Origin of the sequence: Trichocoleus sp. FACHB-90 (assembly GCF_014695505.1) — a bacterium.
Classification (GTDB): domain Bacteria; phylum Cyanobacteriota; class Cyanobacteriia; order Cyanobacteriales; family FACHB-T130; genus Funiculus; species Funiculus sociatus.
Genome location: NZ_JACJOK010000009.1, coordinates 1 through 57,671, shown reverse-complemented (window position 1 = coordinate 57,671; position 57,671 = coordinate 1). Strand labels below are relative to the sequence as shown.

Sequence of the window (57,671 nt, the reverse complement as noted above, 5' to 3'; positions counted from 1 at the left end):
TCACAAGAAAAATTGCGGGTACTGGTATTATTCAATTTACCTATAAAAGTAGGCTTGAATAATGCCAGTGCATTTTCTTAAAAAGCCAGGTCTTTATTAACAGTGAGGCTAATTTAAAGTGAGAATTGGCGCTTGTTACTTGGGCAACGGAAATTGTGAATTTACCGTTTGGTCTCCCACTCTCAAAGAAGTAGCCGTACAAATTGTTGCTCCGGAACAACGTCTCATTCCCATGCAACAAGATGAGGAAGGCTATTGGAAAGTAAAAGCATCAGGCATTGAACCAGGAACGCTTTACTTCTATAAACTTGAAGGAAACAAAGATAGACCAGACCCTGCCTCAAAATTTCAACCACAGGGAGTACATGGCCCTTCTCAAGTAATTGATACCAACACGTTCGCCTGGGATGATACTAATTGGTCTGGCATACCCCTAGATGAAACGATAATCTATGAATTGCACGTTGGCACCTTCACCCCAGAAGGCACCTTTGAGGCAATGATTCCCCGACTTAGTACCTTGCGAGATTTAGGAATTAATGCCATTGAAATTATGCCAATTGCCCAATTTCCAGGTGAAAGAAACTGGGGATACGATGGCGTTTATCTCTTTGCTGCACAGGATTCTTATGGTGGCCCGGAAGGATTCAAAAAACTCGTCAATGCCTGTCACCAACATGGTATATCAGTAATTCTTGATGTCGTCTATAACCACCTTGGCCCCGAAGGAAATTACCTATCTGAATTTGGCCCCTACTTCACATCCAAATATCATGGTCATTGGGGAGACGCTTTGAATTTGGATGATAAATATAGCGACGGGGTGAGGAATTTTTGTCTAGAAAACGCCCTTTTCTGGCTTAGAGAATATCACGTAGATGCCTTGAGATTAGATGCAATCCAAGGCATCTACGATTTGGGTGCTAAACACTTTTTACAGGAACTAGCAGAATTAGTTGATGAATTTTCTCAATCTAATGGCCGTAAATGTTATATAACAGCCGAAAGCGATTTAAATGATGTTCGAGTAATTCGACCCAAAGAAGTAGGTGGATGTGGAATAGATGCCCAGTGGAATGACGATTTCCATCACGCACTACACACCTTACTAACAGGAGAAAATGACAGGTATTATCAAGATTTTGGCAAGATTGAACAACTAGAAAAATCCTTCCGCGAAGGCTTTGTTTATTCCGGACAGTACGCCCCTCATAGAAAACGCCGTTATGGTAGTAATTCTAAAGAGGAACCCGGATATCGATTCATTGTCTTTTCCCAGACTCACGACCAGATAGGAAATCGCGTTCTGGCGGAAAGATTATCTAAGCTTGTTTCTCTTGAAGGGCTAAAGCTTGCTGCTGGTGCTGTCTTTTTTTCTCCCTTTATTCCCTTTCTTTTCATGGGGGAAGAATACGGTGAAGAAGCACCTTTTTTCTACTTTGTTAGTCACTCAGACCAAGACTTAATTGAAGCCATCCGCAAGAGTAAAGAAGAAGAATTTAAAGTATTTGCCGGACGAGGCGAGATGCAAGACCCCCAGAGTCCTGACACCTTCCATAAGTGCCAGCTTAACTGGGAACAAGGAAAAGAAGGAAAACACAAAATTTTGTGGGAATTTTATCAACAACTACTTCAGCTACGTCGGAAAATTCCAGCATTAAGAAAGCTGGATAAGAAAAGTCTAGAAGTATCCAGCGTAGAATCGGATAAAATCCTGTTCCTGCGGCGATGGAATGATGATAGTCAGATATTTTGCATTATGAATTTTAACGATCAAGATGTCGCTTTTACGCCTCCTGCGCCGAGTGGCAACTGGCAAAAGATTTTAGATTCTGCTGATACAAAGTGGATGGGTTCTGGTTCCACATTACCTGATAAACTCACACTAGATAAAGAATTGACAATCAAACCCCAAAGTCTCGCCCTCTACGAAATAGCAGGATAACGCAATTCTTCGAGGCAGTCGCCTGGGAATGCAGTTGGGAGGCAGAGTCTCTACCGTTCTCGTTACTAGGCTGAGCCTGGTAACGAGGATTAATCGAACAGGTTATTTAGGAGTAAAAACTAAATCATGCGGATTCCAACAGCAACATATAGACTTCAATTCAATTCTGGTTTCAAATTTGAAGAAGCAAAAAAAATTATTGCTTATCTGGCTGAATTAGGAATTTCTGATCTTTATGCTTCGCCTATTTTTAAAGCCAGACAAGGCAGCACTCACGGCTATGATGTCGTTGATCCTAACCAAATAAATCCTGAACTAGGAACACAAGAAAACTTTGAAGCGCTGGTGAATGAAGTACAGCATTACGATATGGGATGGGTGCAAGATATTGTGCCTAATCATATGGCTTATGATAGCCAAAACCAGTTGTTAATGGACGTGATGGAAAATGGTTCTAATTCCGAATCTTTCGACTACTTCGACATTGAATGGAATCACCCTTATGAAGCTATCAGAGGAAGAGTGCTTACGCCTCTACTAGGAAATTATTATGGAGATTGCTTGGAAAATGGCGAAATTCAACTAAAGTATGATCACTCTGGACTAAGCGTTAATTACTATAGCCTGAGACTACCCGTAAAAATAGAATCTTATGCTAAGTTTGTCACTCTTAATTTGGGTAAATTAACTAAAGCGTTGGGAAGGTATCATCCAGATTTCGTAAAGCTACTTGGTATTCTTTATCTGCTTAAAAATCCTTCTGAGGAACCAAGAGGGAAAGAAAGATACGACCAGATAGCTTTTGTTAAAGGACTGCTTTGGGAACTTTATACGCAAAATCCGGAAGTCAAAGAATTTATTGACAGCAACATAGAGTTTTTTAATGGAGAAAAGGGTAAGCCTGAAAGTTTTAATCCTTTAGATAGTTTACTTTCAGAACAGTTTTATCGTCTTTCTTTCTGGAAAGTAGGAGCGGAAGAACTTAACTACAGAAGATTTTTTACTGTTAATGAGTTGATTTCTGTCAAGGTTGAAGAACTAAAAGTTTTCCATAAAACTCATACTTTAATCGGTCAATTAATTGAATCAGGAAAGATAACCGGACTCAGAATTGACCACATAGACGGACTCTACGATCCAACCGAGTATCTGCAAAGACTCAGAGACAAAACCGGAGATGTTTACATCACCGTGGAAAAAATTCTGGAACATAAAGAAGATTTGCCTAATTACTGGCCGATTGAGGGAACCAGTGGCTATGATTTCTTAAACTACGTTAACGGTATTTTCTGTAAAACTGAAAGCGAACAGCAGCTAAAAGAAATTTATTCCAGATTGACGGGTTTTGAAGCTCCCTATGAGCAGCTTTTTCGGGATAAAAAGAAGCTGATTGTAGAGAGAAATATGGCGGGAGATGTAGATAATTTAGCCTACCTCTTGAAAAGAGTATCGGGTCATTCCAGAGTAGGGAGTGATTTTACCCAGCACGGTCTACAAAGAGCTTTGACGGAGGTGCTAACACTCTTCCCAGTGTATCGAACTTATATCAATCAAGAGGGTTTGAGAGAAAGCGATCGCTTCTACGTCAAGGAAGTTATCGCCAAAGCAAAAGAGCAAGTCCCGTTGCTTTTGAAGGAACTGAACTACATCGAAAAGTTACTTCTTCTGGAAGATGAAGAGTTTGTAACCCCAGAACAAAAAGAGTTACAGCGTCACTTTGTAATGCGGCTTCAGCAGTTGACTGGGCCGCTGATGGCGAAAGGAATTGAGGATACACTTTTATATGTGTATAACCGCTTGATATCGCTTAATGAAGTAGGCGGCGATCCTAGCCAATTTGGGATTACAGTTGCAGACTTTCACGAGTTTAATAAAAGGCAGCAAGAACGCTGGCCTTATAAAATGAATGCTACCGCAACTCACGACACAAAACGCGGTGAAGATGTCAGAACGCGAATTAATGTGATTTCAGAAATTCCCGAAGTGTGGGAAAAACAGGTAAAAACTTGGAGCGAGATTAACGCCTCTAAAAAGCGTAAATTGGATAGTCGGACTGTTCCTGAGAAGAATGATGAATACTTGTTTTACCAGACGCTTGTTGGAGCTTTCCCATTTGAGGAGAGCGAACTGCCAGAATTTGTGGATCGAGTGAAAGAGTATGCGATTAAGGCTGTCAGAGAAGCTAAGGTGCATACAGCTTGGCTTAGACCAGACACCGATTATGAAAATGGTTTTGTTGCTTTTATTGAAGAGGTGATGAAGCCGTCGGAAGATAACCAATTTTTGCAGGAATTTCTGCCTTTTCAAAAGTTGATATCTTATTATGGAATATTCAATTCACTGTCACAAACACTCCTAAAAGTAACGGCTTCTGGCGTACCTGATTTTTACCAGGGGACGGAATTATGGGAGCTGAGTTTGGTAGACCCTGATAACCGTCGTCCGGTTGATTTTGAGCGACGGTTAGGGTTTTTGAAAGACATCAAAGAAAAAGCGCAGACAGATATCTTGAAGTTGATTGAGGATTTGTTGGCAAATAAGGAAGATGGCAGGGTTAAGCTTTTCTTGACCGCTAGAATCCTAGAGGCGAGAAAAGAAAATTTTGAACTCTTCAAAGAAGGGGATTATTTGCCTCTAGAGGTATTTGGAAAGTTTAAAGATTGTATTGTTGCTTTTGCGAGAAAGTATGAAAATAGTGTGGCAATTACTATTGCGCCACGATTCCTGACAAGCGTTATCAAGCAAGGAGAATATCCGCTTGGCAAACAATGGGATGATACTCGGATTGAGTTGGCGCAAGGAATGCCGTCTGAATGGAAAGATGCGATCGCATCGCAATCAATCAAAGCTAATAATACGTTGTTAATTAGTGAAGCCTTGAAATACTTCCCTGTGGCTTTACTTTTTAGCTAAAGCAATCGTAAAACAACAAAAAGGAAAAATATTGTGGATCTGAAGTGGCTTGAATGGGCAAAGAAACTACAAGCGATCGCTCAAACGGGTCTGAAATACACTACAAACCCTTTTGACATTGAGCGGTACAAGTTAACCCGCGAGATTGCTGCTGAGATAGTTGCTACTTATTCAGAGGGAAATCCACAATATGTCCTCAATCTTTTTGCAGGTGAAGTAGGATATGCCACTCCTAAAGTTGATGTACGAGGAGCCGTATTTCGCGATAATACTCTCTTGTTGGTTAAAGAACGCTCGGATGGTGGTTGGACGCTACCTGGTGGATGGGCTGATGTGGGCGAAAGTCCCAGTGAGTGTATTGAAAAAGAAGTGTATGAAGAATCTGGATTTCATACTCGTGCTGTCAAATTATTGGCTGTCTATGACAGAAACAGACACCCACATCCACCCATTCCAGAGTATGTTTACAAACTCTTTTTTCAGTGCGAGCTATTGAGCGGCTCTCCATCATCGAGTATAGAGACAAGTGAAGTGGCATTCTTTGCTGAAAACGAAATTCCAGAGTTATCTCTCAGTCGCGTTACACCTACTCAGATAGCCAAAGTCTTCGAGTATTCTCGACATCCAGATTTGCCTACAGCCTTTGATTAGGAGCATTTAACCACCCTTTAGATGATGCGAGCATCCAAATCACTCAGAGCTAATGCTACGTTGTTAATTGGGGAAACCTAGAAATATTTTCCTGTGGCTTTACTTATTAGCCACACAACAACTGAGTAGGAAAGAAAACAGTTTCTCAACCAAATTGAGGAGAATATATTAAATGCTCAATCAGGCGGGAAAAGGCAATTTCAAACAGCAATTGGCTGCTTTCTTCAATGGGAGAACAAACTACGATAAAGAAAGTGATTTTCACCCTCGTCTTGCTAATCGACTGCTTGAAATTTCCCAGCTACACAGGGGGCAAAACATACTGGATGTGGCAACTGGTACTGGTTTAGTTGCCATCCCTGCTGCAAAAATCGTTGCTTCTGAAGGCAAAGTAATTGGGGTGGATATTTCCACAGGAATGCTCAGTCAAGCGCAACAAAAAATTGATGCCGAAGGTTTGCAGAATATAGAACTTATTGAAGCAGATGCCGACAAGTTAGACTTCAGTAATAATAGCTTTGATGCGATATTATGTTCTTCAGCGATAGTATGGTTTACTGACATACCTGGTGTTTTGCGCTTGTGGCATCGTTTTCTAAAAGAAGGTGGGGTAGTAGTATTTTCAACTTTTTCTGACACATCCTTTACTACATATGCACTGATTAAAAAAATAGCTCAAAAATATGGCATTTTTATTTCAGATGTGAAAGAACCGCTTGGTAGCCCTGGTAAGTGTCATAAAATGTTACAAGAGGCAGGATTTGTAGATATTGAAGTCAAAATTGAGCAGTTTGGTGGCTATCTTAATCGCAGTCATGTGGAAAACGCATGGAAAGAAAACTGGAAGACTCCTGGCGGTAATCCGGTATTGCAGCTGGAACCTGAAAAATTAAAACAATTTGAGGCGGAATACATGGCAGAAGTTGAGGTGTTAGTAACAGACCAAGGAATATGGAATGATATTAAAACTTTCTTTGTACTAGCTCGGAAGTGAGTAGATTTGCGCCGAAAGGCGGACAGAATACCCACGCTACAAGAAAATATTAAAAGCTAAGGATAAACCGTGAATAGTCAAGATTTAACTCAAAAAGAAGCCTTTCTATCTCCAGAAAAAATCAAGGCAGTGAGAGCCTATATCAAGGAAACTTGGAAGACACTATCTCGTTCTCACGAGCATATTTTAGATGCTGCCCGCGATCCGAAAATTGACCATTTTCCAGGGAAAAAGTGGCCTATATATATATCGCCAAAAGAAGAGCGATCGCAAATAGAAGAATCTCTACGAAAAGTCCTCAGTCAGGAAGAATTTAATCAAATCGAAATTAGAACTTTACCAGCCGAAGTTGAGCAAATTGAAGAACATGGGCTGCTCTATTTACCTCATGAATATGTAGTTCCTGGCGGTCGTTTTAATGAAATGTACGGCTGGGATAGCTATTTCATCCAATTAGGATTGCTACGGGATGGAGAACTAAAATTAGCTAAAAGTTTGGTGGAACAGTTGATATATGAAATTGTGCATTACGGGACGATTTTAAATGCAAATCGGACGTATATGCTGACGCGATCGCAACCACCTGTATTAACACCAATGATTCTGGCACTCTATCAGCACACTCAGGATAAGGAGTGGCTGCAATCTGTATTGTCAGCAACAGAAAGTTTTTATTACTACTGGACTTTGCCACCACACTTGAATCAGGCGACAGGACTTTCTCGCTATTTTGCTTTAGGTGAAGGGCCAGCCCCAGAAGTGCTTATTTCCGAACGGGATGAGGAGGGAAGAACTCATTACGACCGGGTACGAGAATATTATCGTAAATTTGAAGTCGAAGCTTATGATGTTAGTTGGTATTACGACCGAGAGAGCGATCGCTTAACTGATTTATTCTACAAAGGCGACAGGACAATGAGAGAATCTGGCTTCGATCCATCTTATCGTTTTGGCCCTTTCAATGTAGATATTATTCATTATGCTCCCGTTTGCCTGAACGTTTTGATTTACAAAATGGAGGAAGATACAGCAGAAATTAACGATATTTTAGGACACAAAGAAGTTGCCCATCAATGGCGCGATCGCGCTGCATCCCGCCGCCAATTAATTGACAAATTTCTCTGGGATGAAGAAGCCGGACTTTACTTTGATTACAACTTTCACACTGGCAAACGTCGCAACTATGAATTTGCCACAACATTTTATCCTTTGTGGGCAGGTATCGCATCCGAAGAACAAGCAAAAAGAGTTGTAGAAAATTTGCCCGACTTTGAGGCCCCCGGAGGATTACTCACCAGCACCCGCGTTACCGGAAGTCAATGGGATGCTCCTTTTGGTTGGGCACCATTACAATTAATTGCAGTTCAAGGATTGCTAAGATATGGTTACGAAGAAGATGCTAAACGTTTAGCACGAAACTTTATATCTTTGTTAGTTCAAGAGTTTGAAAGAACTGGAACACTCCTAGAGAAATATGACGTTTATAACTGTTCAGCCGATGTTTCTGATGAAATCCACTTCGGCTACAGTTCCAATGAAATTGGTTTTGGTTGGACAAATGCAGTTTTTCTGGAACTATTAGCCATTTTGGATTAAAACGCTCTCGGTACGCAAAGGGACGCAGAGTTAAATATTTCTCTGCGTTGTTTTTTGTTTGCCTTTTTAAGAAAGGTGCCTGAAGGGAGTTTCCGAAGATAAAGAAAAGCTTCTGCCTGTTAGGTAAAGAAGCTAAAAAATTTTATAAAGGGTAGTTATTACTAAGAAAAAATACTTATTCTGCATTAGCCAACCCTGCCTTCACTGGCTATGTCTTTATCTTTACAAACCAAATACCAGCAGCGTGTATAACTTGTAACCGACTGATTTAACAATAAATCAACTCTTCAGGTACAAGCAAGCCACCAACATTAGTAGCTAACTTGAAATTATATAAACAAAGTGTTTGTTAGGGCAGTGCTGGAAACGCAACGCTTTGCGATCGCGTTTTCATCAGCATAACAATTAACAATCTACAGCTAACCGTGGTTAGAGCTGTACATTGAGAAATTGAGTTTGAACAGGGGATAGACCATGATAAAAAATGATTTGGAATACTATAACTTGAATGCTGATAAATGGTGGAAGGAAGATGAGGTATTATATCTGCCTGACCATTTAAACAAATCTAGGTTTGAATTTTTTAATAGCTATGTCCCTAATTGGAAAGGGCTCAAAGTTTTAGATGTGGGTTGCGGAGGTGGATTAGCCTGCGAATTTCTAGCCAAGCGAGGAGCTAATGTATCTGGTATAGATTTATCTTTCACTTCAATTAAAGCAGCACAAGAACACGCCCAGAAGAGCGACCTACTAATTGACTATAAATGGGGAACTGCTGAAGACCTCCCTTATGAGGAAAATACATTTGATGCCGTTGTGTGTTTTGATGTTTTAGAGCATATCGCCGATTTGGAAAAAGTTATCTCAGAAGCTTACAGAGTATTAAAGAAAAACGGAATGTTTTTATTTGATACAATTAATAGAACTTTTAAGTCAAAAGTGATAATGATTTGGCTTTTGGAGGATATTTTAAAGCAGATACCGCGAGGGCTTCACGACTGGAATAAATTTATTAAACCCGATGAATTGATTGATTTAATGGAAACAACTGGTTTCAAAAATCTTGAAATTAAAGGATTTGATCTGACTGATGGCACTAATTTTAAAACGCTTAGAGATATGGTACTTAAAGGTTTAAATAATCGCAAAAATGGCGACACGACAGAGTTATTTAACATCCAGATTAACGATGACACTTCTGTATGCTATATCGGCAAAGCTGTTAAGCGTTGATGCTAAGGCTGAGGGAATCGGGTTTTATTCTACTTTCTCTTTCATTCCCAGTGCTGGGAATGGAAGAGGAGGCTCCAGCCTCCTCTTGAGCTGAAATCTGTTTGGATTGGAAACGAGAGACAGAGCTTTATTCATGCGTTCCCAAACCACAGCCTGAAAACCAGAAAAGGGATGGTAAGGTAATCGTTCTAGGTAGCAAATGTACCTTTGTCTGTTTTTTTACCCTTTTACCTCTTACTCTTTGCCTTTTTAAGACTCGCGTCCTGTCGCCCATTTATCGCGCCATTTTACCGTCCCTTCATTGGCAATAACCCAACGACGACCGACGTTATTTTCGCGTAATGGTGACTGACCTTCACGCCACAGCGCGTATTTATAAGTAATCAATTTTCCAGCACTTTCGTTAAAGGGAATTTCCCCAAACCAAGTGTTAGTGTTGATATATTCCAGGGGGTAAGCTTTGGATATATCCCAATTACCTAACTCCGGACAATCTCCCATGACCACAACAGTTTCTCCAGGCTGTGTTTCTACAGCATTGAGTTGTACGCGCACAATGGTTTGCCCTTTGATGCGTTCCCCAACGTGACTGATGACAATTACATCCTGTGCTTCTAGTTCTAAGTTTTGTAACTCTCCGTCTTTAACTTCAAATTTGCGCCGCGACAAAATATCGGTATGTTCTCCTTCTGGTAACTCTGTATCAACTGATTCCAGCTTAACAGCCTCACCACGATTCATCGCCACAAAAAGTATAGAATCTCGGTAACGACGAACGTAACAATAAACATCAGGTGTCAGATATTTTTGCCACTGACTTCCCATAGATACCGCCGGATTCAGTCGTCGCAAACCTGATAGTAACCGGATATCTCGATAAAGGGGTGAATTGGTATCCCACTGAGTCATCATGGGGCGATTGTAGGGGTCATTACCGCCGTTTGTATCGTCGTGGAGATACTGTTCTGTGCCGTAGTAGATGCAGGGAATGCCGCGAGAGGTCATAATGAAAGCGATCGCTACCCTGAGCATCTCTGGATTGGGATTCAAAGACTGGAACCGGGGCATATCGTGATTATCAATAAATGTAATCAACTCAGTCGCCCCGTAATAGCGATGATCCAAATCTAGAACATCCTGCATCAGGTGAAATCCACCTTCAGCGCCTTGCGCCAAAGCTGCTCGAATTGCTAAACAAAGACCAAAGTCTAGAATTGTCATCCCAGACTCATTGGCAAATTCCACCGAAAGCTCACTTCGAGGGTCGCTAAAAATCCACTCGCCAAAAATGAAAACATCCGGCTTGTGGGTTACAATATCAGCGTTAAATTCTTGCCAAAACCAGATAGGCATATGCTTAACGGTATCCACCCGCAAAGCATCAACTCCCCGGTCTAGCCATTGTTTAATTGCTGATTTAATGTAGTTTCGGTACTCGACATTATTTTCGTTGAAGGTGGCTAAACCAGATAGTTCGCAGTTTTGAACTTGCCACTCATCTTCCCAGTTTTTTACTTCACCATAGTGATGATACCACCCATTTTTATCATCATTAAAATCAGCAATTTTCACTCCATCGTCGTAGAGTTCACCCTTCTTACCGCTGAAATCTGGGTTGCTGTGGTTACAGACAATATCCAGCACCAGTTTCATTTTTCGGACGTGTAATTCAGTAACTAATTTATCAAAAGTTGTATTTCTGGTTTCTTGGGTTTTGTTGAGTGAAGGTTCTTCATCTTTGCCAATAAAGCGAGGGTTGATGCGTTTAAAATCTTTTGTCCAGTAGCCATGAATTGCGGCTTGTTCAACAAATAATGCTTCAACTTGCTCGAATAAGGGAGTCAGCCAAAGTGCTGTAACTCCCATATCTTTTAAATAATCGAGTTTATCAATAATTCCCTGTAAATCTCCACCCCAATATTTTCCCCAATCCTTTGCTTCTGGGTCGAAAAGTTCAGGGTTTGGGCCTTCGCTGTTGTCAGGATCGCCGTCATAAAAGCGGTCTACAACGATGAAATAAATGGTTTCTTGGCGAAATTCAATATCTCTGGTATAAAGAAATTCTAAATCTATTTCGCTGTCTGGTTTAGTTTCGGAGACTATAACTTCAACTTCTGCTGTTGGATCGGTAACTTCATATTGACTTGATGAAGCTTGAGATGGAGGAGTTGATACCATAAATTTTAGTGGTACTGTAAGAGTAAGAGTCTAGCCTTTCGATAGACGTTTTTTAAATTTAACGAGTTGTGTCCTTTTTTGTATATCTGCCTTAAGGCAGTGTTTAGAAATGGTAAAGCTATGGTAATAGGATTTAGTTTTGGAAATAATTGTGTATTTGGGTGAACTAACATCAATTGCCCAAAATATTGCAGCTTTTAAATAAAATTTTTTTGAAAAAAGTTAGCTTGGCGGTTGAAACCGCAGCTACACAAACAAAACCCGCCTGCGCGGGTTAAAAGAACCTTGATATTTCGTCAGTCCGCGATCGCTTTAGCGTTCCCGAAGGGTAGGCGGATCTTCGTTTGTTTAGCCGAGACTTCCAGTCGCCAGGGTTTAAGTTGACGCTGTAGGGGCAATGCCATGCCCCTACAACAGAATCAGGGATTCACTAATTAACTGCGTAAATCCTGTATTTAAAAAGCTTGAATCCATTCGCGGACATCGTATTCTGTCCAAATGCCGTTTTGCCAGTAAGGATCGGCTTCGATTAACTGGCGGACGGTGGCTTCGTCTTCGGCTTCGTAGATACCAAAGACTTTGGTGAGATCCTTAGTAGGGCCAATGGTAATTAAAACACCGGATTCTTTTTGGACTGCAAGACCGTCTAGATGTGCTTGGCGATAAGGCGATCGCTTCTCTAAAACATCCTCGCAATAACTTCCCCACATCACATATTTAGTCATGGCTAATTGCTAATAGCTAATTGCTAATTGTTAATTGCTAATGGCTAATATAAAGAATTAGCCATTAGCAAAACTTAACTTCTCAGACTGACACTAAATTTATCGACGAGTGCTTCTCGGATTTTTTGATGTACTGGTTCGACATCTTCATCGGTGAGAGTGCGATCGCTGGCGCGGTAAACTAACCGAAACGCCAAACTTCGCTGTCCCTCTGGGACATTTTGACCGCGATATTCATCAAACAATTCCACCGATTCGAGTAAAGCACCGCCAGCAGACGCGATCGCTCGTTTAATTTCCGCTACAGAAATTTTAGTCGCGGCGAACAAAGCCAAATCCCGGTTAGCACCAGGGAAAGTCGAGAAAGGTTTGAACACAGGTATCAGGTTTTCATCCCGATCCAAGTAGTCTAAGACCACATCCAAATCCATCTCAAAAACGTAGACAGCATCTGGCAAACCCCGCTGTTGCCTCATCTGGGGATGCAGTTGCCCAAACGTACCCAAGCGATCGCCCTGCAACCATAAAGAAGCTGTGCGTCCCGGATGCAGGCGCGGATCGCGTCGGTCTGGTTGATATTCTACAGGCATTCCCAGTCGTGCAAACAAACTTTCCAGCACTCCCTTGGCTTCAAACCAAGTCATCGGTTGTAATGCGCCTCCCCGCGTCCAAGTACCTTGAGTGGGGTCGCCGCCAATAATTCCCGCCACCGAGTCAGCTTCTATTAGTCCGTCCTCTTCCCGCCAGAATACCCGACCGATCTCAAAGGCATTCAATGAACCGTTGCCTTGCTCCAAATTGTACTGGAAAGCATTAATCAAGGCAGATACCAACTCAGTTCGCAGCGATGAGTATTCTGCAAACATAGGATTAGCGATCGCTACGTCTCGATCGTCCTCTGTCTTGGCCACAGAGTAAGAGTAGTGCATTACTTCTGTCAATCCTGCTCCCCGCAAAGCTTCCCTCAGCTTGCGTGTCAGCATTTGGTCGGAGGAAAGATACCCAGGTTCAGTTTTATCTGGCAGAGTGTCGCAGAAATTATCGTAGCCGTAAAGACGGGCGATTTCTTCAATCAGGTCAATTTCCCGCTCTAAATCTCGGTAACGATAGGGTGGTACTTTTACCATCCAGACTGGGGATTGGGGATTGGGAATTGGGGATTGGGAATTAGGGATTGGGGATTGGGAATTGGGAATTGGGGATTGGGGATTGGGACTCCCGTGTCTCCCTTCCCCAGTCCCTTGTCCCCAGTCCCCAGTCCCCAGTCCCTTGTCCCCAGTCCCCAACGTTAGTTCACATCCCAGCGCAGTCAAGATCCGCTGCACATCTTCCGGTTGAATTTCACCAGTAGCATCTCCCAACTCTACAGGCCCTAGAACCTGGTTTATCCGGTCAAGACGCAGCTCAATCGAACGCATCCAAGCGGAAGGGTCAGGACGAGTATCGGCAACTTCCTGAGCCACAGGAGTGCCACTAGCGAACTGGGTCAAAAGCGCGATCGCCCTCTGACAAGCCACCCCCAATTCTGCCTGATTCACCCCCCGTTCGTAGCGTCCAGAGGCTTCCGTCCTTAAATTCTGGTTGCGAGCAGATCGTCGAATTGCTACCGGGTCAAACAAAGCCGCTTCTAAAACTAAATTCTCAGTACCCTGATAAACTTCTGTTTCCTCACCGCCCATCACCCCCGCCAAAGCCACAGGCTTGTCATTGGCAGTAATCAGCAGATTTTGGGGTTGCAAGGTACGAGTTTGTCCATCCAGCGTTTTCAGGGATTCCCCGCCATTGGCAAAGCGCACGCCAATAGTCAGGGTGTCGCCCCCTGCAATCTGTTGTAAGCGATCGCGATCAAATGCGTGTAGCGGCTGACCCCATTCCAGCAAAATGTAGTTAGTAACATCCACCACATTGTTAATCGGGCGCACCCCAGCCGCTTGTAATCGCTGCTGCAACCACGCCGGAGAAGGCGCAATTTTTACCTTTTCAATTACCGTCCCAATATAGGCGGGGCAAGCTTGTCGCTCTGAAATTCGCACACTTAGACCTGCACTTCCCTCTGGGATAGATACAGAGCCAACGTCTGGTAGTCGGAGAGTCGCACCAGTCAGCGCCGCCACCTCCCGCGCCACGCCCACCATACTCAGAGCATCAGCACGATTTGCCGTAGAAGTCAAGTCTAAAATTACATCATCTAAACCGAGAAGCGATCGCGCATCGCTACCCAACTGCGGATTCTCCAGCTCAAAAATATGAATCCCACCCGATTCCTTCGCCAAACCCAACTCCGCCAAAGAGCAGATCATCCCAGCAGAAGGCACACCGCGGAGTTTTGCCGGTTTAATCTTCAACTCAACAGCAGGCAGATAAGTCCCCACAGTTGCCACAGGCACATAAATATCAGCCCGCGCATTCGATGCCCCGCAGACGATATTCAAAGGAGACGCTGCCCCCACATCTACAGTACAGACCCGGAGCTTATCCGCATTCGGGTGGGGTTGAATCTCCACAATTTTCCCCACCACCACTCCATCCGCCCAAGTCCGGCGGTCTTCAATGTCTTCCACCTCGAACCCAGCCATAGTCAGCGTGTCCGCCAACTGGGTTGGGGTCATCGTCAAATCAACTAATTCTCGCAGCCAGTTGAGAGAGATACGCATTTACTCTATGTTTTTACCTAGTTCACCCCGATCATTTTACCGCTCAACCCTATAACTACCCTCATTCCCTTATCTTGATTAAGTTTGAAGGGTAAAACCATTCACCTAAGAGTGCTTCCGGATGTGCTATCAAAGAAATGGAAACAGTTCTTGTTGCCATGCACCCTAACCTTTATTAGCCCGTTAGTTTGATTACATTTTTATACCTCCTCTTCTGCAATGATGGAAAAACATCCTGAAATTTGCAGCTACCCCCGCTTAGCAAATTCTTTATAGGAAGATAAACCATCTTCAGGCACTCTTTAAAGAATTGTCCGTATAATCAACATTCTTATTGTCCTTTAATGCCTGGATAATTTAAGTTAGGGTAGCAATATCCGGTTGCAGCATCCCGGTGAGTCTGAATGAGCTACTGCCTTAATCCCGCTTGTCCTAGTCCTCAAAACATCAAACACGCCGAAATCTGTCGGGCGTGTGGTTCCAAGCTCCTGCTGAGAAAGCGCTATCGAGTGCTGGACGCCTTAGGGCAAGGAGGTTTTGGAGCTACCTTCTTAGCTCATGATGAGTCTCTGCCTGGTGAGCCAAGTTGCGTCATCAAGCAACTGAGACCAGCAACTACCGTAGCCCAAGTCTTACAAATGGCACGCGAGCTATTTGAAAGAGAGGCACGAACCCTGGGAAAGATTGGCAATCATCCCCAGGTACCTCGCCTATTGGACTACTTTGAAGACAATCAGCAGTTTTATCTGGTACAGGAGTATATTAGCGGCTTAACTCTACAGCAGGAAGTGAAAGGATCTGGCCCCTTGAGCGAAGCTGGGGTCAAGCAATTCTTGAGCGAAATCCTGCCTGTGATGCAATATATCCATAGCCAGCAGGTAATTCACCGAGACATCAAACCAGCTAACTTGATTCGCCGCGAACAAGACCGCAAACTGGTTCTGATTGACTTTGGAGCGGTGAAAAACCAAGTCAACCAGGCAGCAAGCAGTTCTGAGCAAACAGCTTTAACAGCTTACGCAATTGGCACACCTGGATTTGCGCCACCAGAACAGATGGCGATGCGCCCAGTTTATGCCAGCGATTTGTATGCTTTGGGTGTCACCTGCATTTATCTGCTGACCGGAAAATCGCCAAAAGACTTAGACTACAATCCGACAACGGGCGAAATGCTCTGGCAAAAGCACGTTCATATCAGCCCTCATTTCACCGACGTCCTCAAGAAAATGCTGGAGGTTTCAGTTCGTCATCGCTATCAGTCTTCCGAAGAAGTCTTGAGAGCGCTTGACCTTGAACCTTATCTTGACACTTTGGCTCAAGGCTTGACAACAGGTAAAGCTACCCCGCAGCGACAACCAGGCGGCCGCTTCAACACCGGAGATTTAAGCTCTCCGACTTACTCCTCATCCCCTTCGGCTGGTACGTCAACCTCAGAACGTCTGGCTATGGCAATTAAAGCGCGTCGAGCCAGGTTAGAAGCGAATGACCAGCAAACGGGGGGCGGTATTCATAGTCGGGCTTTGCCTGGTAATGGTTATACGACTACGCTGAAAAACAGCGATGCTACTGGTGGTTCTAAGGCGAAACTTCCGGCGAAGTTGGATGCAGTTAGCGTACTAAATTACTACACAAAAGGTAGAAGAGACTTTGCTTCGCAAGATTTGAGCTTGCTTAATCTTCAGCGGGTCAATCTATCGGGAGCGATTTTTCATCAGGCAAAGTTGAATAAAACCAACCTTCAGGGAGCTGACCTGTCTAATGCTGATTTTGGTAGGGCAAGTTTAACTGGGGCAATTCTGAAGGAGGCAAATTTAGGCAGGGCTTACTTTAGCACTGCTAATTTGGAAGGAGCTGACCTGCGCGGCGCAGATTTGAGCTTTGCTTATCTGAACCATGCTAATCTCCGAGGGGCGAATCTGTGCGGTGCTAATCTCACCGGGGCAAAAATTACCGAGGAGCAGCTGGCGCAGGCGAAGACGAATTGGGCAACAGTGCTACCGAGTGGGAAACGAGGGTTTTGGTAAACTGATATCTTGCACTATTCGCAATAAGCTGGAGGCGACCGCCTCCTGACTGCTCAAATAAGGTTACAAAATGTTCAGTTTAGTTAATTTGTAAAACTTGCACTGGTTCTCCAGCTTTGATGGAAGCTTGACCTACTCTTAGAACTGCAAGACCGTTGGTTTGAGCTAGGTTAATTAAATTACCGGAACTGTGGCTACCACCTGCTTTCTGGAATTCGTAGACACCGTTTACTAAATATAGTTTGCCCCAAAGGTAGGTTTCTCGCTTGCCGTCTGAATGCAAATCGTGACGCGATCGCGCTTCCATAAATACAGGTTCCCATCCTGCGGCTAAACCTGCAAGTTTCTTGATGGCAGGTTGCACAAATCGCCAAAAACTCACCAAAGATGACACGGGATTTCCCGGTAAACCAAAGTACAAAACCGGATGTTGGTTATTAGAAAACGTCGCGACAGTTAGCGGTTTACCAGGTTTAACTGCAACTGCACGAAGATGAATCTCTGCACCCAGTTGAGCGAGAATTTCATCCACATAATCATAATCGCCCACCGAGACACCGCCGGAAGATAGTACCATGTCAGCACTAGCGATAGCTTGCGCGATCGCATCCTTGAGAACTTCTGGCTCATCCGGTACAATTCCCAGCATCACCGCTTCTCCGCCACTCTGCGCTACCAAAGCAGCCAAGGCATACTGATTTGAGTCTACAATTTGACCGGGTTTTAAGGGTTGGTCGGGTGTCACCAACTCGTCACCAGTAGACAGAATTGCCACGCGGGGGCGGCGGTAAACTGGCAACTCAGAACATTGAGCAGCTGCTAAAATGGCGATTTCTGGAGCGTTGAGAATTATTCCCGCTGTTAAAAGGGGCGTTCCCGCCTGGTAAAAAGATGCGCGGCGACGAACAAAAGCTTGCGGTTCTGGGGAAGCCAAAATAAAGACTCGGTTTTCCTCTCGCCGCGTCACTTCCTGCATTACCACTGTATCAGCACCGTCAGGCATAATCGCCCCGGTCAAAATTCGGGAAGTTTGTCCAGGTTCGAGCGATCGCTGTGGTTGATATCCAGCCGGAATTTCCTCTACAATTTCCAGTAAAGCTGGCTGTTCGGCGCTACAACCAGCGACATCAGCATATCGCACCGCATACCCATCCATCGCCGAATTGTCCCAGTGGGGAAAATCCAACTTGCTCGTTACCGCCGCCGCTAAAATTCGACCATTAGCAGCTAATAAATCTACAACCTCAGTATCCATCTCTCTATCCAGAGGTTGCACTAAATCGAAAATTATTGTCTCTGCTTGTTTAACCGACAGCATTGCCATAATGGATTTAGTTGTCTAGGAAGCACAACGGACAAAAGCTTAATATAGAAATAGCCAGCATGAACTGCTTGCTTTGTCCCCTCTCAGCAGTCAGCACTTCTTTTCATGCCAAACGAACTAGCCACCAGCCGATTACCCAAAGTTCCGATTGAGCGACGGTGTGCTGCCTACGCGATTGATTTTGTGGCTATTTGGCTGATTAGTTTGCCCTTCGGCGGAAAAACTCCCGGCCTAGTCCCGATCGCACAGATAGTAGTTTTTATTGTGGCATGGTTGGGTCTGCGGGTGCTTCTGCCAGCCAAAAATAAAGGGCAGAGTTTGGGACGTTGGGCAATGGATATGAAAGTTCTCGACCCCAAATTCCGCAAGACACCCGGACTTTTTGAGCTAAGCAAGCGGGAAGGCATTCTGGGACTTGCTAGTCTTTTGGCTATGATTGGACTGAGCATTGGCGTAACTAACGGATTATCTTTGCTGCTGTTGGTTACTCCCCTAGCAGTCGATTTTGGGGTGGCTGTTGCTGATGCCGAGTGGCAACAAGCATTCCATGACCGGGTAGCGCGAACCTGCATAGTGCAGACACGTCGAGGTTTCTCACTAGATATCCGACTAAAAAAAATAGTTGCTAAAGTGACGAATCGTATGAAATAATAGTAATTTGTGGTTAAATTTGTTCAAACTCTGGATCTTGTAGAAATAGCATTATGGCAAGTAAGAAGGGGGTTCGACTGATTGTGACGTTGGAATGCACCGAGTGTCGCACAAACCAAGCGAAGCGATCGCCAGGTGTTTCCCGCTACACAACCACGAAGAACCGCCGTAACACCACGGCAAGACTGGAACTGAAGAAGTTCTGCACCCACTGCAACACACACACGATTCACAAGGAAATCAAGTAATCCTTGGCTAATCGGAAGAAAACAATCCTTGATTTCAACTGACCACTAACAAATAAAAATTACCGATGACTTACTTCCGTCGCCGCCTTTCCCCGATTAAACCTGACGATCCAATTGACTACAAAGATGTCGAACTGTTGCGGAAATTTATCACCGAACGGGGTAAAATTCTGCCGCGTCGCATTACAGGTCTAACGTCAAAGCAACAAAGAGACCTGACTGTGGCTATCAAACGCGCTCGCATTCTAGCTTTGTTACCTTTTATCAACGCCGAAGGGTAAATAAATTTAGGATGGAAGGATTTTGGATTTTGGATTGAATGAATCTAAAATCATCGGAGGCGGAGAAACTGCTTCGCCCCCACAAAATCTAGAATCGCTACGCCGCTAAAATCGAAGATAGGCTGTCCGATGAACGTTACAGGGTAAGCCAAAAAACTTGTGGAGAAGGGAACGTTAATAGAGTTTAGGCTGCATGGAGAGCGGCGTCTTGCTGTCACAGAACGTCCAGAGGGGAAAACGCACTGGATTGTGGTAGACGACAAAAATCAATCCCACACCATCCATCCCCGACAAATTACCTATGAGGTGGCAGGTCAAAGCTATAAGCCTGCACAGATTTCCAGTTTCCTGCAAGAGGTGCAGCGCTATCTAGACCCAACAAGTATAGAAGTAGCGTGGGAACTGTTGGTAGAGGATGGGACGACCGTTACTCCAATGGAAATGGCATCAGTGCTGTTTTCCGACCAAAGTCCGCCACTGGTGTACGCGGCTCACTGTTTGCTGTCTGAAGATAAACTGTATTTCAAGCAAAAGGGCGATCGCTATGAGCCTCGGAGCGCAACTCAAGTAGCCGACCTAAAGCATCAAGTAGAAGTCGAGAAAGAGCGGCGCAACTCCCGGCAAGAATTTATGGCACGCTTAACGAAAGCGATCGCAGGCGAACAGGTGGAGTGGGAGCGGCGCGATCGCCAACGCCTGGAAGCAATAGAAAAGTATGCCGCAGTGCTAGCAGATATGCTTCGTGCTGGCTTAAATCAAGAATCTCTGAACCGCGCCTATCCCCCCCCAGCCCCCGTCCTAGAAACCATGAACGATCTAGGACGACCCGGAACTCCCCAAGCTGCTTTTCAACTGCTGGTAGATTTGGGATTGTGGAGTCCGCACGAAAACCTGTATGTGCGGCGCAGTCAGATCCCAGTTCACTTTTCCGATAAGGTGTTAGACGTGGCGAAGCAATATGCTAAAGAAACGCCGAGCGATCTGGAAGACAACCGACTGGATCTGACTCATTTGAAGGTTTACACGATTGATGATGAAAGTACCAAAGAAATAGACGACGGTTTGAGTGTTGAATACCTCGAAGATGGTCGTCAAAAGCTTTGGATACACATCGCTGACCCCTCGCGTTTGGTTTCTCCAGGCGACGAATTAGATTTGGAAGCCAGACGGCGCACCACTACGGTGTATTTACCGACGGGGATGATTCCGATGTTCCCGCCGGAACTGGCAACTGGGCCAATGAGTTTGGTTCAGGGAAAAATTTGTAGTGCGCTTTCGTTTGGGGTGATTTTGGATGAAGTCGGTGCAGTACAAGAATATGGCATCCAAGCGAGTATAATCAAGCCGACTTATCGCCTGACTTATGAAGATGTGGATGAGATGCTGCAACTGGGTATCCAGGGAGAACCGGAGATAGCAGCGATCGCTAAGTGGGCTAAAGTGCGCCAGTTATGGCGACAGTCTCAAGGGGCGATTAACATCCATATGCCAGAGGCGATGATTAAAGTAAATGGTGACGAAATCACCATTGACATTCTGGAAGACTCCCCAGCACGGCAACTCGTGGCAGAGATGATGATTCTCACCGGGGAAGTTGCAGCTAAGTACGCCAAGGCTCACGATATTCCCCTGCCTTTCCGGAGTCAACCCCGACCGGAACTTCCCTCAGAAGAGGAACTGTTGCAACTGCCAGCAGGCCCAGTCCGGTATTGTGCCATGCGCGGGTGTATGCCTCGCAGTGAAATGAGTACCACGCCAGGACGACACGCAGGTTTGGGATTGGAAACCTACACTCAGGTGACATCGCCAATTCGCCGCTACAGCGATTTGCTGGCTCACTTCCAGCTTAAGGCACACCTGCGCGGCGAACCAACGCCATTTTCAGCCCAAGAGTTGCAAGAAGTCATGGTGGGTATCGGCACTGCTGCCCAAGAAGCAAGATTAGTGGAACGCCAGACAAATCGTTATTGGGGTCTGGAGTATCTGCGCCGTCACGCTGATCAGGTTTGGCAGGCGTTGATGTTGCGCTGGCTGCGAGAAGACGACAGGTTAGGATTAATTTTGTTAGAGGATTTGGGTTTAGAGTTGGCAATGCGTTTCACCAAGTCGGTGAAATTGGGCGATCGCTTGTCCGTTAGTGTCAGCCACTCCGATCCTCGGCAAGATGTGATCCAGTTTCGGCAGTTGGTAGATCAAGAAGTTCAGCCAGCTGCAACTTAAAATAGTTCTGAATGTTGATTCAGGAGTAACGAGGAACTAATTAATGACTCAAAACTTCTATTCAACACTCAGTTCTTTTCAGTTGGGCGAGAAAATCAAGCTATGTCCATTTGCAGAAATATCGCCATTCTCTTAATCTCTACGGTAATCGGTGGGCTTCCCTCTGCTGTCCGTGCTAATCCTCCCAGCCAATTGCTGAATGTCAATGAGATCGCCCAGACTCAAATGAGTGCTGTCGATTTCTATAATCGGGGCGTTGACAAGCTAGATGCAGGTGACTTCAAAGGCGCGATCGCAGATTTTGACGAATCTATCCGTCTTGCTCCCAACGATGTAGAGTCATACTACAACCGGGGTTATGCTCGTCATATCCTGGGAGCTTATCAAGATGCAATAAAAGATTACACTGAAGCCTTGCGAATAAATCCGGATTATGCTAACGCCTACGGCAACCGGGCTTATTCCCACTATCTTCTAAAGAACTATCAAGAAGCGATCGCAGATTCTACAGAAGCGATTCGGCTCAATCCCAAAGATGCAAATGTTTATATTAACCGGGGCAATGCCCGCGACGACCTAGGCGATACTAAAGCGGCAATTGAGGATTATAACGAAGCCTTACGCATTGACCCCAAGAGTGCTAGAGCTTACTACAACAGAGGGTTAGCTTATAACCGTCTATCTGAAAATCAGAAAGCACTTGAAGATTACACTCAAACTCTTGCTTTAGATGGGAAATTTGCTGATGCTTACTATAACCGGGCAATTACTCACTCACGATTAGGAAACAGCAAAGCAGCAGTTGCAGATTTTCAGAAAGCCGCAGATATGTTCCGCGCCCAAGGAAGGACAGAGAATTACCAGAATGCACTAGACGCTATGAAGAATATTCAGCTTTAAACACGCGCCCAATCTAAGGTAAAAGGCAAAACAAAGAAACTTATTTTCTCTGTTTGGAGTTACTTTCTACTTTTGCCTTTCCTGCCCGTTCCTTGAAGGTGTCTGGGCGTGGGATCAGCCTAAGTTGGATGCTGAAATAGCAACGAACATTAAGCCGCCAAGCAGAGCGATCGCGCCGATGCTCAGGAAGAGGTAGTTGCGCTTTTGGGCTTCTGTTGGTGGTTCTGCTTTGTAAACCTTTGGCTCAACTGCAAAATTGTTCAAACGTCCGCCATCTTCAGTTGTGTATTTCATAGATGATATCCTTGGCTTTTTAAGTTTTAACAATTGTAACAATAAAAGTTGAATAAACTTTCTAACTTTCGTAATATTTTTTAACAAAGTCAGATTTGAGAGGTTAGGGGCAGAGCAGAAGAGAATAATCCCCAATCCCCAGCCCCCAATCCCCAATCCCCAATCCCTAGTCACTAATCGTGCCACTTAGGGGAGAACTGGCACTGGCGTAGACTTTCACAGGTATACGTCCAGCGAGATTAGCCAGACGACCTGCTTGGACACCTAAACTCATGGCGCGAGCCATTGCCTCCGGGTTTTTAGCCCCCGCGATCGCACTATTGATCAAAACCGCATCCGCCCCCATTTCCATAGCCTGAGAAGCCTCGCTGGGCGTTGCCAGCCCCGCATCCACCACCACCGGAATTCCAGCATTCTCAATGATAATTTGAATATTCGCCCCATTCTTAATCCCTTGTCCGGAACCAATCGGCGAACCCAAAGGCATTACTGTTGCACAGCCAACCTCTTCCAAACGCTTTGCCAGCAACGGATCAGCATTGATGTAAGGCAGCACAGCAAAGCCTTCCTTAACCAGTTGTTCCGCCGCTTCCAAAGTGCCAATCGGGTCAGGTAGCAGATACTTTAAGTCAGGAATCACCTCTAACTTGACAAAATTATTGTCTTCCTGTCCCAACAACTTTGCCATCTCCCGCCCCAGACGCGCCACCCGAATCGCCTCTTCAGCAGTTTTACAGCCAGCAGTATTAGGTAGCATCCAGATTTTCGTCCAATCCAGCGCCTCCGCCAGTCCTTCGTGTCCCGGTGCCTTTGTTTGCACCCGACGCACCGCCACAGTCACAATCTCGCAGCCGCTAGCAATAACACTTTGCTGCATTTCTTCTATGCTGCGATACTTGCCCGTTCCCGTCATCAGGCGAGATTTGAACGTGCGACCAGCGATGATTAAAGGGTCGGCTGGGAGATCCGAGGACTGATCCAGCTCAGAAGAAGTAGGACGGCTTAATTGAAGCATTTTTGGAGTTGCATTAACAAGTCTAGATCCAGCGTAGAACCTGGAGTAGTGAAAATGCTCTAGCAAGGGGTCAGACTTTTGCTGCCAAATTAGGTCTGCTAGAAGGGAAGCAGTCACAGGAGCCAACAAAATACCATTGCGGTAGTGACCAGTCGCGAGGGTTAAATTCTCGCAAGAGCTAGCGCCGAGAATTGGTAACTCGTCGGGTGTCGCTGGTCGAAAACCCCACCAAAATTCTTGAATAGGAAAGTCTTTTAAGGCAGGATAAAGCCGAATAGCCCTTTCCAGCAAAGTTTTTATACCTGTCGGGGTGTTGTGAGGTGTGAATCCTACATCCTCGCTGGTGGCTCCAATTACAATTCTTCCATCCCGACGCGGCACGATGTAGATTTCCTCACCATACAGTACCCGATGTAATTCCCCAGCAACCAGAGGGGATGAAAGGGATAGCATTTGCCCTTTTTTCGGATGTACTGGTAGGGGTAACAATTCGTTAGACCACGCGCCAGTCGCTAAAACATAGTGTTGGGCGCGAAAATCACCCGCAGATGTTCTGACACCAGTTACTCGCCGATTTTGTTGCTGTATCGCCTCAGCTGCAACGCCTTCTTTGAGGGTTACGCCCAATTCCTGTGCGGCTATCCACAATGCTTGAGCTAATGCGCGATTGTCTACTTGACCATCTTCGGGATACCACCACCCACCGACAACTTCGGCACCTAATCCTGGTTGAATTTGATGAATTGCTTCTTTGTCTAGCCAAGTGCTGACGACTGAGGACTGTGTGGACGGGTGAAGCGTTGTGGCATCATCGCTTTTAGCAAAGGATTCTAGCGGCAATGCTTTGCTTCCCACTGCATCGCTTACGCCCCTAGTAACATAAACTGGTGCCAAGATGCCGTTAGGCCAGTAGCCGATGGATGTGCCTGAGAGTTGTTCTAGTTTGCTGGCCCAGTCTGGATACATAGAGCGCGATCGCATACACAAATCTAGCATCCCACCAGGCGCGATACCTTCTGCCTGTGGTGCCAGCATCCCAGCAGCAGCATGAGCAGCTGCTGATTTAAAGTCGCGACTCAGCACGGTGACGGTTGCACCCCGCACGCGAAGTTCAACGGCGATGCTCAAAGCGATCGCGCCGCCGCCGATGATGAGAATGTCACTTTCTGTGTTCATTTTTAGTCGATTTACCTAGAATGCGATCGCAGGGCTACTAAATATAAATGCGTCTCCCGCATCCAAGAGTCCTATATATATAAGGCTAGTTTCTTATCGTTAGGTTCAGCCTCTCCCTGACGATGAACCCAAACCCGATCTATTTAAAACTACTGCTGAAAACTTAACAAGTATTCACGCTTATTCCGAATTCACTTACATCAGACTCTCCGCTCCTCTTAAAAAGCCATATTCTTCAGCCAGTTTAGCCGATTAGTCGAAGTCTATCCGACTTAGCACCGCTATTTAAGACTTTATCGCCCCTGCTGTTTGCCGACCGACTCCTCAATTGCCTGGTTTCTTTAGTTTCCGCCTTTGCTATAAACCTTTTAGATCATCTAATTTTTTTGTTTATTGTACCGATTTACAAATATAAAGTGCATAAAATGCTTAAAAAGCTCTAATATAACTCTCATGAGCCTTTATAAATCTCATAAAGCTTCATAGATTCCCATGCGCCTGAATAATCCTTATAGTTATGTAAACTATTCCAAGCAGCCCTTTCTTTTCTTGGGCAATTGAACAATAATTCACTTCATAACCTTCAAACAAAATTAATCTACAGTTGACTTTCAAGAGGGCAGCCCCAAAATTTATGTACTGCCTTTCAGGGAAGACAACCATCCTGGTTTGAAATGAAACTATAGGAGACTAAGCGCGTGAAACTGTCAGTATACGGAAAAGGCGGAATCGGCAAATCCACAACCAGCTGTAATATTTCCGTGGCGCTAGCCAAGCGCGGCAAGAAAGTCCTGCAAATTGGCTGCGATCCGAAGCACGACAGCACCTTTACCCTCACAGGCTTCCTGATTCCCACAATTATCGACACGCTTCAGGAAAAGGACTACCACTATGAAGACGTGTGGGCGGAAGATGTCATCTACAAAGGCTATGGCGGCGTAGACTGCGTTGAAGCTGGCGGCCCCCCAGCTGGTGCGGGTTGCGGCGGTTACGTCGTCGGCGAGACAGTAAAGCTACTCAAGGAATTGAACGCCTTTGATGAGTACGATGTGATTTTGTTTGACGTGTTGGGTGACGTTGTGTGTGGCGGCTTTGCGGCTCCCCTCAACTATTCCGACTACTGCATGATTGTTACCGACAACGGTTTTGATGCTTTATTTGCCGCCAACCGTATCGCCGCCTCAGTACGGGAAAAAGCTCGGACGCACCCCCTGCGTCTGGCCGGGTTGATTGGCAACCGCACATCCAAGCGCGACTTGATCGACAAATACATTTCAGCAGTTCCGATGCCAGTGCTGGAAGTATTGCCCCTAATTGAAGACATCAGGGTTTCCCGCGTCAAGGGCAAAACTCTGTTTGAAATGGCAGAAACTGACCCCTCGCTTAACTACGTCTGCGAATATTACCTAAATATTGCTGACCAAATTCTGGCGCTTCCAGAGGGCGTTGTACCTAATGATGCTCCAGATCGGGAGTTGTTCTCCTTGCTGTCTGACTTCTACCTCAATCCCACAAAACCCAATGTGAAGACTGAGGACGAAGAACTTGATCTAATGATGGTTTGAAGGTTGTAGGTTAAATGTTGCAGGTTTGTTGTCATTGGTTATCAAACATTGGTCAAAAAGTCTCCAATTTAGTTATTGGCAAAGGACAAATGACGAATGAGGAAGAAATAGAGACTGACGAGCAAGCTTGCAACTTGTCAACCTTCCAACTGTCCAATTATTCAATGAATATCGAGCTGCTGCGTAAATCTATAAAAGTCAAGTGGCTGGACTATTACCAAGAAAATCGACCGTGGCTGGTGCAACTGGGAGTTTGGGTTAACAGTGAAGGGCAACGTCGTCCTTCTTCCAGTTTCATCTTGGCAACGCTGTCAATTTTGGAGCCACGGTTGACCGAGATGCTGCCCTTAATTGTCGATCTGAACAACGATCCGGATCGAATTGTGGAAGCTTTAGGGCTTAACTTCAACCCTGATGTTGAGCTAAATAATACTCTTGTGCAAAGCGAAAAAGCGATCGCGCCGCAGGATGGAAATAATGAGGAAGCTGTCAAAATGCTTCCCGGAGGTATGCAGGAAGCGAAATTAGAGCCACAGAGCCACGCTAGTAGCCTTCCATCTTTAATCGATGAGTCTTGTCGAGGGGTAAAACGCGATCGCGACTAAGACCTAATATTGCCAATTTAAGAAATACCAGTTGGAGAGGAAAATAATCTATGACCCTTGCTAATACCGAACCGCAAGCGTTGACTTATGAGTGTGAAACCGGAAATTATCACACATTTTGCCCGATCAGCTGCGTGGCGTGGCTGTACCAAAAGATAGAAGATAGTTTTTTCCTGGTTATCGGTACGAAAACCTGCGGCTATTTCCTGCAAAATGCGATGGGGGTGATGATTTTTGCTGAACCCCGCTATGCGATGGCTGAGTTAGAAGAAGGGGATATCTCGGCTCAGTTGAATGACTATGAAGAACTCAAGCGGCTGTGCTTGCAAATTAAGCGCGATCGCAATCCCAGTGTTATCGTCTGGATTGGTACCTGCACCACAGAAATCATCAAGATGGATTTGGAAGGCTTGGCACCCAAGCTGGAAGCGGAAATCGGTATCCCCATTGTGACAGCTCGTGCCAACGGTTTAGATTACGCCTTTACCCAAGGGGAAGACACCGTGCTGGCGGCGATGGCGGCGCGTTGTCCCGATCAAGCGCCCGTAGTGGAAACTGAGAAGAAAGAAAGGAATGCGATCGCTTCCCTACTCAACTTTGGCAAAAAGAAAGAAGACGTAACAGCAGACGAAGCCGAATATGTCAAGCATCCACCGCTAGTTCTTTTCGGTTCTCTCCCCGATCCAGTTGTTACCAATCTGACACTGGAACTGAAAAAGCAAGGCATTAAAGTCTCCGGCTGGCTACCCTCCAAGCGTTACACCGAACTACCAGTTCTGGAAGAAGGGTATTATGTTTCTGGTGTCAACCCCTTCCTCAGCCGCACCGCCACCACCCTGATGCGTCGTCGCAAGTGCAAACTCATCGGCGCACCCTTCCCAATTGGCCCCGATGGCACCCGCGCCTGGATTGAGAAAATCTGCTCGGTGTTCGGAATTGAACCCCAAGGGTTAGATGAGCGAGAAGCGCAAATTTGGGCAAATTTGGAAGACTATCTCCAACTGATTCGCGGCAAATCTGTCTTCTTTATGGGTGACAACTTGCTAGAAATCTCTTTGGCGCGGTTTCTAATTCGCTGCGGCATGACTTGCCCGGAAATCGGCATCCCCTACATGGATAAGCGCTATCAAGCTGCTGAATTGGCGTTGTTAGAGAAGACTTGCCACGAAATGGGAGTACCTACACCCAAAATTATCGAGAAGCCAGATAATTACAATCAAATTCAGCGGATAAAAGAGCAGAATATCGATCTTGTAATTACTGGTATGGCTCACGCTAACCCATTAGAAGCACGCGGTATCAATACAAAGTGGTCTGTTGAGTTCACTTTTGCTCAGATTCACGGCTTTACTAATGCTCGCGACATTCTAGAATTGGTAACTCGTCCCCTGCGTCGGAATAACAACCTCAAAGATTTGGGTTGGGACAAGTTGGTAAGGGAAGAAGCGAAGATTTAAGAACCTCATCCCCAGCTCTCTTTGCAAGCGGAGAGGGGTGTAAGAGATATATTAGGAGCGATCGCATTTAGATCGCTCTTTTTTTATTGCGGCTGATCTCAAAGACTCAGATTAGCTGGATTTACGAGAGTTCGAGAGTGGGGATTTGCGCGATCGCATCCCACTTCAGTCAGAGCCAGTTACAATAAATGGAAATTGTGCGAAGCCGGAGAAATCTTCTCATGAAAGTAAAATCCTCAGTGGCAGCGATCGCATCCACCGCCCTTGTCGCAAGTGGCATTTTGTTCGCTTCAGCAAGTGAAGCTCAACCTTGTGGATTAAAATCTGCTTATTATCGGCAACAATATCAGCAACCCGGTTGGTTAAACACTCCTATGGCAGCAGCTATTACATTGCCAGGGATAGCCTTAGCAGCAGCCTTATACCTGGGTGGTCGTTCTTACCACAGGACTTAAACCGCTTCCGCCACCAAGGACAATTACAAGACAAAAGCACCGTGAGGAGCGATCGCTCTTTCAAGGCCAGTAGTCGCTATGCAACTCTATGCCGTTGTCCGGTAGCGGGTTATATTATACTGGTGCAGATTACTCCTGCTCACCCTGAGTCGCGAACTTTCATGGGTACTACCCTACAACAGATTGCCAAGTATCTAGACAGCCAAGGTTGGAAATACCATATCGACGAAGAAGCTTACCGCATTCTGACGGGTGTGCAAGCGGAAAACGTAGAAGAATTCTTAATTGTTGTTCAGCTAGATGAAGAGGGAGAGTTTTTCAAACTATTTGCTCCCCAAGTTATAGCTGGAGTTAAAGACCATCCTTACAAAGAAGCTATCCTCCAGACAATGCTTTGCATTTCCTGGGAAACCAAAATGCTGCAATGGGAGTATGACCCGACCGATGGTGAAATTCGTGCCATCATTGAGTTTCCCCTGGAAGATTCGATTCTCACAGAAAGACAATTTCACCGCTGTCTGGCAGGTTTAGTTCAAATTGTGGATAATGTAGCGGTGCCTCGCCTCAAAGAAGTGATGGAAACAGGCGTCGATCCAGGTGATCAAGAAATGGGAGAGAGATTATTACTCACCCTTCAAGAAGAAGCCCCAGGATTACTACAAATGTTAGAGAAGGCAATGGAAGCTCGCAAGAAGCGGGGAAGATTCCCCTCCGAGTAAATCTGTTTCTAGCCAGAAGATCGCTATACTGCAAAATGATACCCTTACTGTAGAGAAGCGAACTTCCTGGGGCTGGACTATGACATCCTATGTAACCTCTTCTGCCAGAGCCGAGATGAGTGAACTCCGGCGTTTAAAAACTTTACTGCCGCCAGAATTGCAAAGCTGGGTAACAGTGGAGGGAACGACTGAGGTAAATCCCCCCCTGCTCCGCTGTGAAGAAATTGGCAAGGATCAAATCGAGATTCAAATTGACCTGGTGAAATGGGATCAATTGGCACTCGATCAGCGCAACTTGCTATTTTGGCACGAAGTCGCTCGGATTCAAAATGACACCATTCCCAGAGATGGTTGGGAAATGGCGGCGCTAGCCATTGGTTTAGGTGGCGCAGTGGGCGAACTCTGGGTACAAGATGGGTTGCTGCTGTTGTTAGCTTTGGCGTTGTGTGGCGTATCAGGCTACCGACTTTATCAGAAAAATAATGGGGACAAGCAAGTAAAAGAAATGATTGAAGCGGATGAGAAAGCGATCGCGCTAGCCACCCGTTTCGGCTATTCTCTCCCCAATGCCTATAAAAGTCTTGGTAGCGCCTTGAAAGCTCTGCTTGAGCAAACCCCTAGTAAGCGTCAACGTAACAAATATGAAACCCGACTCACTGCTCTCAAACGCAGTGCATCCAAAGCAAAAGCTAAAGTAAAAGGTTCACGCGAGGCGACACCTTAAACGGAAAGCCGAAGTTATTCTCGTTACCAGGCCCAGCCTGGTAACGAGATTGAATAATTCTTCTTTTTTGCCTTTTTATTGCCGCCGGAGCAACAAACCACCAAAACCCAGTAGCATTAACCCAACAGTTGCAGCTGGTTCTGGCACTTTTTCTGGCGGCACAAACCCCTCTAACTCTTTAGCACTAGCTTTAAACGAGTAGAGGTAGGCAGGAAGCAATTTTTGTCCAGAAGGACAGCCGCTATCAATAGATACGAGAGTAAAGGCTGTACCATCAGTGCAAACATCCAGCTGACCCGCATCTCCCTGAGTAACGCTAAAGTCGTTATCGGTGCCTAGTATAATTGCGTAGGAACCATCCTTGAGCTGAGGCCCAATTCCCAAACCTTCCAACTTCTCAGGGATTACCTGCCCAGCTGCTTTCAGCTGTTCGGCAATGTCAAGAAACAGAGACTTGCTAACAGGTGTTACGCCAGCTGGTAGCGTGTTTGTACCTGCCAAGCTGATGTTGCTGACATCTGTGGCACCTGTGAGATCAATTTTGTAAACGCGCTTACTGGCGACTGGGGCTTCACCTAGAGGATCAGCTTCGCCCACGCCGCGATTATCGCGTTCCAGCACCAAGAACTCATTGTTATTGAGGGCGGTAATAGCGCTAATGCCAATATTGCGACCTTGAGAATTTTGCCCAAAATCGTCATCAGTTCCCGGAATGCGATCATTAATAGCGGCAAGACTTTCTAGCTGGTAAATATATTGAGCGACGGGCGATCGCGTTGCCGTATCAAATTCCACAATTCTCAAATTCTGGCTGCGTCGTCCATCGGGGCTTCCCTCGTTTACTAAAGGGTCTTGCAGCATCGCAAACAGTTTACTGCCGTCAGGACTGAGAGTCACCCCCTCAAATCCTCGGTTATCCTGGCGACCACTGGTCAGGGTTGGGCGACCATCAACATAGTTGGGGATGCTTCCCACTTTGGGAACTATATTTTCTGGAGTCGTAAATGCTTTGAGGAACGAACCCGTCGAACTGAACTCATAAACAGAGGGGCCATACTCATCTGAAACGTAGAAATTCCCATTAGGAGCAACTGCAAAGCCCTCCGGGTCAAAGCTAAGACCGAGATTTCCAGCATCGCCGTTGAGTAGCGTGGGGTTTAACCCGTTGAAGTTTTCACCGTCCTTAGTAAACAGAATTGTCTTCAGCACATTGAAATTGCTAATAGCCCCCGTGTTTGGATCAACATCCAAAGAAAATTTCTGAACCCGCGTTTGATAGGAAAGGACACCGCCGCCTGCGCCGCGATCGCCCAAACCGTAGTAAACATTCTCGTAGCGATCGTAATAAATATCCGAGAAAAAACCTAAGCGATTGATGTTGGCACCACCACTACTACCATTGAGTGGGAATAAATCCGTACTTTCACCGGGAATCGCCAGAGTGTTTTGTAGGGAAACTGCGTAAGCTGAGGTAGTATTTGCCGCGATAGAGAGCGCAGATACCACCAGGGAACAACTAAACGCCCAAAGCCAATGCCTTGCTTGCATCATCTCTAAAACGAGGAAATTTTACTTTCTCAGCATCAGGCGTTTCTCTTAAGGAGAGGTTTAGAACAGTTTAAGTGATACTTTAAGACGATTTTCTACACCGTAATTTCACATAAATTTCTGGGTTCTTTATCAATTCTTTATACAAACACCGTATTTTTAGCACCCCGATTTAGTAATCAGGACTGTTCATGGTTCGTTGGCAATTTCCAATAAACCATGAACAATTTAAAGTTGCCCCAACATTTTATGAGTCTGTGGCACAACTCGCACCTGCTTAAGGCTTCGTTTCATCAACACCTGCCACTCCAGAACCTGCTGGGGCGTTGGGGGAAGCACTGGCAGACTATGAGGGATCTCCAGGGGTGTCACTGGCTGTAGAAACGCCGGGATGCCAGGGCTAACAGATGCCACCAACTCAGCTGCCTGTTCCAGCTCAGCTGCCTCAGTTTTACTGGAAATAATCAACTTGACAAAAACCTCAGCTTGTGAATCCCAACAAAGCTGGAGAAATTCCGCGTGAGTTTGCCAGTGGCTTTCCCCGCTTACACTAGGCAGCTTAATATCCATGCCCACAGAATCGAGATAGGGCAAAATCGTTGCCAGATGTTCCGGGCGATGACCGCCAGTTTCTAGATAAATTGGCAACTTAGTTAAGTCGCCCAACTGGGGCAGAAATTCTACCAAAAAGGGTGCATGAAGCAGGGGTTCGCCACCAGTGAGGCTGATGCTATCGTGCAGACCGGGTTGATTTTGCCGATTTATCCAATCCAGTAACATTGGGATAGTTACTGGATTGGAGTGGGTTTCAAAATCGCGCTCTCCGGGTGTCTGCTCGATGCTACAGGTGGCTGGTGTGTGCCAGGTATGGGCGCTATCGCAAAAGTAACAGCGCAGGTCACAGAGGGCAAAGCGGATGAATATCTGGCGGGTGCCGACGTTGAGTCCTTCGCCTTGAATAGCGGAAAAGACTTCAATCAGCCGCGCCTTCGAGGATTCGGCGGTTTTAGGGGTCATGTTGCAAAAAGCGTGAGGGCAAGCAAATCGCTCACGCTGTACTCATTGAGTGTGTCTCTCTACCAATCTATTGTCTGCCTGGAGTGCCTCAATTAACCACTCCGTCATTTGGCGCGGCTGTTGCTGTGAAGGTGTCAGCTAGTACAAGCTTGGTTATTGTATTTTTGTAAAGAAAAAATATACTTTTATTATTATTTCTTAAGTATTAAAAAAAATTAACAAAAACTTTTGATGAAGTTGAATTGACTAAGGCAAAATATTGCTCAGAATGTTAAGTGGCAACTTAGTACCAGGTTTTCATGGTAGCCCCCAACCCAGAGGCAGAATTTCAGATTACGTTCTACAACGAAACTCCTGTAGTGCAACTGCCCCCTCGCCTCACAGTCCTTGAGGCAGTGGCTTTTAAAACAAGCTGTCAGCAGTTTTTGCAAGGGAGTTCCGTCACCGACCAATTAGTTCTGGATTTGAGCCAGACGACATTTATAGATAGCAGTGGTGTCGGAGCACTGGTTAGTAATGTGAAAGTAGCGCGGGACAAAGGAGTAAAATTGGTACTCCGGAGCGTCCATCCTCAAGTGATGGCGGTTTTGGCGATGACGGGACTCGATCAGGTTTTGACGATTGAGCAGTCGAAAGATACCACCACACCTAAACCTGGACAAAAGTCAGACAAACAGCTACCAGAAACTCATCCTTCGGTGCGTTCCTGGGTGAAGCGTTGTATTGACGTGGTGGGGGCGCTGATAGGTTTGGTAATTTCAGCAATTTTGTTTATCCCCATTGTTATTGCCATAAAAGTAGACGATCCTGGGCCAATCTTCTTTAGTCAGATTCGCTGCGGTTGGATGGGTAGGCGGTTTCGGGTTTGGAAATTTCGCTCGATGTGCGTAAATGCGGAAGCACTGAAAGACAAAATCGAAAACCAAGCTACGGGTGCATTTTTCAAGAATGAAAACGATCCGCGAGTGACGCGGGTGGGTCGCTTTTTACGCAAGAGTAGTTTGGATGAACTGCCTCAGTTTTGGAATGTACTCAAAGGGGAGATGAGTTTGGTAGGCACTAGACCACCTACGCCGGATGAAGTTGAGCGCTATGAAGTGCCAGAATGGCAGCGTTTAGATGTGAAACCCGGTATGACAGGGGAGTGGCAGGTAAATGGGCGAAGCCAAGTACGCAATTTTGAAGACGTAATCCGCTTAGATTTACGCTACCAGCAAAACTGGAGCTTGATTTACGATATCCAGCTAATTGTTAAAACTGTCCTGATCTTATTTCGCAAAAACAGTGGTGCTTATTAGGAAACCCCAATTACTTCTGTTAATGCAAAAGGAACAACCGCTGGTACAGTCCCGTCTTCAGGTTGAGACGGATTTGAATGCTTTAACAGAAGTTTTGCAATGGTTTGAGCAACTTACTCTACCGTTGCTGCCCTATGAATTATGGTGGCAATGTCAGGTTGCCTTGACAGAAGGCTTCACGAATGCGGTTCGCCATGCTCACAAAGACTTACCGCAGAATACTCCAATTGAAATCCAGGTGAAAGTTTTTGCTGGCTACCTGGAAATGCGGATTTGGGACTACGGAGAGCGATTTGATTTAGAAGCAAAGCTGCAATCAAAGCTTTCATTATTAAACCAAAAGGATTTTGACCCCTTGGAAAATGAAGGGGGGAGGGGATTGATATTTATGCAACAGTTTACGGATGAACTTTGTTACATCCGGATGAGTGACGGGCGAAATTGCTTGTTGATGCGAAGAAAAGTCCTTCGCTGAGTGGCTTACTACTGCGATCGCAGTAGTAAGCTGGTCAAAGTCGGGCATTTACAAGCCAAGAAGGAAAAATCCAGTCCTAGCTAGGCTCTTAGCTGCTTTAGGTAGGCAAATTAAATATGGAACAATTTACACTTAAGAATGTGTCTGTAGTGAGTACACACTTCACTTAGCTACAGATTATGAGCGAAATCAACTACAAGCAGGATACGCGATCGCTGCCACATAGGACTAGCCGCGATTAAACTAGGTAGAAGCTTTCCGCTCAAAATGTGGTTGAACCTAGAAAAATGCGGATTTTGATTTATTCCTATAACTACCATCCCGAACCCATAGGCATTGCCCCTTTGATGACCGAACTAGCAGAAGGTTTAGTACAACAAGGTCATGAAGTGCGTGTTGTCACTGCCATGCCCAACTATCCGCAACGGCGCATATACGATGAATATAAGGGCAAATTGTACATGACCGAAAAGAAAAAGGGTGTGGCAGTTCAGCGTAATTATGTCTGGATTCGCCCTAATCCGGGTTTGTTGGATCGAATTATGTTGGATGCCAGCTTTGTCCTCATCAGCTTAGTTCATGCTCTTAAAGGTCTGCGCCCGGATGTGATTCTTTTAACTGTGCCGCCCCTGCCAGTTGCCGTTCCGGCGGCGATGCTGGGATGGTTGCACCGTTGCCCAGTGATATTAAATCTTCAGGATATTTTGCCGGAAGCAGCCGTCCATACAGGTCTGCTCACAAACAAACGGATGATTCGCATCTTTGAAGGACTGGAAAAATTTGCCTATAGGAGTGCAACTAAGATTAGTGTCATTAGTGATGGGTTTGTTGACAATTTGGTGGGCAAAGGTGTCGAAGAAAACAAAATTGTATTAATTCCCAACTGGGTTGATATTAACTTTATCCAACCCTTACCAAAAGAAGAAAGTCCCTTCCGTAAGGCTTATCAACTTAACGGTAAATTTGTTGTTCTCTACTCCGGTAATATTGGTCGCACCCAACCTTTGACAGCCCTTATTGATGCAGCCGCTCGCCTCAAGCATATTCCAGAAATTGCTGTTGTAATTGTGGGAGAGGAAAAAGCGTTGCAAGATTTGGAGCTGTACCGTCAAAAAATAGATGCTACTAACGTTTTGCTACTACCATTTCAACCGCGCAAAGAACTGCCGCAAATGCTGGCGGCGGCTGATATTGGAATGGTGATGCAAAAAGAAAACGTGATCTCCTTCAATATGCCTTCTAAAATCCAGCTGTTATTAGCCAGCGGTCGCCCGATAATAGCTTCTGTTCCCTCTACTGGTACGGCCGCTAAAGCAGTGCAGCAGAGCAAAGGTGGTATTGTCGTACCCCCGGAAGATAGCGAGGCTCTAGCGGCAGCAATTTTAGATTTGTATAAAAATCCGGACAAAGCCGAAGCGCTGGGTAAGCAAGGCAGAGAGTACGCTATCGAAAATTATGCTTTCAATACAGCTCTGGACAGGTATGAGAAGCTGTTTGGCGAGGTTTCGTTGCATTGATCTAGAATAGGAGCAATGCGGCGGTTGCTTTTGGATTTATGTGCGATGCTCGCAGCAAGCGAACTTCTAAGGCGTTGATCACGCCCTACTAACTGCTGGGAAAAAAGCACCCGCTCTTGCTCTCGCCAGAGTAGTCGTTCAACGCATCTACCGTTTATTTTATGGAATTTGTGGCAATTAAGCGCGATCGCGTCTTAGCCTGGTTAGCAGATAATGTCCCTGCCGCTCGGATAAAACACATTCTGGGCGTTGAGCAGATGGCTGCATCTCTAGCGCTGCATTATCACCTTGATGTCGAAAAAGCGGCAACCAGCGGCTTGATGCACGACCTGGCTAAATATTTTAAGCCTTCTGTACTGTTGCAAATGGCACAGGAAGAAGGACTGGAAATAGACTCTGTGGACGAAGAGAATCCGCATTTGCTGCATGCCGATGTCAGTGCAATTTTAGCTAGAGACAAATTTGGAATATTTGATGAAGAAATTTTGCAGGCAATTCAGGATCACACCTTGGGCAGACCAGGCATGAGTAACTTGAGTTGTATCGTATTTTTAGCTGATAGCCTAGAACCAGGTAGAGGCGATACACGTGAGTTAGAAGCTTTAAGACAAGCTGCCTGGGAAAATCTCTACAAAGCTGTTTGGCTGGTTTGCGATTATTCTCTGAAATATCTACTCGATACCCGTTGCTTAATTCATCCGCGCACGATCCGTACCCGGAATTGGGCATTGCAAATGGCTAGCAAAAAGCAGCAATCAGCAGCAGAAATGATGAAAAGTAAAAAAGTTGGAAGCTAGAGAAACTTGAGGCGGGAAGCCCAAAAATCATAATTTGAAATTTAGAATTCATAATTGGGGATTTAGTCAGGGTGGCTGTAAGTTAAATCAATTGTTGACGAATTTATAGGTGTTTTTGAACAAGGAAATAAGGATTTAATGTCAGAACAGTTTAAGGTACATTCGACAACGCCCAGCACAGACGAAACATTACGCTCTAGCCGAACAGGGACGAATGGTTTGCCCGTGCGTCCCGTAAATGCAGAAAAGCAGAACGCTTCTCAAGAACTGGCAATGACAGTTGCCACGGCAGCGGATGACCGCAAAGCGTCTGATATTGTATTGCTAAATGTGGCAGAGGTATCCTATCTAGCAGATTACTTCGCGATCGCTACCGGATTCTCTAGGGTACAGGTAAGGGCGATCGCGCAGTCGATTGAAGAAAAGGTGGAAACCCAGTGCCAACGGCTACCACTGCGTGTGGAAGGAAAAGCAGAGGGCAGCTGGATAGTCATGGACTACGGCGATGTAATTGTTCATATCTTGCTTCCTCCAGAGCGCGAGTTTTATAATCTGGAAGCATTTTGGGGACACGCTGAACGAATAGAGTTCACAGCATCCCAGCCAGTGGGAGAATAAGACCATGATGGAATCGACAGTTACTGTTTGCCCGGTTCCAACTGAACAGCAACCTATTAATGAGTACCAGGAGTTGAAGGATTCCTGGTTATTTTGCTGGGTGACGCAAGATTTGGGAGATTATCTCAAAAAGCTGGCGGTGCTTTGGGGGATATCGTGGATGATAGCAGCACCGCTGTCGGCGGCTAGTTTTGCGCCGGGAAAGTATCTGGGCAAGTTTATCCTCTGTGGTGGGGCAATCGCTTCCGTGGGAGTCGTATTCGCACTGTTGCGACTATATTTAGGCTGGTCTTACGTGCGATCGCGCCTTTCGAGTTCTACAGTATTTTATGAGGAATCAGGCTGGTATGACGGTCAATGCTGGACGAAGCCCGAAGAGATTTTGGCACGCGATCGCTTCATTGTCACCTACCAAATCCAGCCGATTTTCCAGCGCTTGCAGCGAACATTTGGCATTCTTGCCTTATTTTTCGTTGCTGGTGGCATAATCTGGAACTTTTTGTAATTACTCATTGCTCAGGAAAGAATTGTCAAGTTGAAACGTTGCCGGAGGTTCTAACAACTTTCCCAGTTCTAACCCCAACCAACAAATCACTACTGACAATGAACAAAGGACTACTGACAATCGACAAAAAATGTTAAAGTCTTACCCATGACAAGGGGAAAAAGAACTCAAGCCGCAGAACTGGAAGTCCGGTTGCTGCGAGAAGGCATTATCGAATCAACACACCGCGCCCAAGCAGTCGTATGCGACAACCGAGGGCGCGTACTATCGGTTGCGGGTAGCGCAGAAACAGCCGCTTTTGTCCGTTCCGCACTCAAGCCATTTCAGGCACTAGCAGTCACCACGACTGGTACCCTGGAACGCTACAACCTGACGGATCGAGACTTAGCGATTATCTGTAGTTCTCACAAGGGGACTACCCAGCAGGTAAGGCAAGCGTTTAACATCCTTTGGCGCAGCGATGTCGATCCTTCGGCACTCCAGTGTCCAATTCCACCAGGCAAGAAGAGTCCTCTGGAATACAATTGTTCCGGGAAACACGCGGGGATGCTCGCGGTTTGTCAGGCAAGAAATTGGCCTTTGAATACCTATTTGCAGCGCAATCACCCAGTTCAGCAGCTAATTTTAGGCAAAGTTGCCGAGTTGCTGCGAATGCCTGCGGCAGAGTTTATTAGCGCCCACGATGATTGTGGCGCTCCTACCTACTTCATGCAACTGGGACAAATGGCTACCTTGTTTGCTCAGCTTGCCTCTGGTAACAATTTGGATATGGAGCGCATCGTCCGCGCTATGACTCATCACCCGAATCTGGTGGCAGGAGAAGGGGAATTTGATACAGAACTGATGCGCTTAACCGAAGGGGAAATCGTCAGCAAAGGCGGTGCAGAAGGGATTGAGTGCATCGGTAGAGAAGGCGTTGGCATGGGACTGGCAATTAAGGTGATGGATGGTGCCGGACGAGCTAAATATGCCGTTGCCATTCACTTACTCAAGCAGATGGGCTGGATTACTCCCACAATGGCAGAAACTCTATCTGAACACTTTATGAGCCTGGGCAAATTCAAGCGTTTAGAGGTAGTTGGAGAATTATCTTTGCTTTAGTTGTCACATTCCTGAATTTAGTGTTATATTAAATAAGTGAACGCGGCAACGCGGGATAGAGCAGCCTGGTAGCTCGTCGGGCTCATAACCCGAAGGTCAGTGGTTCAAATCCACTTCCCGCCACTTAGTAGTAAAACAAACCCTGTAATCGGAAACGGTTGCAGGGTTTTGTTTTATGCTGGTAAACAAGTATTCAGAATTACATTTAACTGTTTATGGCTGTCAACTTGCGGCGACCCGTTTTGGTGGGGGGAGTAGGCTTATCATTATCGCTGTGGATGTTGCAGAGTCTGCATCATTCGCTATTACATCTCGGTGAGTTGGGGATGTTGGGCGCTTTAGCAGTCGGTACTGGTTTCTGGTGGTTCGGAAGGACAGCTAAAGAAACTAAGCTGCCAGAGATGGGTAAGATAGACAGGGAAAAGGTGGAAGGCGCGATCGCGCAAGCACAAGCTGTTATTACTCAACTAGAGACAGAGGCAGAAGGTCGCGTTACCAATGCTAAACTGCGAGAAAAAGCTGGGCAACTCGTAGCCGAAATAGATCGCCAAGATATACACCTGGCTGTTACTGGTGGGAAGGCGGTAGGGAAAACTACCTTAATTCAAGTTTTAAAGTCAAACTGGGTTCCTCAACAGCAGCAAAAACTGGATTTGCAGGAGACACCAGCTTTATTTACTGCGACTGAGCTAACGATTCAGCCTTCTTCCCTTAAAGGGGAGGGGTTGGAGGAGAGGTCAGATTTAGTGCTATTTGTCACAAATGGCGATTTGACAGACCCAGAGTATCAAACATTAAAGCAGCTGGTGAGAGCAAATCATCGCCCGGTATTGGTTTTTAACAAGCAAGACCAATATTTGCCAGAAGAGGGTGCTACTGTGTTGCAACAGTTGCGGCAACGGATGCTATCAATGATGATGGCAGAAGATGTAGTAGCGATCGCTGCCTCTCCTAGTCCGATCAAAGTGCGTCAGCATTCCTCTGATGGTTCAGTGCAAGAATGGATGGAAACTCCAGCCCCAGACATGAGTGTACTGACTGGTCGCTTGAGTGAAATTTTAGCCCAAGAAAGTCAACAGTTGGTGTGGACAACTACCTTCCGGGTAGCTGGTGCGTTGAAAGCAGAGGCGAAAACAGCGTTAAATGAGGTAAGACGCGATCGCGCCTTACCCGTAATTGAACAATTCCAGTGGATAGCAGCTGCTACAGCTTTTGCAAACCCCGTACCAGCTCTAGACCTGTTGGCAACTGCTGCGATTAATGCCCAAATGGTGATAGATTTGGGCGCTATGTATCAGCAAAAATTCTCCCTTCAGCAAGCGCAGACAGTGGCGGGAACAATGGGTAGCTTAATGCTTAAACTTGGTTTGGTAGAACTTTCTACTCAAACTATCGGCGGTATTCTCAAAGGCAATGCCATCACTTTTGTCGCTGGAGGCGCAGTTCAGGGGGTCAGCGCCGCCTATCTAACTCGGTTGGCAGGGATGTGCTTGATTGAATACTTCCAAGCGCAGGAAGCCAGTATAACCGCTGAGGGGCATCCGTTTAATATTGACCAATTAAAAGAGACGCTGCAAAGAGTTTTCCAGCAAAATCAACGCACGGTTTTCTTGCAGTCTTTCGTGAAACAAGCGGTAGGGCGGATTTTGCCGGATTCACAGCAAAGCGCGATCGCGGGAAGTTAGAAAACGCCGACTGACTGAATGCAGCTACACAAACAAAGCCCGCACAAGCGGGCTTTAATTATTACCTGTATTCTTAATCTTACGGAAAGCCACAAGTTCCACGCGGTACTTTCGGGAAGTCTAATGGTGCAGGATTCTCAGTAACAGTGCCAGTATTTGTTGCCAGCGTATCCTCAACTTGGAATGTAGAACCGCCAACATTGTTATTGGCTAAATTATAATCCTGTCCGTTGGTACTCGGTGTGCTTTTATTATTATCAAGTTGCAAGCAAACCGAAGAGTTACTATAAGTTTGTGCGTCAAATTCGCCGCCTCCAAAAGCGCCCACAACATTATTGTTTGTCAGGGTATTTAATCGGACACTTGTAGAAATTTGGGCGTTTTCATCGGCGTTAATGGTAATTCCATTAAATTGACTCCCGCTAATAGTATTAGACTCGACTAACAGGCGAGTTTGGGAATTGCCCAAAGCATCTATTTGGATACCTCTAAACATACTTTCGGAAATTTGGTTATTAGAAATGGTGGCTGTGGTTACGGTATCATCACCAGCTACAATCTTAATTCCTGTGAAACCAAAACCGCTAATGTCGCGGCTAATGATATTTGAATCTATGACTAACTCGGATTGAGTATTGGCAGTGTTGATACTAATGCCATTACCATCAATATTAGAAAAGTTGTTGTTAGAAATAGTAACTTTGCCAGTAGGATTGTCTAATCGGATGCCGTCAGTTGCTGTGTTAGCGATCGCATTCTCTCGAATTGTGGGGTTGCTGATGTTATTTCCAGTGATGCCAGCGCCGTTGGGGTTAGCGATCGCAAACCCAGAAATGGTGTTATTATTCCCTAAAGTGACACCTCCTGTAACTATAGGCTGTACCCCAGCACCAGAAAGCGGTAATACTACACCATTAATTCTTTGCACAGGGGCAGTTGACAATAGCGCTACATTATTTGGGAGAGTGAAGGCGGGGATTTCAGTAGAATTATTACCTGGTTGCACATAAATAATATTGTCAGACTTAGCTACATTCAGCGCATCTTGTAGCGTAGCAAATGGAAGCTCAAAAGTACCATTTCCTACCTGTGCATCTAAGTTAACGTGCTGGAAGAAATATGGCTCATTGGTGTTGGGATTAGTTGCTAAAACTGTGAAGCGATCGCGTATCGTCTCAGACTCAAATTGTTCATCAACCACAATATTAACTTGACGTGCTACCGACACCCCCATTCTTGCTAATGTTTGATTTCTGCTACCTTTGGGGCGACTTCCGGGAAATGCTGCCACACTCAACACAACATTAGTGCCAAAAGTTGCGTCGTCTTGAACCGACAAACCCAACCTTAGACTATCAGTCGGACGTACTTCTAAGCGGGTGCGCCAGCCGAGAACATCGCTACCATTCGCATCGTAATAATAAAGCCCAGCATAACCTCTGATGTCACCAGCATCGCCCAGATTCGCTATTTTTGCCCCCGCCTCAAAATCAAATCCCGCCATTGCTGCTTCCAAACGGCGGTTAATTTGGCGCGAAGTCTCCCCTACAAAGCTTAAAAAATTTCCGGTAAAAAAAGGCGCAGAAATCGACAAACCCGTATCAAAAACATTTTCTTCCACTACTTGTCGGGTATCGCCAACAGGAATATAGGCGTTAATTCGGAAATCCCAGTTTTCACCTAAACTTTCAAAACCCGTACCGAGTTGGTTAAAAACAGCATTCCCCGTGTTGCGGTTGTCATAGGAAACGTAACCGCCAAAGATTCTATTATCAGACGAGTTGTAAAATCGGTGTCCCAACAATACATTGCCGCCTAGTGTAGAATTATTTGTTGACCAAAGCAACCGTCCTTCCAAAAACGTCAGGTTGCTTCCCGCAGTTTGCAATAGGGGAACAAAACCCTCGAAGCTGGTAAACGCATCAAAAGCAGCGCCCGATGTGCTGTAACCAACTCCAAAACGGGGACTGATTTTGAGGGAGTTAACGGTCTGTGCTGTGCAAGGAAGGCTTCCCAACAACAGCAGACTGATGCAAGATAAATTACTGCACAGCTTGTGCGATCGCTTTGAGATTCCCATCGAGAACTTCCTCACTTCGTCTTTTGCACATGACAATACATCTTGCTGAGGATATATTGTTAAAGCACTTTGCCACACTTGACAAAAAATGGCTAGGTCTATTCTGCTGGAAACCCTGCATCGCGCTTACAAAATCGCTCAAACTTCCCTCAACAGTGGAATTCCTACCGCTGAAGTCCGCGATATGTTCGCCGAAAAAATATCTCGCCGCCGCCTGCTTTATGGAGGTTTAGCAGCAGCTTCAGCACTGGGTGCAGCCGCATTGGGACGCGATCGCGATTCCGTTGCAGTAGCTAGTGGTTCTAAAGTGTTAATTGTAGGTGCAGGAATTGCAGGTTTAATCGCTGGCTACCGCTTGTCTCAAGCTGGCGTTCCTGTGGATATTGTCGAGGCGAACAACCGCATCGGCGGACGAATGCGGAGTTTACCCAACGCCGCCGGAACCGCTACCACCGTAGAACTCGGCGGAGAATTTATCGACTCCGGTCATACTTTCATGCGCCGTCTTGTCAGCGAACTCGGCTTAACCGCCATTAACCTGAAACCTATCGATCGCGGGTTAGTAGGAGAAACTTGGTATTTTCAAGGAACAAAATATACTCTCACCGATGTTGCTAATTTTTTCGTACCTTTGGCGCAGAAAATATCTCAGGATTTAGCAGCAATTGGCGATGGAGTCACCTACAAATCATACAATCAGGCGGGACTTAATTTAGACCGTACCTCAATCGCTCAATATTTAGACTCTGCACCAATCAGCCCAATTTTACGGCAGATGATTCGGTTAGCTTACACCACAGAATATGGCAGAGAACCAGAAGAACAATCTTGTTTAAATTTATTATTTTTCTTTTATGAGCCTTTGCCAAAAGATTTTAGCGTCTACGGGTTCAGTGATGAACGTTTTCATGTCGTTGGAGGTAACGAACAAGTTCCCCAAAGACTTGCGGCGAGATTATCACCTTTTATTCAAATAGGGACAGCCTTAGATGCAATTCGCACCCTTCCTGATGGTCGCTACCAAGTAAGTTTACGTTCAGGAGCAAGCGCTTTCGATCGTATTTATGAGCGAGTTTTATTAACGTTGCCTTTTAGCGTCCTGCGACAAATTCCCCTAGCTGTTGATTTACCGCCTGCGAAAAAGTTAGCGATCGCTCAATTAGGCTATGGCACTAATTCTAAATTAATCACAGCCTACCAGGAAAGAATCTGGCGCACTCGCTATAATTCAACCGCAGCAGTATATACAGATTTAGGATTTCAATCTAGCTGGGAACCAACTCGTTACGCCCCTGGTACTAGCGGTTTCATAACTAACTATACAGGCGGACGCAACGGTGTAGCTTTGGGGAGTGGAACTCCGGAAACTCAAGCTCAAATATTATTACCGCAATTAGAGCGAATTTTCCCCGGAATTACTGCTAAGCGACAAGGCGAAGCAATTCGAGCTTATTGGCCTGGAGAACGTTATAGTCGTGGTTCTTATTCCTGTTGGTTAGTCGGGCAATATAGTACAATTGCTGGTGCAGAAAGAGAGCGTGTAGGCAATCTCTTTTTTGCTGGCGAACATTGCTCTTTGGCGGCGCAAGGTTACATGGAAGGTGGCTGTGCAACTGGTGAACTTGCTGCTTGGAGAATTATGCAAGATTTAGGTTTGACAGCTAGTGCAGCGGCACAGAAAGCCAGAATAGATGATACTCTTAGAACTCGTCGCCGTGTTAATCGGAGGCTGGCAATACCTTAAGAAAAAGTGTCCGACGACTAAAGTCTGGCGCTACACAAACAAAGCCTGCGAAAGCAGGCTAATTCTCGTTACCAGGCTCAGCCTCCAGATTATTTAAAATAGTGCAAGATATGAATAATACGTAAAAAATATTATGCTAAAACTTGGGCGCTTAACAACAATTATATCATTGTTATTACTTTCTTTTTTCACTGCATCTGGGTTGGTTGCACAATCACCGACTGATTCATTAGCTTGCTATATGCAAACTGCTGATGGCAGAACTGTGAATTTAGGTGATTTGTGCAAACAAAATACCCCTTCAATTAATCCACCAAGGCTAAGCGCGGTTGATGCTGAAGCTGCCAGAATGCCTATCAGTAATGTGAAATATGATGGTAATTTGCTAGAGGGAAGAGTTACTAATCAAACTGGCGATACAGCGCAAAATATCAAAGTCAATTATGAAGTACGCGATCGCAAAGGCAATCTAATAGATAATGGCTTCATCTTGGCTCAACCTGCAACTGTTCCCCCCGGTGCTTCCGCCTCATTTAGTGGGGTAACGGCGAAGGGTACAAAGGTACAACCTACTTTTGTGGAGTGGAGTAAGTAACCTGCTGGGTTGCTGAGTTGAATACATCTGTGGGAATCATCTGCTTTAATAGCTACACGCAGCAAGTAAGCGATCGCGCGATCGCTTCTTGCACTTGATCTGTAGAAATGCGCTCTTGATTGTATACTTTCCCAATCAAGAGCGATCGCATCCGAACTGTAATTAAACGAAAATGGATCTGTAGCCTCTGGTTCTATGTAGCCTTGAATCCTCAATCGTCCCAAACTAATGCAGCTGCTGACCGTCAGACAAAGCCAGCACGTACCAACCTGCAAGAAACTCACATCAACCGCGCTCGTGCTAGTTTACGACAAGCGCTATCCTGGTATTCTTCCAAAGCACGGGTAAAACCCCATTCCCCGACAGCAGCGTTGCAAACTGAACTAGAAGTTTTGACGAATAGTTTAGAAAAGCTAGACTCTAGCGTTATTCACATTGCTGCTTTTGGTTTAGTTAGTCGCGGTAAATCGGCGGTTTTGAACGCCTTGATGGGAGAAAAGATTCTGCAAACAGGCCCCCTCAATGGCGTGACTCAGTGGCCTCGGTCGGTGCGATGGACACCTAGCACTAATAGTAAAGTGCAGGTGGAGTTAATTGATACGCCTGGATTGGATGAAATTCAGGGACAAGCACGCGCAGAAATGGCGCGGGGTGTAGCGCGTCAAGCTGACTTAATTTTGTTTGTAGTTTCTGGTGACATCACGCGAACTGAATATCAGGCGCTTTGCGAATTGCGCCAAACTCAGAAACCGTTAATTTTGGTCTTTAACAAGATAGATTTATATCCTGAGATAGACCGAAAAACAATTTATCGCAATTTGCAACAACTGGGTGCTGGTAGCTTGGAGACGCAATTAACCAGGCCTCTAGAAGAGGATGAAATTGTGATGGTGGCGGCGGAACCTGCACCGCTTTCAGTGCGCGTTGAATGGCCTGATGGTCGTGTAAGTTATGAATGGGAAACGCCGCCGCCACAAGTAGACGAGTTGAAGCAGAAGATTTTGAATATTTTAAATCGGGAAGGGCGATCGCTTTTAGCTCTAAATGCTTTAGTTCAAGCAAGAGTTGCTGAGGCGAATATTGCCGAAAAAACTGTAGCAGCGCTTGACGCTGATGCAGAAAAGCTGATTTGGAGTTTCGTCAGATACAAGGCTATCGCCGTTGCCCTTAATCCTATTGCTATTTTGGACGTTTTGGGAGGAACGGTGGCGGATTTGGCTCTCATCCGCTCTCTAGCGAGGTTGTACGGTCTTCCCATGACTGGATATGAAGCTGGTAAGCTTCTGAAAACAATTCTATTGAGTTCTGGTGGCTTGCTGCTGGGTGAACTCGGTACAAGTATCGTTTTTGGGTTGGGGAAGAGTGCTGCTGCTGTCGCTAGTGGTGAGAATGCAACTAATATTACTGCTTATGGCTCCGCTGCGATCGCGCAAGCTGGTATCGCCGGATACGGAGCTTACGCGGTCGGTCGTGCGGCGCAGGCTTATCTAGAACAAGGCTGCACCTGGGGACAACTGGGAGCTAATACTGTGATTCAAGAGATTCTTAGCCAAGTGGAACCAAATACAATTCTCTATCGCTTGCGCCAGGAATTACAGCAAAACCTGGGAATGCCAAACGACTAAGATTGTGGCTATAGATTCATGCCCCGAAGCAAAACAAAGCCTGCCAACGCAAAGGCTAGTTTGATCAGAATTTAGAAACAAGCGTTGCTACTGAGAAGTGTCGGTAGTTTCCTGGGGAACACCAATTTCAGCTTCCGCACGGCTTAACATCGAATCGTGCAAGTGTTCCTTATGTTGACGGTACTGCGCCATCAATTCTCGCGCCTGTTCCTGGGTGTGGGCGTTTTCGGGTTCCGCCGCTTCCGCACGACTTAACATCGAATCATGCAAGTGTTCTTTGTGTTGACGGTGCTGTGCCATCAATCCCCGTGCTTGTTCTTCGGTACTCATGCGATCGCCCTCTGAATGCTTCTGTCTTCATTTCACCTGAATCTAGAGAAACAGTAACAAAGATGACAGAAAAATTTACGATTTTAAATTACTCCGAAAGTGCGATGCAGCAGCTTGAGTAATTTGTTTAATCTCCTCTAAGCTCAGCTTAGGCCCCTGTGGATTAACAGGGGTGGAGTCTATATCTGGTGTAGCGTTCTCCATTCCTAGCCACAACAAATACTCGATATTCCCAGCAGGGCCAGTTATTGGCGACCAAATTAAGCCGCGATAATTCCATCCTAATTGTTGGGCTGTTTGCAATACCTGAAAAATCGCATTTGCCTGATCGTCAGTATCTCGTACTACGCCTTTTTTACCAACACGTTCGCGCCCAACTTCAAACTGCGGCTTTACTAGCAATACCGCTTCTCTAGGAGGCTGTGTTAATTGCCACAAAGCATCAAGAATTTTGGTTAGGGAAATAAACGAAACATCTACAACCGTTAAATCTGCTGGCTGTTCATCACCGTACAATTCCTCTGGTGTGAGATAGCGCAGATTAGTCCGTTCTTTCAAAACTACCCGCTCATCACTGCGTAATTTCCAGTCAGCTTGTCCGTAACCAACATCAATCCCGTAAACTTTTTTTGCCCCAGCTTGCAGCAAACAGTCAGTGAAGCCGCCAGTGGAAATTCCACCATCTAAGCAAATCCGATCTTGTACAGGAATGCCAAATTCATCTAAAGCATGGATAAGTTTTTCCCCGCCTCTGGAAACAAAACGCGATCGCTCTTTAATTTTAATTTGCGCCTCGGTTTCTACCTCAGTTCCCGGCTTATCAACTACTTGCTGATTTACCATTACTTCCCCAGCCCGAATTAGCCGTTGTGCTAACTGTCGGGAGGCGCATAAATCTAGTTCTACTAATAATGTGTCGAGTCGTTGTTTTGCCATTAATTATATATATTAGGGATTGCTTGCGTGCAAGTTAATAGAGCAAAGCGATCGCAATCAGAAAAGGAACTCCGCTGGTTAGTTATTACACACTTTTTAAAGGATAGCTACTTAATCGCTTACCTCCCAGGTTCTTCGCTCCTTCCTCCCACGTTCGCTGCTTCGCTCAAGTCGAAGCCACTATTACTGTTCCTCTCGTACTAAAGTATGTATGCTCTACAAGGTTAGGTCACGCAAGCATTACCTAGACAATTAATGCCGCTAAAAAGCCACGCTTTCCAAGTCGCGCGATCGCAGATGCAACTTGCAGTCTTGGACAAGCGAGAGTTTCAGCAGTAGCGCTGACATCTAGAGAACCAAGACGCTGTACCGTATCTAATACTTTACCGTCAAATTCCAAGTTGCGGAATTCGCTAGTTAGCACAGTTACCATCTGACTGATAACATCTTTAGCATTGCGCACAGAGGCACATTGTCCACCCGTACCAAGTGCGATCGCGGTAAACGACTGCAACGTAGCGCGATCGCCTCCCATGCACAGCCCATGAACCGTCACCCGTTGATTCTCCGCCGCCGCCGTTACCGACTGCACTGTTAAACCATTAGGATATCGCGCCGGATCGGTATGCGTGAAGCCCTCAGCATCGCGATCTGCGTGGAACCCGTGTGGCGGCGCATCACCCACCAACAGAATGAAACGACAACTGTTGCGTCTCCACTTCATCTGGTTAGCCGCATCCTGAACGCCATCATAAACAGCTTCCGGATGATCTCCACCACCATTAGCTTCTAGTTTGTTGATGTTCTTCTGCATCTCCTGCAACTTTGCAGTCAGCGGATAAATACGAGTTACAAAAGTCGTGTCTTGTGGAGGGTGATCGCGGTATTCTACTAAACCGACTTGCAAATCGATATCACTGTCAGCTGACAACAGACGAATTGTATCTAACAATTGCTGTTTCGCTTCTTGGATGAAACTACCCATACTGCCAGTTGTATCAATTACAAAGCAAACATCAACATGATTGAGAGCTTTTTTCATAATTAGTCTCGCTTCTCTTAGTTAAAAAAATACCTGGCGAATGGAATTCGCGGCTACACAAACAAAGTCCGCCTTCGCGGACTAAATGCGATAATCGTGTTGAAAAAATTTGCAGATTTAGGTTGAGGACAAATGAGGTCGAATTTCACGCAATTGTATCTCCATTGTGTTTGGGCAACTTGGGATAGATTGCCTCTAATTACGCCGGATATCCAGAAGGTAATCTATGCAGCCATTGTTGGACAGTGCAAACAACTCGGATGCACAGCGATCGCTGTTGGTGGTATTGAAGATCATGTCCATCTTTTGACAAGTTTCCCATCTACTCTGGCTGTATCTGATTTAGTTAAACAAGTTAAAGGTAGTTCTTCTCATCTAATTACTCACGAAATTAAACCTAGTGAATTTTTTAAATGGCAAGGCAGCTACGGGGCTTTTACTGTCAGCCATGATGCTATCGATAAAGTGGCTGATTACATCCGCAACCAGGCGATTCACCACCGACAGAAATCAACTATTTCTACTTGGGAATTGACTCCTAAATAATTTATTTTAAGTTGGGCGGTTGAAACCGCTGCTACACGGGCTAAACCCGCCTTTGCGGGTTTCAGTTGACTGGGCGGTTGAAACCGCAGCTACACAGGCTAAACCTGGATGGTGCGCGGGTTTCAATATCTCAATTTTCCGATAGTCCGCGAAGGCGGACTTCGTTTGTGTAGCTGCGAATTCTATTCGCCAAGGCTCTAATAATCACGTTCGGCTATTTCCTCTATACACCTATCACAAAGCCTTCCGTCCTCATTTTCATCAAGGTCTTCATCAATATCTTGAATACCGACTTTGCTTGGTTCTATTAGTGAAAGCGTTACCTTAGGACAGTTTACACAGAATCCGACAAAGTAGCGCCTTTGGCAGCAAAAGCAATGAACTGTATTGTCCGTTGTGGTTGGGTCAGGGAAGACAATTGTTTCTTCATATTCCATTGAATCACGGCACATCTCACAGGAAAAGAACTGGTGGTCAATTTCCTTGTATTTGGGGTATAGCGATATTCCACTTTCCACCATACGTCTTATATAAAACAGTTGGGCTTTCGACAGCGTTGGATAGATTTCTTCGTCAACTTCATCGAGTTTTTCTTTAAGGTTAATATTCAGTTGTTGTTGAAGGAACGTTTCTAAAAAGTATATAGACCGACCAACATACTCTTCAATCTCCTCACGATTACCTGCGAACTCGTGGTGTTCAATGGAATTTCTTACCTTTTGGAGAAAATTTAGATCAATTTCATCCTGAGCCGACAAATCAACGCCAACTTTACGTAAACGTTTTTTCAGTTCCTTGAAATTAACAGTATGACCGTCAACTTCCACCTTATTTTTTTGATAAATCAATTCCTTACCAGCCTCTGCTAGTCGAGCCTTGAGGTACAATTCTGCGGCGTGGAAGACGTGGAGAACCGTGTACTTGAGATCAGTAGGTCTTTCTTCGGCAAGGAAGTGTTCGACGGCATGTACAAGCGAATCTCTGGCGTTTTCCTCAAGCCTTAAGACGAAATCGTTATTACTCAAAGTATTCATTTTTATGTGAAAAAATTATAATGAGAGTTATTAACCTGATGGTAGCTGCTATTGTTTAATCAAGTAGGATAGACCAAACCTATCATTAATTAATTTTAACTAATTTTTTGCCATAATAATAGCGTTGTTTCCAGAATTTTACTCAGCAATTATGGTATCGCATCCTCACCGAACCTCTTTTTCCCGCAGTTTCTCCCTTACCCACTTACGCCAAGCCCGAATAAAAGTAGTATCATCCTGGGTTTCTGCTTGCTGTAAAAATTGATTCCCCTTCCTTACAAGGGAAAGAGATTTGGAGGTTAGGTTTTATCACGCTACTATGACGCTACAATTGAGCCGATCTAGTTATCAACTCGCACTGGCAATGGTGTTTCTAGAATTTCCATCAACAACTCAAGACGAGATGGACGAGACAACAATGGCACCAAGTTTGGCAATGAGTAGTAATCACCTGCGAAGGTGAATGTCTCCAGCGAAACTTGAGATTGCTGCAATTGTTTTTCTAAGTAGTTGCTATGATTGCCGACTTTGACAATAATTACATTCGGCACAACCTTTAATTCTTCGCAGTATCGGGGATAAACTGTGTTGAAGAAAGGAGCGTTGTTTTCGCCTTCATCGGTAACGATGATGATTTGTTCTGCCGACTGTTTGTTTTGCCGCATCTTTTCCAGCGATGCACCGATGCTAGTGCAACCATCCGGAAACAACTTCTGGAAAGCTTTTTCCCAATCTGACAGTGCTTTACCTTGTGCTTTTACTTCAACAGCTTTGGTGTCGAAAGCGTAAACAAACAAATTGCCTTCGCTGATGCCAGAAATCAAAGCTGCAATTTGCTTTCCGACTTCCAGCGCCTCAGTCATGCTGCTGCTTTTGTCTACAAACAAGGCGGTAGACTTGGTAATCTTACCCCGCTTTTTCACCTGTTCGTTAACAACTTGCTCTAGCTGCGCCACAGTTGCATCATCGACATTGGCGACACCTGCGGCTTTCATCGCCTTGAATGCAGACACGCGATCGCTTCTTTGCGCTTCTGTCAGTTTTGCATCAATCAACACCTTCACCTCAGCGTTTTCCATCGCACTTCGCGCTTGCAGCGACTTAAGGTTATTGATGACCTCCTGCGGTGACATGGCGTTAACCAGCGCCATCAGTACCTCTGGCGTTACTTCCTTCACCGCACCAATAGCGACAGTGTAAGGAATTTTGTGTTCTGCAATCAGTTGTGCTTGTGCTTCTGGTGTTTCTGCTTTTGCAAGTTGCTTGAGTGCAAACGCAAGACTATCTTCAGGCGGTGCATCTTTGAATAGTACGGCGTTAGCGCGATCGCTTGGCTTAATATGCAAACTTGCATACAGATGCTTCATCGCTTTGCGTCCCCGCACCGCTGCGCGATCAAAAAACGCAGCATTCTTTTCCCGTTCCTGCAAATAACGCCGTACCGCAGTCCGCGCCGAACGCGGTAACTTTTGCTGATGCTGCTTCATAAAGTCTACAATCCGCGCCACCTGATAAGGTGGAAATTCCTGTAGCATCATGAAACCCGCACCCCGATGTTCGTTCAAGCTGCTAGTCAGCAAATTACCGACAAAAACTTCCTTGTGGTCGCGCACATCACCCTGACGCTGATACCATACAGCCAGGTGTCCGTAAAAGATGGGGTCAAGTTCCACCATCATCTTATGCACTTCTGCGACCTTACCGAGTTCCCGGTGTGGCGTAGTCAGCAGACTATTGAGCATTTCCAAACGCAAGTCGCGTTCTAGTGTATTCATTGCAACTACCTCCATTTCATCTTGAAGTGTTGAGGAGGCAGATGTCGCACGCAAGTAATTTGGTGCCGCGCAAGTTGGGAGAGCTTTATTTATGCCTGCTATAGGTCTCAGGCTTGCAGCGTACTAACCTATGTACGCACCATTTGGTTTTTTGTAGGTATGTAAGCTCACCCGATTGGGGCGCGGCGACAACTGCCATTATAATTCGCCAAGCAAGAGAGTGTCATCCCTGCTAATCTAAAGGTTTCACATCCGGTTCAGTCCAACTTATTCGAGCTTGCCAAGACATTAAGCGATCGCGGCTGTAGTATTGCAAAGGAAAAGACTTGTCTCCATAATTTTTGATACACTCATTCGCAATATCTACGATGGAAAAATCTTGCCTTGCAATCGGCAGATATCTACCGATTATCCGAATCCAAAATAGAGTGATGGTTTCGTGATAGCCGCTGTCGTTGCTGGTTTGGATGCCACGCACTTTGTTGTAGTGCTGGATGCGATCGCGTATTAAATTCGTCGCTTCCGCCTCCGAGTAACGAGTGAGATACCATACTGCAACGGTTAAGTGTGCATGATGATCCCACTCGTCTCGTGGCAGGGTGCAATTCTCGAATGCCGCAATTAGACTTTCTATCTCACTGACTGATTGGTATTTCACAACCGCCATTACTTTAGAGTAACTTTTGCGCCTGCTGCCTCTAGCTGTTGCTTGATGTCGTTGGCGTCCGCGAGAGCGATCGCTTCTTTCATCACTTTCGGCGCTGACTCAACAAAATCTTTTGCTGCTTTCAGATCCAATCCTGTCAAAGTCCTTACAACTTTGAGAATTGCAATCTTCTTATCAGCAGGAACTTCCTCCAGAACCACATCAAACTCAGTTTGTATTTGTGGTTTTTCAGACTTGTCTTCTTTTTCCTCAGTAATCACTGTCCACTGGCGAGGAGAAGCATCAACTCTAAAAGTATTTTCAATTTGCGTAACCAGTTCAGCAGTCTCAATTAGCGTTAAAGATTTCAACTGTTCTAAAATATCAAGTGTTTTTACAGACATTGTTATACTCCTCCTCATAATTAGAAATGAAATATTGACACTACGCGCAAGTTGAGAAAGCTGTTTGTTCATACGCAGGATTTGAACCTGCATAACCTTGCTTATGAGTCAAGCGCCTGTACCAATTCGGCTAGTATGTAAGCTTTATCGATTAGGGCGCGTAGTGGGAATTTTGAGAATTAGAAATAATCAGTGTCCCGCACAAGTTTAAAAAGCTATTCACTGGAGAGTTACCGTTACTCTACACTGCCACTACTTGGCAGTGGTAGGAATCGTTGGCGTAGCCTGCGCGTAAGCGCATACCTACATTTCCCGCTTATCAGGCGGATGTGTGTATGCTTCTCACGTTAGGGTGCGGAACACAAAATTTAAAGCTGAGTATCCATAAAAGACACTATTTAGTTGGCAATCTGTTTTTGAAAAAATTGTCACCTCGCACAAGTTCAGAAAGCTGCTTCGGGAGTTGAACCCGACTTATCGATTAAGAGTCGATCACTCTACCACAGAGTTAGTATGTAAGCTTTCTCAGTTAGGGTGCGAAGTGGATATTTTTCTCTGCATTTGTGGAGAAATATGAGAGGCTACATGCAAGTCTAAGAAGCTTTTTTTACACCTCTCCAAAAGGCGGAGAGGGTAGGAATCGAACCTACAATTCGGTTTCCCGAACGTTACCAGTTTGTATGCTTCAAAAGTCGGGGCGCGTGCCATCGATACCCACGATTTGTAATTTTTAATCCCGCACAAGTTAGCAAAGCTGTTTTCACTTTGGCGCTTTATCCATTGAGCTACAGCCGCTTTTAATGCAGCTGGTGGGAATCGTAGGCGAAGCCTTCTCGAAGAGTACCCACTACCTCCCCGGTCGTAGCGGTAATGTGTGTATGCTTCACAAATTAGGGCGCGGGAAAAGGTTTTAAAAGGTTGCTCCATGCAAGTCGAAAAAGCTATTTCACATCTGCCGTTCTTACCAGAGTTCCCGCTGGCAGTGGACGCGCAAACTTCATCTAACGTGAGACTTAGAATGCTTCGCTAGTCGGTCGCCCGAACATCGCTACCTTAGGGCCGTTATACTTACGAAAAGAGTGTATGCTTCTTCTATCGGGACACGGAGTGAAAGTTTTTATCTAGCCGTATACGGCTTCTGGACGGATGATTAGATCGCCGCTAGGACGACGCTCAATAACGTATGTTTCTAAGCGATCGCGTCTAACATCAAAATGCTGGGCGAGGCGTTCCTTAACGGCTTTGTCGTTCATTCCAGCCGTCACACCCAGTTGATTTTCTGCGATGTCGTAGGAACGACCTTCAAAACGAATGTGAACCATTTTAGACACCTCCTTAAAAGCTGGTTGGCAAAGCGTATTAAACAGGTTTGATTTGTTTGCCTTAATTTACATACTACAAATACAATACATGATTGTCAAGGGGATGGAAAAAATTCTTTTTTCATCCTGAAAGCAAGCCATACCCTTTGGTATTGGCGTAAGCGATCGCATCCTTGGGACGCTAAGAGTTAAACTCATCAGCGACAGATAACCCCGAAACAAAGTTTAATGCTTGCAGTGAAATGTCTGGTGTAGAAAGGTTAGACGTAGACTGCTTATAGGCCGATCGTGTTTTTTAATACACCTCGTCGTGGCTACCAATATCTACAAATACAGCATTCCCATCCTCAGTAAAGTAAAATAACACCCTCTGGTCGTATTCCACGGTAAAACTCCATAGCTCCTTGAGCTGGCCTGACAATTTGTGAGTTTTCAAGCTTTGCTCGAATGGGTCTATAGTAAATTGCTCTACTTTTTGCCAAAATCTTGCTTCTAAATCTAAATTTCCCTTGATTCGCTTTTTGAAAGCACGACGGAATGAGGAACTAAAAGTAATTTCTACTATCACTCCTCTATTAACTGTCTCAGCGCATTAATATCAGAGGAGAATTTCAGTTCGCCATTTTGCTCTTCTACTCGTGCTGTTTCAAAGTTTTCATATATTTCCTCACGGCGCTCTTCCCGCAGATACTGCCTCAGTAGCAATTGAATTTCTTGCTTCTCCTCTGTGGAGAGGCTTTTGATTGCCTCGATTACATCACTGAAGTTCATAGCCTGAAACACCGTGTAGGACTTACTTCATCAATTTACCATGACGATCATTGCTCAGGATGAGTACCCACATCTAAGGCCGATTCAAGGTTGATTGTCTACCCACAATCTCAACCTAACCGCGATCGCATTCTTGGAACGCTAACAGCTAAACTCATCGGTGGCAGATAACTCGAAACGAAGCCCAACGCTTGAAGTGAGATGGAAGGTAGGCGCGGTAAGCGAAGCTATGCTCGAAGAGCTTATCGCTCATATTGGGGTATATGCAAAGCAGAAGTATATGTTGGGTTTCCTTGCGTCAACTCAAGCTATGGTGATGCGCGATCGCACTTAAACTGATTGGGAGTCCTGCCTTAACCAATCGCCTGATCCAGTGAATTGTTAGTTAGAAGAGGACACTTGGCAATATCTCTAGCAAACACATACTTTTCTGCACTGGCAAGTGCAAGCGAATTAATGTGACTGACACTAAGCACCCCTATCTGCCGCGACTTGTATCCCGCAGCAAAGCAGACGTCTGGATTTACTGGTATGATGCGTGCCTCAGAGAAATTATCAGGCACCAAGAACTCTCCTTCTGAAGTGGATAATACTCCCCATTCAATACCTGACATTTCTTTTATGGCAGCATATAGATTTGATTGCATATGCAATCCACGTAGTGTTCTACTTGGGATTTCCCCGCTGCTTGTTGGACATACAATGTGTGCTTTTTCTAGGCTTTCTTGGTCATCAGTTGTGAGTGACAGCTCTGGCTTACCCCCTAAATCCTTATCGTCTATTTGAAATTTTGACCAATGATGCCGAATGTTCCAAAGACAATAAAAATTAGTCAATATTTGAGCATCAGAAACAGAGTCAGAGTGAGCGCCTTGTAAAACTCGTTCTACAACTGCTTGAAATTCGTCTTCGATTTTTTTGCCATATCCTTTCTCAGCCCTTTCATCCCAAAGACGCTGAACACAAAATACATTATTTTCCGGTTTAACTGACAGTCGTTTCTGGTTACGCAACATCAAAATGTCAACACCACCATCTTTACCGCAATACCTTTCTATGCTACGTTTTGGGAAAAGATGTTGCCTTACTACTAACTGGTGAGGATTTCCCTTTTGGGGAAGATTCCCTTTTTGGACGGGTAGGTGTTTCATTTTATTCAACCATACTTAATGGTCTAACACGCTTATCTGTAACGTTATCCCGCAAAACAGGAGGATGACTCTGACAAGCCTGGACTTTTATCGTGCTAGAGAATCGCACGAGAACACTCTTTCAGTAACATAAACGAACTCCAAGCCTAATTAATGGTAGTGAATTTTTCGAGGAGTTCACTCCAAGTCGTACTTAGCTATTATTTGCTCAGAATACCTAATGATGGCTCGACGCACTATTTCATAGATACCCCATAACTTTTGAGCCTTATTAAACCAATCGAGCAGCTTGGTTACGTCATTGACATCGTATTTCTTTGCGCTTCTCAAGTCTTTAAATGCGTCAAGCGTGACATCATTAATGTGCCATACAACGTGTTCCATCAGCTTTCCATCTTCGGGTTTGCCAATAGGCCCGAACCAGTATTGAGTCTCGAATGAAGACATTTCTCACCGTTCGCTCATTTGGATGACCCAGTAACCAAATAAATAGCTTCAAGTGTAGCCGTACTGGGCAATTCGGCTATGGAGAAGATGCACCAACTACAGACTTAACGGCATC

The 57,671-nt window shown here is 45.4% G+C and carries 51 protein-coding genes and 2 tRNA genes; 31 read left to right on the top strand and 22 right to left on the bottom strand.

Features of this window, described 5'->3' with window-relative positions:
- Positions 1–118: 118 nt before the first annotated feature.
- From treZ to ubiG, 6 genes are all read left to right on the top strand, one after another.
- A complete protein-coding gene (gene treZ / locus H6F74_RS02080; RefSeq protein WP_190435551.1) occupies positions 119–1,945 on the top strand; it encodes a malto-oligosyltrehalose trehalohydrolase in 1,827 nt (608 codons plus the stop codon).
- Between the two features lie 126 nt (positions 1,946–2,071).
- On the top strand, positions 2,072–4,858 hold the full coding sequence (gene treY, locus H6F74_RS02075; RefSeq protein ID WP_190435548.1) for a malto-oligosyltrehalose synthase: 2,787 nt from the start codon (positions 2,072–2,074) through the stop codon (positions 4,856–4,858).
- 33 nt (positions 4,859–4,891) lie between these two features.
- The gene (locus H6F74_RS02070; RefSeq protein ID WP_190435545.1) at positions 4,892–5,509 is read left to right on the top strand and encodes an NUDIX hydrolase N-terminal domain-containing protein; all 618 of its coding nucleotides are present in this window, start codon (positions 4,892–4,894) and stop codon (positions 5,507–5,509) included.
- 172 nt (positions 5,510–5,681) lie between these two features.
- Positions 5,682–6,503, top strand: a complete 822-nt coding sequence (locus tag H6F74_RS02065; RefSeq protein ID WP_190435542.1) for a class I SAM-dependent methyltransferase — start codon at positions 5,682–5,684, stop codon at positions 6,501–6,503.
- 69 nt (positions 6,504–6,572) lie between these two features.
- Positions 6,573–8,099, top strand: a complete 1,527-nt coding sequence (locus H6F74_RS02060; protein ID WP_190435539.1) for a trehalase family glycosidase — start codon at positions 6,573–6,575, stop codon at positions 8,097–8,099.
- A gap of 474 nt (positions 8,100–8,573) precedes the next feature.
- Positions 8,574–9,332, top strand: a complete 759-nt coding sequence (ubiG, locus tag H6F74_RS02055) for a bifunctional 2-polyprenyl-6-hydroxyphenol methylase/3-demethylubiquinol 3-O-methyltransferase UbiG (protein WP_190435536.1) — start codon at positions 8,574–8,576, stop codon at positions 9,330–9,332.
- Between the two features lie 249 nt (positions 9,333–9,581).
- Here the strand turns inward: ubiG and H6F74_RS02050 are convergent, their stop codons facing one another.
- The 3 genes from H6F74_RS02050 to pheT all read right to left on the bottom strand — a co-directional run bounded on the left by H6F74_RS02050 (position 9,582) and on the right by pheT (position 14,889).
- A complete protein-coding gene (locus H6F74_RS02050) occupies positions 9,582–11,510 on the bottom strand; it encodes an alpha-amylase family glycosyl hydrolase (RefSeq protein ID WP_190435533.1) in 1,929 nt (642 codons plus the stop codon).
- 455 nt (positions 11,511–11,965) lie between these two features.
- On the bottom strand, positions 11,966–12,235 hold the full coding sequence (locus tag H6F74_RS02045) for a YciI family protein (RefSeq protein WP_190435530.1): 270 nt from the start codon (positions 12,233–12,235) through the stop codon (positions 11,966–11,968).
- 74 nt (positions 12,236–12,309) lie between these two features.
- Positions 12,310–14,889 (bottom strand): phenylalanine--tRNA ligase subunit beta, encoded by a 2,580-nt coding sequence (pheT, locus tag H6F74_RS02040; RefSeq protein WP_190435525.1) that lies wholly within the window; start codon positions 14,887–14,889, stop codon positions 12,310–12,312.
- Between the two features lie 404 nt (positions 14,890–15,293).
- Here pheT and H6F74_RS02035 point away from each other — a divergent pair, with 404 nt between their 5' ends.
- The gene (locus tag H6F74_RS02035; protein ID WP_190435522.1) at positions 15,294–16,913 is read left to right on the top strand and encodes a serine/threonine-protein kinase; all 1,620 of its coding nucleotides are present in this window, start codon (positions 15,294–15,296) and stop codon (positions 16,911–16,913) included.
- 79 nt (positions 16,914–16,992) lie between these two features.
- Here the strand turns inward: H6F74_RS02035 and glp are convergent, their stop codons facing one another.
- Positions 16,993–18,231: a gephyrin-like molybdotransferase Glp gene (gene glp / locus H6F74_RS02030; RefSeq protein WP_190435706.1), complete on the bottom strand. Its 1,239-nt coding sequence runs from the start codon at positions 18,229–18,231 to the stop codon at positions 16,993–16,995.
- Positions 18,232–18,342: 111 nt separating this feature from the next.
- Between glp and H6F74_RS02025 the strand changes: the two genes are divergently transcribed.
- The 5 genes from H6F74_RS02025 (at position 18,343) to H6F74_RS02005 (ending at position 22,537) form a co-directional block, all read left to right on the top strand.
- Positions 18,343–18,888, top strand: a complete 546-nt coding sequence (locus H6F74_RS02025) for an RDD family protein (RefSeq protein WP_190435519.1) — start codon at positions 18,343–18,345, stop codon at positions 18,886–18,888.
- 53 nt (positions 18,889–18,941) lie between these two features.
- On the top strand, positions 18,942–19,136 hold the full coding sequence (gene rpmG, locus H6F74_RS02020; protein WP_190435516.1) for a 50S ribosomal protein L33: 195 nt from the start codon (positions 18,942–18,944) through the stop codon (positions 19,134–19,136).
- Positions 19,137–19,201: 65 nt separating this feature from the next.
- Positions 19,202–19,417: a 30S ribosomal protein S18 gene (gene rpsR / locus H6F74_RS02015; protein WP_190417864.1), complete on the top strand. Its 216-nt coding sequence runs from the start codon at positions 19,202–19,204 to the stop codon at positions 19,415–19,417.
- 159 nt (positions 19,418–19,576) lie between these two features.
- A complete protein-coding gene (locus H6F74_RS02010) occupies positions 19,577–21,637 on the top strand; it encodes an RNB domain-containing ribonuclease (protein WP_190435513.1) in 2,061 nt (686 codons plus the stop codon).
- Between the two features lie 102 nt (positions 21,638–21,739).
- A complete protein-coding gene (locus H6F74_RS02005; RefSeq protein ID WP_190435508.1) occupies positions 21,740–22,537 on the top strand; it encodes a tetratricopeptide repeat protein in 798 nt (265 codons plus the stop codon).
- A gap of 114 nt (positions 22,538–22,651) precedes the next feature.
- Here H6F74_RS02005 and H6F74_RS02000 read toward each other — a convergent pair whose 3' ends face one another.
- Both H6F74_RS02000 and thiO read right to left on the bottom strand, forming a co-directional pair.
- Entirely contained in the window at positions 22,652–22,831 is a 180-nt protein-coding gene (locus H6F74_RS02000) for a ssl1498 family light-harvesting-like protein (protein ID WP_190435505.1), read from the bottom strand.
- Between the two features lie 166 nt (positions 22,832–22,997).
- Complete coding sequence (gene thiO / locus H6F74_RS30845; RefSeq protein WP_190435502.1) at positions 22,998–25,022, bottom strand: glycine oxidase ThiO; 2,025 nt, start codon at positions 25,020–25,022, stop codon at positions 22,998–23,000.
- A gap of 698 nt (positions 25,023–25,720) precedes the next feature.
- Here thiO and bchL point away from each other — a divergent pair.
- From bchL to H6F74_RS01965, 6 genes are all read left to right on the top strand, one after another.
- On the top strand, positions 25,721–26,587 hold the full coding sequence (gene bchL, locus H6F74_RS01990; RefSeq protein ID WP_190417874.1) for a ferredoxin:protochlorophyllide reductase (ATP-dependent) iron-sulfur ATP-binding protein: 867 nt from the start codon (positions 25,721–25,723) through the stop codon (positions 26,585–26,587).
- 89 nt (positions 26,588–26,676) lie between these two features.
- A complete protein-coding gene (locus H6F74_RS01985) occupies positions 26,677–27,192 on the top strand; it encodes a DUF5331 domain-containing protein (protein ID WP_242019656.1) in 516 nt (171 codons plus the stop codon).
- A gap of 50 nt (positions 27,193–27,242) precedes the next feature.
- Positions 27,243–28,649 (top strand): ferredoxin:protochlorophyllide reductase (ATP-dependent) subunit N, encoded by a 1,407-nt coding sequence (locus tag H6F74_RS01980; RefSeq protein ID WP_190435500.1) that lies wholly within the window; start codon positions 27,243–27,245, stop codon positions 28,647–28,649.
- 221 nt (positions 28,650–28,870) lie between these two features.
- Positions 28,871–29,104: a hypothetical protein gene (locus H6F74_RS01975; protein WP_199298185.1), complete on the top strand. Its 234-nt coding sequence runs from the start codon at positions 28,871–28,873 to the stop codon at positions 29,102–29,104.
- 161 nt (positions 29,105–29,265) lie between these two features.
- Positions 29,266–29,823, top strand: a complete 558-nt coding sequence (locus tag H6F74_RS01970) for a hypothetical protein (protein WP_190435701.1) — start codon at positions 29,266–29,268, stop codon at positions 29,821–29,823.
- A 79-nt stretch (positions 29,824–29,902) separates the two neighbouring features.
- A complete protein-coding gene (locus tag H6F74_RS01965; RefSeq protein WP_190435492.1) occupies positions 29,903–30,547 on the top strand; it encodes a DUF3318 domain-containing protein in 645 nt (214 codons plus the stop codon).
- A gap of 75 nt (positions 30,548–30,622) precedes the next feature.
- Here H6F74_RS01965 and H6F74_RS01960 read toward each other — a convergent pair whose 3' ends face one another.
- Both H6F74_RS01960 and H6F74_RS01955 read right to left on the bottom strand, forming a co-directional pair.
- Positions 30,623–32,098, bottom strand: a complete 1,476-nt coding sequence (locus H6F74_RS01960) for an esterase-like activity of phytase family protein (RefSeq protein ID WP_190435490.1) — start codon at positions 32,096–32,098, stop codon at positions 30,623–30,625.
- A gap of 225 nt (positions 32,099–32,323) precedes the next feature.
- Positions 32,324–33,112: a 7-carboxy-7-deazaguanine synthase QueE gene (locus tag H6F74_RS01955; protein ID WP_190435486.1), complete on the bottom strand. Its 789-nt coding sequence runs from the start codon at positions 33,110–33,112 to the stop codon at positions 32,324–32,326.
- A 299-nt stretch (positions 33,113–33,411) separates the two neighbouring features.
- Between H6F74_RS01955 and H6F74_RS01950 the strand changes: the two genes are divergently transcribed.
- The 9 genes from H6F74_RS01950 to H6F74_RS01910 all read left to right on the top strand — a co-directional run bounded on the left by H6F74_RS01950 (position 33,412) and on the right by H6F74_RS01910 (position 41,108).
- The gene (locus tag H6F74_RS01950; protein WP_190435483.1) at positions 33,412–34,410 is read left to right on the top strand and encodes an anti-sigma factor antagonist; all 999 of its coding nucleotides are present in this window, start codon (positions 33,412–33,414) and stop codon (positions 34,408–34,410) included.
- A 22-nt stretch (positions 34,411–34,432) separates the two neighbouring features.
- Positions 34,433–34,885: an ATP-binding protein gene (locus H6F74_RS01945; RefSeq protein ID WP_190435480.1), complete on the top strand. Its 453-nt coding sequence runs from the start codon at positions 34,433–34,435 to the stop codon at positions 34,883–34,885.
- Between the two features lie 287 nt (positions 34,886–35,172).
- The gene (locus H6F74_RS01940; protein WP_190435477.1) at positions 35,173–36,402 is read left to right on the top strand and encodes a glycosyltransferase family 4 protein; all 1,230 of its coding nucleotides are present in this window, start codon (positions 35,173–35,175) and stop codon (positions 36,400–36,402) included.
- Positions 36,403–36,563: 161 nt separating this feature from the next.
- Entirely contained in the window at positions 36,564–37,199 is a 636-nt protein-coding gene (gene yqeK / locus H6F74_RS01935; protein WP_190435475.1) for a bis(5'-nucleosyl)-tetraphosphatase (symmetrical) YqeK, read from the top strand.
- A 138-nt stretch (positions 37,200–37,337) separates the two neighbouring features.
- Positions 37,338–37,817, top strand: a complete 480-nt coding sequence (gene rsfS, locus H6F74_RS01930) for a ribosome silencing factor (protein WP_190435468.1) — start codon at positions 37,338–37,340, stop codon at positions 37,815–37,817.
- A gap of 4 nt (positions 37,818–37,821) precedes the next feature.
- A complete protein-coding gene (locus tag H6F74_RS01925; protein ID WP_190417895.1) occupies positions 37,822–38,322 on the top strand; it encodes a CGLD27 family protein in 501 nt (166 codons plus the stop codon).
- A gap of 147 nt (positions 38,323–38,469) precedes the next feature.
- Positions 38,470–39,423 carry an asparaginase gene (locus H6F74_RS01920; protein WP_190435465.1) on the top strand — a complete coding sequence of 318 codons (954 nt, stop codon included), beginning with the start codon at positions 38,470–38,472 and terminating at the stop codon, positions 39,421–39,423.
- 49 nt (positions 39,424–39,472) lie between these two features.
- Positions 39,473–39,546 (top strand) — tRNA-Met (locus tag H6F74_RS01915).
- Between the two features lie 92 nt (positions 39,547–39,638).
- Positions 39,639–41,108 carry a DUF697 domain-containing protein gene (locus H6F74_RS01910; protein WP_190435463.1) on the top strand — a complete coding sequence of 490 codons (1,470 nt, stop codon included), beginning with the start codon at positions 39,639–39,641 and terminating at the stop codon, positions 41,106–41,108.
- A gap of 79 nt (positions 41,109–41,187) precedes the next feature.
- Here the strand turns inward: H6F74_RS01910 and H6F74_RS01905 are convergent, their stop codons facing one another.
- Positions 41,188–43,188 (bottom strand): right-handed parallel beta-helix repeat-containing protein, encoded by a 2,001-nt coding sequence (locus H6F74_RS01905; RefSeq protein WP_190435459.1) that lies wholly within the window; start codon positions 43,186–43,188, stop codon positions 41,188–41,190.
- Positions 43,189–43,276: 88 nt separating this feature from the next.
- Here H6F74_RS01905 and H6F74_RS01900 point away from each other — a divergent pair, with 88 nt between their 5' ends.
- The 3 genes from H6F74_RS01900 to H6F74_RS01890 all read left to right on the top strand — a co-directional run bounded on the left by H6F74_RS01900 (position 43,277) and on the right by H6F74_RS01890 (position 47,152).
- Positions 43,277–44,932 carry an NAD(P)/FAD-dependent oxidoreductase gene (locus H6F74_RS01900; RefSeq protein WP_190435456.1) on the top strand — a complete coding sequence of 552 codons (1,656 nt, stop codon included), beginning with the start codon at positions 43,277–43,279 and terminating at the stop codon, positions 44,930–44,932.
- A 241-nt stretch (positions 44,933–45,173) separates the two neighbouring features.
- Positions 45,174–45,527 (top strand): FxLYD domain-containing protein, encoded by a 354-nt coding sequence (locus H6F74_RS01895; RefSeq protein ID WP_206756282.1) that lies wholly within the window; start codon positions 45,174–45,176, stop codon positions 45,525–45,527.
- Between the two features lie 269 nt (positions 45,528–45,796).
- Positions 45,797–47,152 (top strand): GTP-binding protein, encoded by a 1,356-nt coding sequence (locus H6F74_RS01890; protein WP_199300762.1) that lies wholly within the window; start codon positions 45,797–45,799, stop codon positions 47,150–47,152.
- Positions 47,153–47,239: 87 nt separating this feature from the next.
- On the opposite strand, the gene H6F74_RS01885 is transcribed toward H6F74_RS01890, so the two are convergent.
- The 3 genes from H6F74_RS01885 to H6F74_RS01875 all read right to left on the bottom strand — a co-directional run bounded on the left by H6F74_RS01885 (position 47,240) and on the right by H6F74_RS01875 (position 49,460).
- Complete coding sequence (locus tag H6F74_RS01885; RefSeq protein WP_190435448.1) at positions 47,240–47,482, bottom strand: hypothetical protein; 243 nt, start codon at positions 47,480–47,482, stop codon at positions 47,240–47,242.
- A gap of 75 nt (positions 47,483–47,557) precedes the next feature.
- On the bottom strand, positions 47,558–48,418 hold the full coding sequence (locus H6F74_RS01880) for a TlyA family RNA methyltransferase (RefSeq protein ID WP_190435446.1): 861 nt from the start codon (positions 48,416–48,418) through the stop codon (positions 47,558–47,560).
- Between the two features lie 244 nt (positions 48,419–48,662).
- Positions 48,663–49,460: a vWA domain-containing protein gene (locus H6F74_RS01875; RefSeq protein ID WP_190435442.1), complete on the bottom strand. Its 798-nt coding sequence runs from the start codon at positions 49,458–49,460 to the stop codon at positions 48,663–48,665.
- A gap of 132 nt (positions 49,461–49,592) precedes the next feature.
- Here H6F74_RS01875 and tnpA point away from each other — a divergent pair, with 132 nt between their 5' ends.
- Positions 49,593–50,006, top strand: a complete 414-nt coding sequence (gene tnpA / locus H6F74_RS01870) for an IS200/IS605 family transposase (protein ID WP_190435439.1) — start codon at positions 49,593–49,595, stop codon at positions 50,004–50,006.
- Positions 50,007–50,203: 197 nt separating this feature from the next.
- On the opposite strand, the gene H6F74_RS01865 is transcribed toward tnpA, so the two are convergent.
- The 10 genes from H6F74_RS01865 to H6F74_RS01820 all read right to left on the bottom strand — a co-directional run bounded on the left by H6F74_RS01865 (position 50,204) and on the right by H6F74_RS01820 (position 57,556).
- Complete coding sequence (locus H6F74_RS01865; protein ID WP_190435435.1) at positions 50,204–51,040, bottom strand: hypothetical protein; 837 nt, start codon at positions 51,038–51,040, stop codon at positions 50,204–50,206.
- Between the two features lie 341 nt (positions 51,041–51,381).
- Positions 51,382–52,815, bottom strand: coding sequence for a hypothetical protein (locus tag H6F74_RS01860; RefSeq protein ID WP_190435432.1), 1,434 nt, complete (start codon positions 52,813–52,815; stop codon positions 51,382–51,384).
- A 232-nt stretch (positions 52,816–53,047) separates the two neighbouring features.
- Positions 53,048–53,482, bottom strand: a complete 435-nt coding sequence (locus H6F74_RS01855) for a hypothetical protein (protein ID WP_190435429.1) — start codon at positions 53,480–53,482, stop codon at positions 53,048–53,050.
- Complete coding sequence (gene rplL, locus H6F74_RS01850) at positions 53,482–53,865, bottom strand: 50S ribosomal protein L7/L12 (protein WP_190435426.1); 384 nt, start codon at positions 53,863–53,865, stop codon at positions 53,482–53,484. The genes H6F74_RS01855 and rplL overlap by 1 nt, the downstream gene beginning before the upstream one ends.
- A 69-nt stretch (positions 53,866–53,934) precedes the next feature.
- Positions 53,935–54,005: transfer RNA gene (locus H6F74_RS01845), tRNA-Met, on the bottom strand.
- A 981-nt stretch (positions 54,006–54,986) separates the two neighbouring features.
- Positions 54,987–55,187, bottom strand: a complete 201-nt coding sequence (locus H6F74_RS01840) for a hypothetical protein (RefSeq protein WP_190417924.1) — start codon at positions 55,185–55,187, stop codon at positions 54,987–54,989.
- Between the two features lie 295 nt (positions 55,188–55,482).
- A complete protein-coding gene (locus tag H6F74_RS01835; RefSeq protein ID WP_190435697.1) occupies positions 55,483–55,752 on the bottom strand; it encodes a type II toxin-antitoxin system YafQ family toxin in 270 nt (89 codons plus the stop codon).
- On the bottom strand, positions 55,752–55,958 hold the full coding sequence (locus H6F74_RS01830; protein ID WP_190435423.1) for a hypothetical protein: 207 nt from the start codon (positions 55,956–55,958) through the stop codon (positions 55,752–55,754). Before H6F74_RS01830 ends, H6F74_RS01835 begins: the two co-directional genes overlap by 1 nt.
- A 353-nt stretch (positions 55,959–56,311) precedes the next feature.
- Positions 56,312–57,109: a hypothetical protein gene (locus H6F74_RS01825; RefSeq protein WP_206756281.1), complete on the bottom strand. Its 798-nt coding sequence runs from the start codon at positions 57,107–57,109 to the stop codon at positions 56,312–56,314.
- 177 nt (positions 57,110–57,286) lie between these two features.
- The gene (locus tag H6F74_RS01820) at positions 57,287–57,556 is read right to left on the bottom strand and encodes a hypothetical protein (RefSeq protein WP_190435418.1); all 270 of its coding nucleotides are present in this window, start codon (positions 57,554–57,556) and stop codon (positions 57,287–57,289) included.
- Positions 57,557–57,671 lie beyond the last annotated feature (115 nt).

Excerpts from the sequence above, each read along its gene's own strand:
- H6F74_RS01820 (WP_190435418.1), bottom strand. The coding sequence starts at position 57,556 with ATGTCTTCATTCGAGACTCAATACTGGTTCGGGCCTATTGGCAAACCC.
- H6F74_RS01920 (WP_190435465.1), top strand. The coding sequence starts at position 38,470 with ATGACAAGGGGAAAAAGAACTCAAGCCGCAGAACTGGAAGTCCGGTTG.
- thiO (WP_190435502.1), bottom strand. The coding sequence starts at position 25,022 with ATGAACACAGAAAGTGACATTCTCATCATCGGCGGCGGCGCGATCGCT.
- treY (WP_190435548.1), top strand. The coding sequence starts at position 2,072 with ATGCGGATTCCAACAGCAACATATAGACTTCAATTCAATTCTGGTTTC.
- H6F74_RS01860 (WP_190435432.1), bottom strand. The coding sequence starts at position 52,815 with ATGAATACACTAGAACGCGACTTGCGTTTGGAAATGCTCAATAGTCTG.
- H6F74_RS01855 (WP_190435429.1), bottom strand. The coding sequence starts at position 53,482 with ATGGCGGTTGTGAAATACCAATCAGTCAGTGAGATAGAAAGTCTAATT.
- tnpA (WP_190435439.1), top strand. The coding sequence starts at position 49,593 with ATGAGGTCGAATTTCACGCAATTGTATCTCCATTGTGTTTGGGCAACT.
- H6F74_RS02035 (WP_190435522.1), top strand. The coding sequence starts at position 15,294 with ATGAGCTACTGCCTTAATCCCGCTTGTCCTAGTCCTCAAAACATCAAA.
- H6F74_RS01925 (WP_190417895.1), top strand. The coding sequence starts at position 37,822 with ATGATGGAATCGACAGTTACTGTTTGCCCGGTTCCAACTGAACAGCAA.
- H6F74_RS01895 (WP_206756282.1), top strand. The coding sequence starts at position 45,174 with ATGCAAACTGCTGATGGCAGAACTGTGAATTTAGGTGATTTGTGCAAA.
- H6F74_RS02065 (WP_190435542.1), top strand. The coding sequence starts at position 5,682 with ATGCTCAATCAGGCGGGAAAAGGCAATTTCAAACAGCAATTGGCTGCT.
- H6F74_RS01965 (WP_190435492.1), top strand. The coding sequence starts at position 29,903 with ATGACATCCTATGTAACCTCTTCTGCCAGAGCCGAGATGAGTGAACTC.
- rplL (WP_190435426.1), bottom strand. The coding sequence starts at position 53,865 with ATGTCTGTAAAAACACTTGATATTTTAGAACAGTTGAAATCTTTAACG.
- H6F74_RS01945 (WP_190435480.1), top strand. The coding sequence starts at position 34,433 with ATGCAAAAGGAACAACCGCTGGTACAGTCCCGTCTTCAGGTTGAGACG.
- H6F74_RS01980 (WP_190435500.1), top strand. The coding sequence starts at position 27,243 with ATGACCCTTGCTAATACCGAACCGCAAGCGTTGACTTATGAGTGTGAA.
- H6F74_RS01960 (WP_190435490.1), bottom strand. The coding sequence starts at position 32,098 with ATGATGCAAGCAAGGCATTGGCTTTGGGCGTTTAGTTGTTCCCTGGTG.
- ubiG (WP_190435536.1), top strand. The coding sequence starts at position 8,574 with ATGATAAAAAATGATTTGGAATACTATAACTTGAATGCTGATAAATGG.
- H6F74_RS01880 (WP_190435446.1), bottom strand. The coding sequence starts at position 48,418 with ATGGCAAAACAACGACTCGACACATTATTAGTAGAACTAGATTTATGC.
- H6F74_RS01970 (WP_190435701.1), top strand. The coding sequence starts at position 29,266 with ATGGGTACTACCCTACAACAGATTGCCAAGTATCTAGACAGCCAAGGT.
- rsfS (WP_190435468.1), top strand. The coding sequence starts at position 37,338 with ATGTCAGAACAGTTTAAGGTACATTCGACAACGCCCAGCACAGACGAA.
- H6F74_RS01830 (WP_190435423.1), bottom strand. The coding sequence starts at position 55,958 with ATGAACTTCAGTGATGTAATCGAGGCAATCAAAAGCCTCTCCACAGAG.
- H6F74_RS02045 (WP_190435530.1), bottom strand. The coding sequence starts at position 12,235 with ATGACTAAATATGTGATGTGGGGAAGTTATTGCGAGGATGTTTTAGAG.
- H6F74_RS02050 (WP_190435533.1), bottom strand. The coding sequence starts at position 11,510 with ATGGTATCAACTCCTCCATCTCAAGCTTCATCAAGTCAATATGAAGTT.
- H6F74_RS01955 (WP_190435486.1), bottom strand. The coding sequence starts at position 33,112 with ATGACCCCTAAAACCGCCGAATCCTCGAAGGCGCGGCTGATTGAAGTC.
- H6F74_RS01900 (WP_190435456.1), top strand. The coding sequence starts at position 43,277 with ATGGCTAGGTCTATTCTGCTGGAAACCCTGCATCGCGCTTACAAAATC.
- H6F74_RS01865 (WP_190435435.1), bottom strand. The coding sequence starts at position 51,040 with ATGAATACTTTGAGTAATAACGATTTCGTCTTAAGGCTTGAGGAAAAC.
- H6F74_RS01825 (WP_206756281.1), bottom strand. The coding sequence starts at position 57,109 with ATGAAACACCTACCCGTCCAAAAAGGGAATCTTCCCCAAAAGGGAAAT.
- rpsR (WP_190417864.1), top strand. The coding sequence starts at position 19,202 with ATGACTTACTTCCGTCGCCGCCTTTCCCCGATTAAACCTGACGATCCA.
- H6F74_RS02025 (WP_190435519.1), top strand. The coding sequence starts at position 18,343 with ATGCCAAACGAACTAGCCACCAGCCGATTACCCAAAGTTCCGATTGAG.
- glp (WP_190435706.1), bottom strand. The coding sequence starts at position 18,231 with ATGCTGTCGGTTAAACAAGCAGAGACAATAATTTTCGATTTAGTGCAA.
- H6F74_RS01910 (WP_190435463.1), top strand. The coding sequence starts at position 39,639 with ATGGCTGTCAACTTGCGGCGACCCGTTTTGGTGGGGGGAGTAGGCTTA.
- H6F74_RS01875 (WP_190435442.1), bottom strand. The coding sequence starts at position 49,460 with ATGAAAAAAGCTCTCAATCATGTTGATGTTTGCTTTGTAATTGATACA.
- H6F74_RS01905 (WP_190435459.1), bottom strand. The coding sequence starts at position 43,188 with ATGGGAATCTCAAAGCGATCGCACAAGCTGTGCAGTAATTTATCTTGC.
- H6F74_RS01975 (WP_199298185.1), top strand. The coding sequence starts at position 28,871 with ATGAAAGTAAAATCCTCAGTGGCAGCGATCGCATCCACCGCCCTTGTC.
- H6F74_RS01840 (WP_190417924.1), bottom strand. The coding sequence starts at position 55,187 with ATGGTTCACATTCGTTTTGAAGGTCGTTCCTACGACATCGCAGAAAAT.
- H6F74_RS01940 (WP_190435477.1), top strand. The coding sequence starts at position 35,173 with ATGCGGATTTTGATTTATTCCTATAACTACCATCCCGAACCCATAGGC.
- H6F74_RS01950 (WP_190435483.1), top strand. The coding sequence starts at position 33,412 with ATGGTAGCCCCCAACCCAGAGGCAGAATTTCAGATTACGTTCTACAAC.
- H6F74_RS01985 (WP_242019656.1), top strand. The coding sequence starts at position 26,677 with ATGACGAATGAGGAAGAAATAGAGACTGACGAGCAAGCTTGCAACTTG.
- yqeK (WP_190435475.1), top strand. The coding sequence starts at position 36,564 with ATGGAATTTGTGGCAATTAAGCGCGATCGCGTCTTAGCCTGGTTAGCA.
- H6F74_RS02005 (WP_190435508.1), top strand. The coding sequence starts at position 21,740 with ATGTCCATTTGCAGAAATATCGCCATTCTCTTAATCTCTACGGTAATC.
- rpmG (WP_190435516.1), top strand. The coding sequence starts at position 18,942 with ATGGCAAGTAAGAAGGGGGTTCGACTGATTGTGACGTTGGAATGCACC.
- H6F74_RS02000 (WP_190435505.1), bottom strand. The coding sequence starts at position 22,831 with ATGAAATACACAACTGAAGATGGCGGACGTTTGAACAATTTTGCAGTT.
- H6F74_RS01885 (WP_190435448.1), bottom strand. The coding sequence starts at position 47,482 with ATGAGTACCGAAGAACAAGCACGGGGATTGATGGCACAGCACCGTCAA.
- pheT (WP_190435525.1), bottom strand. The coding sequence starts at position 14,889 with ATGCGTATCTCTCTCAACTGGCTGCGAGAATTAGTTGATTTGACGATG.